Genomic DNA, 57,231 nt, shown 5'->3' on the forward strand with positions numbered 1-57,231 from the left:
TCAAAACGAGATGACGATGGAAGACCTCGGCTATGTCGATTTCTTCTTTCAGCCACACTACAACAAACCATGGCATTTCTTGAACCAAGCAGGTTTACAGGCTGCAGAATAAAACGATATGATAACGGCTAAGAGACTGAATTCATTATTCAGTCTTTTTTTCTTTTACTTGGTCTAGCCTTTTTAGAGAAATACGAGGAAAACTATCTATTTTTACAAACAGATTTTCATCTACTACGCTAGCTGTAAAATGCATCCATGGTATTATTATTGAAAAAATCTTATGATTATGTAAGTTTCATTAGATGTTTCTTTACTAAGTTTTTGGCAATAGCAGGGGCACCTTAAAACAAATGACGTTTTTTGCGAATACTTTTCATTAGGAGGGATGGATATATGGACTATACTATGACACCGCTGGGAGATTCTGCTGTGCTGCTTCAGTTTGGAAGTGGGATTAGCAGAGAAATGAACGAACAAGTACAAATAGCAGCTGCTGCGCTTGAAGCAAGTCCATTTAAAGGTATGAAGGAGCTTATTCCGGCATTCTCTACACTTGCTGTCGAATATGATCCTGTTCTAGTCAACGATCCTTTTCCCTATGAAGCAGTGAAGGTCATCATAAAGGATACATTGCAAAAGGCTAAAGGCATACATACCTCTTTATCGAAAACCGTAAAAATTCCTGTTTGCTATGAATCCCCATTTGCTATGGATCTTGACGTTCTTTCACAGCACACTGGCCTTTCCGTTTCAGAAATCATCTCCTTGCATACTTCAGCTGACTATTATGTTTATTTTCTTGGTTTTGCTCCAGGATTCCCGTTTCTAGGCGGTATGCCAGAAAAACTAGCGATGCCGCGGAAAGCTTCACCACGAGAGAAAATTCCTGCAGGGTCGGTAGGTATTGCGGGAAGCCAGACAGGAGTCTATCCGATTGAGACACCTGGCGGATGGCAGATTATCGGGCGCACACCATTACAGTTTTTTGATCCGGAAAACGAAGAACCGGTACTGATCAGCCCTGGTGACACCGTTAACTTTTACCCTATCAGTAAGGAAGACTATGACGAATATGTGAGGGGAGAGAAACGATGAGCATTACAGTTCAAAAAGGCGGCATGCTCACAACGGTTCAGGATCTTGGCCGAACAGGGTATCAAAAATACGGGGTTATTGTGAGCGGTGTGATGGATGCTTTCTCGGCTAAAATGGCAAATCTTCTTCTCGGTAATAAGGAAAATGAGGCGGTTCTTGAAATGACCGTTCTTGGTCCGCATCTGAAATTTAACAGCAGTGCCATCATCTGTGTAACAGGAGGCGACCTGCATCCGATGCTTGATGGAAAAAGTATGGGCATGTGGAAGCCAGTGCAGGTTTCAAAAGGGGCAGAGTTAACGTTTAAAGGTTTGCGCAAAGGCTGCCGCTCGTATCTTGCTGTTAAGGGTGGTTTGGCATTGGAAGAGAAAATGAACAGCAAAAGTACATATTTGCGAGCAGGATTCGGCGGGTATAAAGGGAAGAAGCTTGATTCAGGAGACGTGCTTGAGCTTTTAGAAAGTAAGCTGCCATGTTCTATAGGAGAAAAGCTGAACTGGGGACTGATGCCGCTCGCGAATGAACGGCCAGCAAAGCATGCGGAGGTTCGTTTTATAAAAGGCCCGCAATATAGCTGGTTTATAGAAGAATCACAGAAAATGTTTGAGCAGGGTGTCTATACTGTACTGCCGAATTCAGACCGGATGGGGTACCGGCTGCACGGTGAAAAAATAGAGAAAGTAGAACCTAGAGAGCTTGTTACAGAGGCTGCTTCTTTTGGCACGATTCAAATCCCGCCTGACGGGCAGCCAATCATCTTGATGGCGGACAGGCAGACAACGGGAGGCTATCCGAAAATCGGGCAGGTCATCTCCGTTGACCTGCCCATTGTGGCACAAATGTCTCCACATAGCAGCATCACGTTTAAAGAGGTTCCTTTAAAGGAAGCCCAGACGCTTTTGCTGCAGGAGAACAAGCTGTTTGAACAGATCAAGACAGCCGCTAAGCTGAAATGGAGGGATTGGTCATAATGAAACGTGTCGATATAAACTGTGATTTAGGTGAAAGCTTCGGCCAGTACGTCCTCGGATGCGATGATGACATCATGAATCATATTACCTCTGCCAACATTGCCTGCGGATTTCATGCCGGCGATTATGCGACGATGCGAAGGACAGTCGCGCTTGCTGCTGATAAGGGTGTAAAAATGGGCGCACACCCTGGTCTGCCTGATCTGCAGGGCTTCGGCCGCCGGAATATGGCTTTGTTAAAGGGAGAAGCCTTTGAGCTGACTCTGTATCAGCTTGGAGCACTTGAAGCGTTCACACGCGCACAGGGAGTCAAGCTATCTCATGTAAAGCCGCACGGAGCACTGTATAACATGGCGGCGGTGAGCGAGCAGCTGTCAGAAGAAATCGCCCGCGCTGTTCATGCATTTGATCCTGAATTGCTGCTGTACGGCCTTTCAGGATCAGAGCTGACAAAAGCGGGTGAGCGGGTGGGGCTAACTGTTTCCCATGAGGTATTTGCTGATAGAACGTACCAGGAAGACGGTACGTTAACTCCTCGCTCACAGGACGGATCGCTCATCACGGATGATACGGCTGCAGTGCGGCAGGTTATCCAGATGATCAAGCAGGGAACCGTAACAACATTGACAGGAAAAGTAATTCCTATCCAAGCGGACACAATCTGCATACACGGAGATGCCGATCACGCTTTATTGTTTGCCCGTAAATTGCGTGAAGCGCTAATAAAAGAAGAGGTCGCAATCACTTCACCACAATCTGCAGCAAAGAAAGGAGTTTAAAAAATGAAAGATAACAGCCAGACAGCAGGAAAATGGTCCGTTTTGCTTGGAGCTGCGTTCCTGATGGCAACTTCAGCGATTGGGCCAGGATTTTTGACACAAACGACCGTATTTACCGAACAGCTTCTTGCAAGCTTCGGTTTTGTTATACTCATTTCCATCATTCTAGATATCGGAGCACAGCTGAACATTTGGCGAATCATTGCCGTTTCTGAAAAAAGAGCGCAGGACATCGCAAATATTATCCTCCCGGGACTAGGAACGTTCCTTGCCATTCTAATTGTTATCGGCGGACTCGCCTTCAACATTGGTAACATTGGAGGAGCGGGACTGGGGGTGAATGTTCTGTTTCCTGGGATGACACCGGTAATGGGGGCGGTAGTCAGCGCGGTTATTGCCATTGGCATCTTCCTTGTTAAGGAAGCTGGCAAGCTGATGGATCGTTTTACACAAATTCTTGGATTCTTAATGATCGCTCTAACCGTTTATGTTGCTTTCGCTTCAAGTCCTCCAGTTGGGGAAGCGGCGTATCGCACGTTTGTACCAGAGAAAATCGATATCATTGCCATTGTTACCTTAGTTGGGGGGACGGTAGGTGGCTACATCACATTTGCTGGTGGACACCGTTTATTGGAGGCTGGCATTAAAGGCCAATCTTCCCTTCCGGAAGTGACAAAGGGAGCGGTTTCGGGAATTTTAATCGCATCCATCATGCGGATCATGCTGTTCCTTGCTGCTTTTGGTGTTGTCTCACAAGGACTTCAATTGAACCCAGATAATCCTCCAGCATCTGTCTTTCAGCTAGCTGCAGGTAATGTAGGTTATAAACTATTTGGACTCGTCATGTGGGCGGCAGCCATTACTTCTGTTGTCGGCAGTGCTTATACATCTGTTTCATTTATTAAGACGCTGCACCCCATGATAAAAAAGCATGAAAAAGGGATTATTGTTATCTTTATATTAGTATCTACCGCTATATTTGCATCAGTCGGTAAGCCAGTGACTCTTCTTATCTTAGTTGGGGCTCTTAATGGATTGATTCTTCCGATCAGCCTTGGCGTCATGCTGGTGGCAGCCCACAAAAAAGCAATTGTCGGAAATTATCATCATCCTAGGTGGCTTACACTGTTTGGCGGAATCATCTTAGTTGCCATGGCGATTATGAGTGTTTATACAATTATGAACATATCGTTTTAAAAATCTTTTCGCAGAGATTATTGCTAATGCCTGAACGACCATGAGAAGGTGTAGTACATCATCCTTCAATACGATATCTATAAGGATTGCTTGCATTATCATAAAATGACTTCTTCTAAATCGTTAGCTTAATCGACATGAATACTTCATTGATTCGTTGATCGTAGTGAAAGGTGCGGACTCCTCGAAAATGAACATCACATTTTCTTCGTGCGAAGTCTTTCTTCGATGCCTTCCTTATCCTGCGGGATGAGTTAGAAGGTGAGACCCTTCAATGGCGCGTGCGACGAAGGGGCTCACCGCTCATCCCGCGGAAAGCGTGCACCTGTAACGGAGATCAGCCTCTTCTCGAATTCTAAACGCAACAATGTTTACGCAAACAGCCTAGAAATAAATAAAGCCGTCATCCAAAGCTTGGGATGACGGCTCCTTTTATACTAGATGAAAATGACTACAGTATACATCTTTATGATTCGGTAACTTTTTTGTTTTTAGAAAACCGTTTAAGAAATGCAGAGGCCATTGTGGGCTCAAGGAAATAGAAAAGCTTAAACAGCAGGTTGCCAAGCAAAACGCCAGCGATAACGTCGAGTACGACATGCTGCTTGACGAACAGAGTAGAGAGGATAATCGAATAAGATATAAGAGAAACAGCAATATCCCGCTTGAGCGTCCATAGCTTGCTGTGGCGCATCGCAATAATCATCAGATAGCTGCTTAACACATGGATGCTCGGGAAACAGTTAAACGGCTGATCTGCACCATATACGTAAAGGACGAGTGAGGTAAGTATACCTTCATTGATAACCTCTGGGCGTGGTACAGTCGTCTGAAAAAAGAAATAAACCGTATAGCATATCAGCATTCCAGTCGTAAAGCTAAGCAGTGTTCTATAATAAATCCTTCTATCGAACAAACAGAAAATAACCAACATGATAAAGATAAACGCGTACCAAAGCATGTAGGGAACAACGAATATTTCTAAAAAAGGAATGCTATGGTCAATCGTCGTAATAAGCTGCCGTGCTCCTCTTTCTCCATGGTTCAGTGCTTCATAAATTAAATTCAGCAAAGGAATAGAGAGCAGGAGACACAGCGGCAGAAAATGTTGTTTAATGTAACTCATCATAACTACTCCTTTGTTAACTCTTTTTTAACATATACCCCAAATGTACTCAATAGAAAACGAAAATGTAACCATTCCATCATACAATATCTTGTAATATTTTTACAATGAAAGGCATTTGGAATTTCCTCACCAAAGCTGCAGGCCATATGTCTGGCGGTGAATGGTAATCTTAGTATACTTTTTAGCGTGTCATGTATTCGGTAAACATCCACAGAAAGGTATACAAAATAATGGTGAATCAGTTGCAAAAATGGGAATTCTCCATTTAAGGTATGTTCATTTTTATGTTCGGGAATGTACAATAAAGGAAAGTTATTTGACTTTTCTGACAAAATATCCGATAATAGGTTTGTACGTTGTTATCCTTATTGCTGAACACGACCTCTAGAAGGGAGTAATGGCGATGGTTGCAGGTAACAGAATTAAAGTAGACCGTTTTGACGGCGAGTATTTCGAAATCAGCCACTATTGGCTGATGGATGTAATCTGGAAAAAGTATCATATGCCTCTTGAAGAATTTTTACAGTCGTATGATAGAAAAGACAGTGAGTATATTTACTCGCTGGCCCTTCATTCCGCTGTAGACATGGAAATGAAATATGATGAAGATTACCTGCTGATCGGGTAGTCTTTTTTTTGCTTTTTTTAGAAGAGTTTTTTTAAATTGAATGTCAAAAGCCCATTTCTCTTCATATGATGTGAGCAACAGATGGGAGGGCTTATCGTGGCTAAGAAAAATGCAAAAAAGAACAACCTGAAAGACAGCGGTTTCAATAAATATCAGCATACCATTAAAATGGTGACGAGCGAAACATGCATCTCCTGTAAGTCTCAGTGTGCGAGAGGCATCGCCTATATCGAAAAGATGTCTGAACCGGGGGCATTAGGAAAAGGAGTACCATGCCATCTGACAAAAGGAAAAGGAATGAAGTGAAGAAGCCTTCTTTTGAGGGCTTTTTTTAAAATTGTTTTTTTATCAGTATAACAAATTGATCATTTGAAACCGGTTTCTTTTTGGAACTTTTAGGGAATGTTTCTCGTGTGTGCACGTAAAAAAATTTCCGGGAGGAAGAAGGATGAAAAACAAAAAGAGATGGGTTTTCCTTTGCTTGCTGCTTGTCATCACCTTAATCGCCGGCTGTTCGAACGATGATACGGGCTCGGGAAAAACGAAGGATGGGGAAGTGCAGCTAGTCATGTGGGCACATCAAGGCCAGCCGAAGGAAGTGGACTTTTATAAGAAGAGAATCGATGATTTTAACAGCGCATACAAAGGAAAAATTAATGTCGAACTTAAGATTATTCCAAGTGGTGCAGGACATGCCTATGAAGATAAAATCAATGCGGCAGCGACATCCAATGGCCTACCGGATGTGCTCGATATGGACGGGCCTTTCGTTGGGAACTATGCAGCTACTGGAATTTTAGCTCCAATCGATTCGTTCATTCCAGACAAAGACAAGAAAGATTTTGCAAAATCCATCATCGAGCAGGGTACATATGATAAGAAACTTTATGCGCTTGGAGCGATGGAATCTTCCGTGGTGCTGTTTTACAATAAAAAGCTGCTCAGTGAAGCAGGTATTAAAGTGCCTGAGAAAATGGAGGATGCCTGGACGTGGGATGAGTTTCTTGAGAATAGCAAAAAGCTAACGAATGATAAAACAAAGGGATTAACGATGCACATGGATCTCGGTGTCGGGGAATGGTTCACGTACATGGGTTCAGTATTTGTCTGGTCAAACGGCGGGGACCTGCTAAGCGAGGACCGCAAGAAGGCTGAAGGCTATTTGAACGGGCCAGAATCAGTAGAAGCACTGGAGTATGTACAGAAGCTTTTCAAGGAAAAAGTTGTATCCATGTCGAACGGACCGGCTGATTTTGAAGAAGGCCGTGCAGCGATGATGCTTGGGGGAGTGTGGCTCATTCCGGGATTTGATGAGTATAAAGATTTGGACTGGGGCATCACCTATTTTCCTTACGCGAAAGAACCCGCTTCACCGTCGGGTTCATGGGCATTTGGGGTATCCAGCCAATCGAAATATCCAAAAGAAGCAGCAGAAGTGGTGAAGTGGATGAGCAACAAAGAATCGGTTGTGGAAATTTCTAAGATAACAGGTATGCCTCCTGCTCGTTCATCGGCTTTTAATGAATTGAAAGAATATGATGAGATGCCGAAAAAGGTAATCAAAGATCAAGTGCTCCAATCCGCAACTGCCCGTCCTTCTACGCCCGCTTATCCTGTACTGACTTCTAAGTTTGCTGAAGCATTCCAGGCTGCCGCACTCGGCCAGGATGTGAAAAAGGCACTGGACAAAGCAACAGAAGATACGGAGCGGGAATTGGAGCGGTTCAAGAAATAAAAGAAAGGAAAGGAGTGCGTTACACCACTCCTTTTCACGTACTTTAAGACAATATAACGTTTAAAAAAGTGAAGGAATGCCACGCAGTCAAAAAGTTTAGGTATGAAATAAAAGTGCAATTAAGGCTGACGTAAAGGCATGGTGTCAGCCTAGTTTTCTAATTATCGAAAGGAGTCTGAAAATGAATCCTTCATCACAGCTGGGTACGAGAAAAGGGATGGCTGGAATCAAACGAAGCAAGGGCCGATCCCAATTTTGGACGGGGATGGGGTTCGCGGGGCCAGCACTTGTGCTGCTGTTTGCTTTTTTAATTCTTCCGGCACTGCTCGCGCTGTATTACAGCTTCACCAACTATTATCTGCTTACTCCGCAGCTGAGTAAATTTGTTGGCTTTGAAAACTACACTAGGCTTGCGGAAGACACCATTTTTTTTAAATCTTTAAAGAATACGGCGATCTTCACCGCGATTGTCGTTCCTCTGCAAACTTTGACGGCGTTAGCTTTAGCTCTTTTAGTGAACCAGAAGCTTAAAGGAATCAAATTCTTCCGGGTAGCCTTTTTTGCTCCAGTCGTTACGTCTATGGTCATCGTTTCCATTCTATGGACGTTCATTTATAACCCGGATACGGGACTTGCCAACTCAATACTTGGCATCGTCGGACTGGGCCCTTATCAATATTTGATGGACAAAGATCAGGCATTGTATTCCATCATCTTCATGAGTGTTTGGCAGGGTGCTGGTTATCAGATGATGATTTTTCTCGCAGGACTGCAGGACATACCGGAACATCAATATGAAGCTGCCTCGATCGATGGGGCGAACAGCTGGCAGCAGCTGATTCACATTACTATTCCAGGAATCCGGAACATTCTTGTATTTATTGCGCTCGTCACCATGATTGCGGCAACCAAGCTGTTCATACAGCCATTCGTCATGACTCAGGGAGGACCGCTTGACTCAACGAAAACGCTTGTTTTTATGGTGTATGAGACAGGATTCAAATTTCGTGATGTTGGTTATTCTTCCGCGTTAGCTATTTTATTTTTTATCATTGTGCTTTTGCTTTCGATTGCACAGCGTAAGTGGCTGCGCGATACGAGTGAATAGGAGGGGTTATTTTGAAGAAATCGCCGCTAAAAACAGTGCTCTTATATGTTCTGCTAACATTGCTTGCGGCATTGTTTCTGTTTCCGCTCGTTTGGATGGTGATCTCCTCATTTAAAACAGAGTCACGCATTTTCATGGACTTAAAATCTTTTCATGCCTTTTTGCCGACTGCCTTTTCACTCGACAACTATGCGGCCGTGTTTAATCGGATACCGTTTATCCGGTATATCGTCACCAGTACGGTATACGTGAGTGTGATTGTCGTTCTTGGCTTGTTCGTGAATTCTTTGGCAGCATATGCCTTTGCACGCATGTCTTTTAAAGGAAGAGATTTTTTATTTGCTGCAGTTGTTGCGCTCATCATTATTCCGTTTGAGAGCATTTTGCTTCCTCTTTACTTAATTGTCGATGAGCTGGATTGGCTGAACACGTATCAAGCTTTGATCGTTCCGTTTATCGCCAATGCGTTTAATATTTTCATGTTCCGGCAATTTTTCTTGAACCTTCCAAAGGAACTGGAAGAGTCAGCCCGTATGGACGGTGCCTCGACATTGAGGATTTTCTTTCAGATCGTTGTCCCTCTTTCAAAGCCCGTATTTATCACGGTTGCATTGCTCACTTTCATCACTCACTGGGGAGATTTTATGTGGCCTCTTATCGCCACGACTGATGAAAATGTCAGACCGCTGCAAGTCGGTATGCAATTTTTCTTTCACCAGCCGCCAGTCAAATATGGCCACATTATGGCTGCACTTACTATGGCCACGATTCCTCTCTTGATCATTTTCTTATTTTTCCAGAAGTATTATGTAAGGGGAATCGCGTCCGCCGGGATGAAAAACTGATAAAAAGGTTTTATCCCCGTATATGATATCGTTCAAACTTATGTCCTATTGGGAAAATGCTGAATGGGTAGAACGATTGAATAGCGGGTATTCCCATCATTTTTCCCAATACACACCCTCCTTTTGTACTGCTAAAATGTGATTATGCCTTATTTCTGACCAGAGGCAAGGAAAATAGTCACATTGAAATGGGTGAAAGCTGAATGAAAAAAAGGGTACTTGTTTACCTCTATCCACTGTTCAGGGAAGTTGAGATCATGACTGCACTCTCCATCCTTAGCAAAAGGTATGAAATATTGCCTTTCTCGCTGTTACCGGGAACAGTCACAAGCGAATGTGGCTTGCAGGTTCAGCCGCTGATGAAGCTGAAAAATATTAATCCGCGTGATTACGAGCTGTTAATCATCCCCGGGGGGAAACAGGCAAACGCCCAAAATCACCCTAGATTGATGCACGTCATTCAGATGTTTGACAAGGAAAATATTCGAATTGCTGCTATTGGTAACGGTACGGTTATTCTCGGGAGGGCAGGTGTACTCCTTAACCGCCAATACACAGCCAGCCTTTCCGATGAAGAAGCGTTAAAAGCTGCTAACTATATGAATGGGAGACAGATCAACAAAGCATTTATAGAAGACCGGAAAATTCTCACCGCCAAAAGCCATGCTTACATTGATTTTGGCCTGGTCCTAGGCGACCGCCTTCAATGCTTTAGTGGTCTAGACGAATACAACTTTTACAAAGGGACAAGCTCTTTTTAATGGGATAACTCTTGAAATCAAGATTTTTTTACATCTATCTACCGTATAAGCCTGGCAGTGCAAGTGCGCTGACACAGGCTTTTTTAGTTGGCAAACACTAACAAATCTTTTATTGATATTTTTAAGTTAATTGCTTGACAAAAGTAAGTGACCGTACTATTCTAGATACGAAAGCACTAACGAAAATAAAGTAAGTGCTAAAAAGTTTGTTGTTTACATTTTTTACTAAGGGAGAGATTAAGATGAAAAAACTTCTTTACATTAACTCAAATCCAAAAGCTATGGAGCACTCGTATGGCCTGCAGCTCGGACACCACTTTTTAGAAGAGCTTCTAAAGAAAAATCCAGAAATCCAAATTGAAACGATCAATCTTTACGATGAAGTCATTCCTTTTATTGATGGTGAAGTATTAGACGCATGGGGAAAACTTGCAGCAGGTGAAGAACTTTCACCATCACAAAGCGAGAAAGTGACACGAATGAATGAGATTCTTGAACAGTTCCTCTCAGCAGACACTTATGTATTCGCCACGCCAATGTGGAACTTAAGCTACCCTCCAATGCTTAAAGCATATATCGACAATATCGTCATGGCAGGCAGAACGTTCAAGTACACAGAATCAGGTCCACAAGGCTTGATGACAGGTAAAACAGCTATTCATGTACAGTCACGTGGAGGCGTCTACTCAGAAGGTCCAGCCCAAAGCTTTGAGTTCACGAACGGCTACCTTCAAGGCGTACTAGCGTTTATCGGGATCACAGATTATCATCATGTCTTTGTGGAAGGTACTGCAGCTGCACCAGACAAGGCAGATGAAATTCTTGCTGCTGCTAAGGAAAAGGCGTCACAACTGGCAGTGAATTTATCGAATGTGAACCAAAACGCTTAAGTAAGAACAGCACTTTGGAGAAATAATAAAAAGATGCCTGAACACTTGGCATCTTTCTTTTACTTTATAAAAAGGGGAGATACAGCATGAATGAAGCCATAAGAGTGATGACGGAGCGTTCTTCTATCCGCCATTATGATAAGAACAAGAAACTTTCAGAAGAGGCACTTCATGAAATTTTAGAGCTGGCAGGAAAGGCCCCATCAGCCTGGAACTTGCAGCATTGGCGCTTTATCGTGATCACATCAGAGGAGCAAAAAGAAAAGATTTTCCCTATCGCTTATCAACAGCAGCAAGTGCTCGATGCTTCAGCTGTTATTGTTGTGATTGGCGATACAGAGGCGCATAAAGTGGCACCAGAAGTGTTTGCTGGTGCACCCGCACAGGCACGTGACACGCTCCTTTCCAACATAAATGGCGCTTACGCACGCGGGCGTGAGTTCGGTGAACGAGAGGCTCTTAAGAACGCTTCTCTTGGTGCCATGCAGCTCATGCTCGCCGCAAAAGCACTTGGTGTTGATTCGTGTCCGATGACAGGATTTGATCATGATGGCATTGTTGAAGCGCTGAACATTTCCGAGCGATATATTCCTGTTATGATGATTACACTCGGTTATCCGTCCGCACCAGCCAAACCCTCAGGAAGATTCCCGATCGAAAGCCTGGTCATGAAAGAAACATTCCAAGAAAAATAAAGAAAGCTAAAGCTAAGTCTTTCGCGTCAGCTTTAGTTGAAGCTACTCAATAAAAGTTAGCTTTTTGCGATTTCGACTTATCATCGCGGGTTAAACATTATCCTTTCCATTAATAGAAAAAAGCCCCCGTTAAACAGGAGCTTTCAAGGAACCGGCAGTCAAAGGACTGCCGGTTTTTTTTATAAGCTGCAGCGATTATGTTTTCAACAAGTCAAGATCAAGCACCGCTTTGCTTAATGAAGACTTAACGGTGATTCTTCTGAAATCCAAATTCAATGTCGTTGCAGTCATGGCTATTTCAGGGCGTATGCCTGTTAATATCGCATCAATCCCAAGCAGCTGCAGCGTTTCAATCACCTTAAAAATGTGATGCGCTACCATAGTATCAATATAATTAACACCAGAAAGATCGATGATCAATGCTGTCAATTGCAGCTCTTTGCTCCTGTTCAGTGCTACTTCCATGATGTAATTTGCTCTGTGTGTGTCGATCTCCCCGATAAGAGGAAGAATGCCGACACCTTTAGACAGAGGGACGACGGGCACAGAAAGTTCCTGCAAGCTATCGTTGAATTTTCTCATCATATTCTTGTGATTTTTCACATATGCTGCGCTAAAACCATGAACAGCTTGATCGAGCAAGGGATCAATACGTGAAGAAACAAGCAACAGACTGTCGATTGGCATATTTAATGACTTAGCCTTTTCGCCGACAAACGTCCATATGCCATTTCGGAAATCGGGTGTTCCCCTTAAGGCGTCATCTAAGTCAGCGCCCATCTGAACGGCGATGTTTCCAAGCTGTTCCCCGTGTGCTCTCATTTTTCCAGCTGCTGCTTCTGTGTCATCGTCGACCATTAGATCGGCAATTTGATTTAAGAATGCGACCGTATAATTAATTCCCATTTCTCTTTGTTCTTGGCTGACAGGCTCATTTTGATTTTTCTCTGCTTGCTCTTGTAAATAAAGAGCAATATCATGAGCGTTGTCTTTCAAGTACTGGCTGATAAGTACGACATCTTCTATTACAGTGAACACTGCAAAAGCCCCCTTGGTAAAATAATACTAGAAATAACAAAGTACTTTTTCCCTTTTTATAATAAATTCAAACCGCTAATAAAAAACTTTTGAAGAGAAGTGTGAGAAAGCTGTGAATATTTGTATGTTAAACTAAGTATAACACTAAATGAAGGGATTCCGGCTATGAGCACATTCATGATTGTGATGATGATGATATCACTTGTCATCATTCTGTTTATTCTTGTTATTTTTACAGCGGCCATATCAAAAGGATACTCGTACAAGCATACAGTTGACCGCTTAGAAGACAATCCAAATGTAAAAAAAGAGGACAATAAAAGGGCTCAGCAGTAAGGATGGTTGATGAATCGTTATTGCTTGTGCGGAAAGGGGAATGCCATGATTCTTGAGTTTTCACCTCAGCCTCCGTTTGATTTTAAAAAAATGATGAAAAGGCTGATTGGTGCGCAAAAAACGCAGCTTGTGCTTATTTCTGATGACTTAACTCAATACGAACGAGTGGTTAGGTTTAAAGGCGCAGCCTTTTATTTAAGAGTCAATTCCAAAGGAAGTGTCGATGAACCGTCGATCTTATGTACGGCTGAAATGATTGAAGGCGACCTTGCCGAGGAAGACATGAAGGATGCGGTTGAACGTATTTTTTCGCTCAAGGTGGATTTAACGGAATTTTATCAAGGCTTCGCAAAGCAAAACAAGCTTTCATCCTTATGCCGCCAATTTAACGGTCTCAAGCTTGTAACAGATACTGATCTTTTTGAAGCCATCACAAAAATTATTGTCGGGCAGCAGGTTAATTTAACGTTTGCAGGGACATTGATCAACCGGCTGACAGATTTGGCCGGAACTAAAATAGAACATAACGGAAAATCGTTTCAGCTGTTTCCTGAAGCTGAGAAAGTGGCGATGCTTGATTATTCACAATTAAGGGAGCTCCAATTCAGCCAGCGAAAAGCGGAATATATTATTGATCTTGCAAGGATGGCAGCGAGCGGCACGTTAGCACTCGATGAACTATGGCATAAAACAGATGAAGAGATTATGCAGATTCTGCTTCCCATTAGAGGGATCGGCAGATGGACGATCGAGTGCCTGCTTATTTTCGGGATGGGGAGGCCAGACGTTCTACCGGCTGCTGATATTGGCCTTCGGAACGGTGTCAAGTTGGTATGGGACATGGATCATCAGCCTTCAGAGGAGGAAGTCCGCGAGCTCGCAAAGGACTGGGTTCCATGGCGCACGTATGTGACGTACTACTTGTGGGAAAGTCTGGCGAAAGAGCCCGCAGTTCTTCAAATACCGTAAACCCAAAAGTGTAAAAAAGCTGTCTGTGATAGACAGCTTTTTTACACTTTTAATCAGGATAAGGTTTTAGCGTTGATAAAGTGAACGCCAACAATAATCGTTCAATGGAGGGAGATAAAAAAATTAAACAGTTGTTAAAAAAATATCAAGCCATTTCGAGCTGGGCTGCCAGAAAACGGGCGATTTCCTGCATTCCGTATACTTCCGCCTTACGCTCAGCATCAGGATTGTAGTTTGTGTTCGTGTTCACATCATATGTGAAGGCGTTACCCCATTCATCCTCTATCATCTCAATTCCTGAAAACGTAATTCCATTGGCTCGAAGGAATTTTTCATACTTCGGTATAAGAGGATGCGAAAAGTCTGTTAGAATCTGAAATTTTGGTGCCGGTTCTTCCCCCACAGGGCACATGGTGTCGCCGATCTGACAAGCGTCAGCGGGACACAGCTCGAAGCCATCCGAGGTATCTACTTTAACGGCGTACATGAACGTCCCGCCAACAAATTCACAGCGGGTAATGTACGGTTCAGAGGAGCGGATGTATTCTTGGATCAATGTGATGCCATCAACCGAATCCTCGAAGCTTGGACCGTTCACATAAGAGGCCAATGCATTTTCTGATTGAAATAGCTGTACCCCAAGTCCTTTTCCAGCACGGTTATGCTTCGTGATAAAGGCTCCTTCAAAGGATGAGGCCGCACGGATAATATCTTGTTTGCCAACAGCGGCTGCTGTGCGCGGTACGGGAATATCAAAGGATTTTAGTGCGGAATATTGAGCGACCTTGCTCAATTCCAGCTGAAGCGCTCTCGAATTATTAAACACTTTGCGTCCCCAGCTCTCGAGCCATGCGAGCACAGCAGCTGTATATTCAGGAGCGAACCGGTGTCCGCGCGTATGGGAAGAAGCACTCATGCGGTTATAAAACACGCCTTCTGGAGGCTCTTGTGCAAGGTTGATCTGGCCGCTGCTTAAATGCCAGTCCTCATAAGGCACACCCATTTCTTCTAAACGCTGAAAAAGAGGCGAGGTCCACTCATTGTTTTCATGAATTACGTATACCTTTTTATCCATCGCAATAACCTCCATGTATTCCTGCTTAATTGATAGTGATAGTTTATAATAACATCTCTGTTTAAACAAACATACTGCACAGGTCAGGAAGACAGGAGCGGGGTCCGGTACCTATCCAATCCAAGTGACGCTAGCCTTTGGATAAAGAAAAAGGTACCGGACCCCGGCGTGTGTTTGATGATCTATTGCTCCTTTATTTCTTGGCGGATATGTTTTATAGCCGCTTTAAATTGCTTTCTTTCTATGGTATTTTCGGATAGCTCTCCATATCGGACTTTTTCATACAGTGATAACACGTGCCGTGCAGATTCACTTTGCAGATTCAGCCTTTGAAACCAAGAGCTTGCTGACTCTCCAGTAAGCCTGTCAAGCCCTTTTTTATGCAGCTCTTTTTCAAGAGCTGCCATTTGTCTGCGTATCACATTATCAGACTGAAACCACTGTTTCTTGGTCTTATTACGGCTGTAGGCAGAAGGGTGAAACGATGAAGCGATCACTGCTCCAGATTCAGCTTGAGAGAAATTAAATTTCTTTTTATACAGAAAGAATAGTGCTAAAGCTAAAAGTACTGCAGCAAGCGACCATCCAGCCCATGCAAGGTCTGTTTGATTAGTATTTAATGCAATCTGCTGTAGGGGCTCTTCAGCTTTTTGACTATCCGAGACCTCGTTTGATTTTTCCTTTACTGTATTCAGCCAATCACTGAATAGCGGAATATGTGAGAGCAGTGAGATAAGAGGCAGGATGACCGAAAAATATAGCATATAAAAAACAGATATCATAGCAGTGGAAATAATTGTTTTGAAAACGGTTAAAAGTAAACCTGCAGAAATCATAACCAGCATGAAGACACCTGCAAAGGAAGCTTCTCTTAACGCGATGCTTTTCGTCATGTTGTCCCATCGATAAACCATTTTCAGCAATAGGAGCAGAAAGGCCTGCAAACATCCGCTGATAAGGAGCAAAGAGATTCTTTCTTCATCTAAAAAGAAGGCGATGAAAAGCAAGATGAATAGTGTTATGAAAAGTATTTTCTCCGCATCACTGTTTTTGCCTTCAGTCCAGTTGACAAAAGAACGCCACAATAAAGCAGTGCTCATTATGGCAGCGGTAAATGGCGGCAACCCGGCTGCGAAATAAAACAGCAGAAAAGAGAGCGGAATAAATAGGTAAAGCATCCATCCCGCCGGTTTATCTGAACGAAGAAAGAGCAGAAGAGGAAGGGCCGCAGCCATAAGAAAAGAGAAGGTGAAGCTTCCTGCAAATGCCCAAGTACTTTCCCCGCCAAGCAGAACAGCTGCCATAAAGAAAAGCGTGCCTTCATAGGATAAGTTCAGCATATAAATAGCCGTTCTAAACCGAGCATTCATGAGGAAATTCTCCTTTCGGCAAAATAAGAAAGCAAAAAGGCCTCAGAACCGGTTTGTGCAACCTGATATACGTTTCCGCCTCGTTTTTTCCATCGCTGCATGTAGGCATAACAGGCTGTTCCGCTTAGCTCTGCTCCTGAGATGATGACAAACGGCTGAGAGGAAAGAAGGTGTCCATCCACTTTGGCAAGCATGCTCTCAGGTGATGTGGCCATGCTCGAAATATCGATTCGTGAGAGCGTTTCGAGCACCTGAACAAGATGCTCTTTCCCTTCACCCGGTTCCATTCTGATGATTTGGCCCGGACCTGGTACACGAATGTTGATGAATAGTTCAAATGGTATGTTTTTATGTGAGGCAAACCGGCACATGAAAGCCAGATAACTGATTTGTTTTTCCAAATCCTCAGCCTTCATTGAATTCTTCTCATGCTGTCCTGCTGGAAGCGTAAACAAAAACGTCCAGCGGAACAATGTGGTTTTCTCATAGACCTTTGTCTGAAGATCACCGGTCCTTGCCGTGGCTTTCCAGTGAATTCTGCCAAAAGAATCCCCTGTTTTATATTCTCTTGCTCCAGAAGGAAACGTAACATCTTCATATAGAGAGTGTGACGTGTGATAGTCTCCGTAACCTGCTTGGTGAAGCTTTTCAAGACCGAAAACCGGCAAGGGTTCAGGGTATACGACGATTTCTGTCTGATAAAGTTTGTCATATTCTAAATATTGAATGCCGAACGAAAACATGTCTCTCAGCTGAAGGCTAATATTGTTCAGCCGTGTGACGCCGCGTCTCGAACCTTTAATATGAAATGTACAGCGCTGCTGCTGCCCGCTGCCAGTGGAGATGGTTCTCTCGAATGTTTGCAGCTTTTTGTCTCCGAGGGCATTATTCTCATTATTTACATCTTTAATTACATCGCGATAAGATACAGACAAATGTCCATTAAGTGACGGCCATTTCCCAAAATATCCAATGTCCAAGGTGATGGTTTCTGTATCACCAGGGAAAAGTCTGTACGTTCGCTTTTCATTCATGATATACAATGCGTTTTTGGTTGACTTAAAAAAGGCGAGAGTTCCCCAATAAAGGAAGGGGACGAGTACGCCTAATATGAAAAGAGCCGTCATTCCTTTATATATACTGATAAATAGGATTAACGGGACAAGTAAAAGCATCGTTTGAAGCAGCCTAGAAATGGAATGCTGTTCGCGCCAAATCATTACATGCCTGCCCCAGATTCAACAGGTACGGCAATGGTATCAAGGATATCTTTGATCACCTGTGATTTGGTTTTGCGCATCGAACCTTCCATTGATAAAACAATTCGGTGTGACAGGACATATCCGGCAATGCGCTGAATATCGTCAGGTGTGACGAACAGGCGGTTATTCACATAAGCCGATCCTTGAGCAGCACGCATGAAGGCAAGCGTCCCGCGGGGGCTTACACCTGTTTCAATGTATTCGTGGCTGCGCGTCAAATGGATGATGGAAAGAAGGTAATCCTCCACATCACTGGAAATGCGAACATTCTTAACTTCTTCCTGCATCTGAAGAAGTTCTTCTAGCGTGAAAACAGGAGTAAGTGAGTTTAACGGCTCTTCGTCACGATATATCTGCAGAATTCTTTTTTCTTCATTAAAAGTAGGATAACCAGCCGGCACTTTCATAAAGAACCGGTCAAGCTGTGCTTCAGGTAGAGGAAAGGTCCCTTGTGATTCGATTGGGTTTTGGGTGGCGATGACAAGAAAAGGAGAAGGGAGCTTAATCGTCTCGCCATCAATGGTCACCTGCCGCTCTTCCATTACCTCAAGAAGGCTGGACTGTGTTCTTGGAGTGGCGCGGTTGATCTCATCAGCTAAAAGAATATTGGTCATCACAGGACCTGGTCTTAGCTCGAAGTCCTGCTTCTTCGGATGAAAAAATTGAATGCCTGTCACGTCACCCGGCAGGATGTCTGGTGTGAACTGAATGCGCCGAAATGAACCGCTGATGGATTTGGCAAGGCTTTTGGCGAGGACCGTTTTTCCTGTGCCTGGCACGTCTTCTAAAAGAAGGTGCCCCTTGCTTACAAGGGCGATCATAGCCAGTTCGGCAAGATGTTCCTTTCCTATTAGAACCGTTCCGATATTTTGTTTAAACGCCGTTACCTTTTGTGAAATATTCATGAGATCCCCCTTATTATCTGTCTATCTACTCTTTTTCTGTATGAAATTGTCATTTCCTGCTTGTGATGTCGATTCTATTTGTTTCACGTACTGAAAATATTTCCTACTCGATACAGAAGTACAAGCACTTAGCTATAGCGTTTAATATGATAGAGCATACCTATGTTAGGAGGTGGCGATATTGCCAGTGTACTCGACAGGCCTGCTAGAAAACAGGGCAGGATCAAGTGGAATAAGACCCAGTCAGAAGCTTGTTTTGCGTGTTTCAAATGAAGGCGTCTATTCAACTGACTGCCTTGTCGAAATATTCACGCTGAACAATAAAGATCAAACGAAGCATCAAAACTTTTATATCACACAGTTTGCATTAAACGGAGTAAACAAAACAGGTGCTGTAAGGACATTCGATGATATTGAATGTAATCTAGATACATTTGGAGTGAGAGTGACAACCATTGGGACAGGCTCTGCCAATGTGGCGGTAACGATGTTTACAATGGATGCAAATGGAAATCTGGTAGACTCACACCGAGCATTTCAAGGAGAAATGCAGCTCGTTGGTGTGGACTTAATTCTATGAAATAAGGAAAAAGAGATGGCTGCATCAGCCATCTCTTTTAGTTAATCACCGTTATTTTCACTGTTCTGCGTCCCCAGTTAACAGCATCCTCATGTTCTTGCTTGTAAATATCAATTTCATTGCCGTCGATGCCGCCGCCTGTATCACCGGCTACTGCATAGCCATAGCCCTCAACGTACACGACACTGTTCAATGGAATGACGTTTGGATCAACCGCAATCATTTTTGCATATGGCGTTTCCTTCAAATTTGTTCCATTTGCTGTTGTCCCGCTGCATCCTTCACATTCTGCCGTGTATGCTGTCGCTTCCACAGAAAACGAACGTTTTTGAAAGCTGCTGTTGTTTATCGCAGAGAATGTTTGAGGCCCTGCAATTCCGTCAACTTTTAAGCCCTTTGCACGCTGAAATTTTGTAACAGCATCTTTCGTCACCGATCCGTAGTACCCTGTTGTTGCTTTATAATTAAAGTATCCTAATGCCTTTAACTTAGCTTGCAGCTCATGAATGTCTTGATCCCACATGCCTTGTCGAAGAGTCTCGTCTCCCATGGCAGCTTGCCCAACTACAGGCGAGAACAGCATAGCACCAGCCATTACACCTGCTGCAGCGATTTTCTTTATCAAAATAAATTCCCCCTCGTTCTATAATAGGCGATGTAAGCCTTATGAGAGAAATTATATCGATATAATATGACAGGTCTGTTAGAGCGAAATGACAAATACATAACGAAAAATAGGAAATGATGCCTATTGATGGGAAAGGATGAACTTTTCTGAAAAAACAGCATGCAAATTCCCCGGGAAATTGACAGAAAAACAGGAAAAGATACAGTGAGGTGCAAATGCTGTTGAATAAATAGAATCTAGTATGGACTGCCCTGCTAGCTAAAAAATAATAGATAACTGTTTGATGAATGGCCAGTTCGGTAAAGATAAGAGTATAAGAGGAGAGTGGTAAGATGCATCATACATTAAATGTTGCGCTGTTATTGTTAGCGATCGCGGTTGGAGTGACAGCGGCTGCAAAAAAAATCCATAAACCATATCCCATTGCTCTTGTTCTTGCGGGTGCGCTGATAGGACTGCTCCCTATAAAAGGACTACAAGATCTGAAAAATCTAATCGCAGAAGGCTATATGTTTCAATTTATCATCATTTCTCTCCTGCTTCCTATTTTATTAGGTGATGCGAGCATAAAGCTACCGTTCTCCGATTTGAAGAAAAGTGCAAAGCCCGTACTTGTTCTTGCATTTGCTGGAACACTAGTCACGTTCTTTCTTGTAGCAGCAGGCACACATTTCACATTAGGCCTTGAAGTTCAGACCGCCTTCGTATTTGCTGCGCTAATGAGTGCGACAGATCCAGTATCAGTTCTAAGCATCTTCAAGACCCTTGGTGTGAATAAGAAACTTTCTACAATTATAGAAGGCGAAAGTCTCTTAAACGATGGCATTGCCGTTGTGCTGTTCATGATCAGTTCTCTCTATTTGCTGCAGTTCATGGAACAAGGGCCAGCAGGAATCATTTCTTCTGTATTATTGTTTATAAAAGTTGCAGCAGGCGGCCTGCTCGTCGGAGGAGCACTAGGCTATGTGTTTTCTAAATTGACTTCATGGTTTGATGATTATCCGCTTGAAATTTTGTTTTCTCTCGTCTTGTTTTATGGAAGTTTCTCAATAGCTGAAGCGTTTCACGTATCAGGTGTTATCGCAGTCGTTACGGCCGGAATCATTTTCGGAAATTATGGTGCGAAAATTGGAATGAGTCCGACTACGAAAATTAATATCCACTCGTTCTGGGATGCGATGGCTCTTCTCGGTAACAGTGTCGTCTTCTTCTTAGTGGGATTGGAGATTGCCTATATCGATATGGCGGATAAATGGGGGATTATCGCAGCCAGTATTGCAATTGTCCTTGCAGCCCGCGCGGCTGCTGTTTATGGCACCCTTATACCTGTAAAAGGGATTCCGATGAACTGGAAGCATGTGTTGAACTGGGGAGGGCTTAAGGGCTCCCTTTCTCTTGCATTGGCTCTCAGTTTGCCTGTTGATTTTAAAGGCCGCGAAATCATAATCGTTTTGTCGTTCAGTGTAGTATTCTTTAGTCTGCTCGTTCAAGGAACCACCATATCATGGGTCATCCATAAGCTTCAGCTAAAAGGTGAAGGAAAAGAAAGGATGGAATATGATCTTATTCTAAGCAGCATTCACCGCAGCCGTTCTGCGTTAAAAAGGCTGGCGGAAATTGAGAAGGAATATGTAATCTCACCTGTTGTTTTCTCAAGTATGAACGCATTGTACGAAAAAAAGATCGAGGACGCAAAAGTGGAGCTGGCGGTTAAATATAGCGAACATCCAGAATGGAGAAAGAAAGAAGAGGAAAGAGCGGGGATAGAGGCTCTTTACGCTGAGTATGAGGCAGTCGAACGGCTGCTTAGAAAAGAGGTCCTGCCTGGTGAAGTGGGGGAGAAGGAACTGGAAATCATACTCGATCAAATCGAGAAAATGAAGGAAAGTGAGCAACGTTAAAAAATCATTCCTTTCACTCTAGCAGTTACCTATACCTTCTCTATTAAACGCGCATATAGTAGCTAATAGAGGAGGTGTGTTTTAGGATGGAAGAATTCTCGATCTTCATCCATTTTTTAGAAGGTGACTATGCGTTCATCCTGCCTGTATTGTTCCTGCTGGGACTCAGGCTGCATTCCACGCCGCAAATTCCGGCGTGGTCCATATTCTGGATACTAGCCGCAGTCAGCATGATTATCGCATTCTGGAAGTTCGGTGTACACGTGGTATCATTTACGAACGGAATCCTTGCTGCTGGCATATCATTTTACGGACTAATCACATACTTGAAAATGAGAAAGTAGCGGCAGAAGCCGTTTTTTTTTACACTTTAAATTAGGTGTGAGCCAAGCTTTCTTTAGTTGTGGAAAGGTCTGCATGTTCGTTTAGCGATGTGTCTGTTGTACTTAGTGGCAGCTGAAAATTGTGAAGTGATGAGGGCTAGGAGCTTGCAATGAAAACCATCAGCACTATGGCGTTTTGAATTCTTTATGTGCAAAAAGCCTTCTTTAGTGAATGATATACATTCTGTTTGTTATAATGGTTAATAGTGCAAAAAATGGGAAGGAGGCTGGCCGTGAAGAAGATGCAAGAATATGAAGAAACGTTCGATCGCCTTGTACAGAACACCACATCTCTCTCAGGATGGCAAGAATTCTTTGACCGTAAATTCGATCAGTTTGAAAAACGTAAGCTGCAGAATATCTCCTTCCGGGAACTAGCCGATGGAAACAAAAATTCGTACAGTTTTGTTCACATTTACAAGGAATATTATCCGGCTCTCCTAAATGCAGGACAGTTTTTTGACGAGAACATCGGTAACCTTTACCGCTTTCATGTTCAGATTGAAACACTGTTAAAGCTTATACAGTTTGAAAAGTCCTACGGAGTACCTGCCTTTTTAGAAGCAACCTATGAAATGACAGTGGACCGTCTTGCCGAAAGCATCTATGCAACGATAAAAAAGATCCAGGCAGAAGAACTGTATAACCAGCACCATGACCTGGCTGAAGAAAGCCTTCGTCATTTTCAAAAGATCTTTGAACTGCCGCAGAGATGGAGCGGCCTTCTTTTTTACTTGTTCCAAATTGGATGGTCCTCGCTTTATTGCCATGACGATTGGATCGAAAAATATGAAAATCAGTTGAAAGAAGAAAAGGAACAAAAGCCCTCTGTCATGCTGGAGCTTGCTCTTGTTCATTTTGCGTTCCTCCGCAAACGTGATGCGGAAGCATTCAGTGATTTGGATAAAATAGGTAATTCGACAGAAGGAGAGTACTTATCTACCTGGCTGTCCTTATTGCTCGATCAGCAAGAATGGGAACGGATGCTGCATTGGCTCATGTATTTGAAGCCCGTGCTCAATACGCATACTAAAGATTATTATTATAATAGTGAATCACGCGAGTTCTTTCATAACTATCTTCATTTCTTTTGGAAGTACGCCCAAAACACAGGAAACGAAGAAGAGTATGAGGCGATGCTGGCTGAATTCCTTCCGATTACCTTTTATGAGTACAGCGAATTTCTCATGGTGCTCGGCGAGGTCGAGCGATGGGCGGAGCTGCAGATTGTAATGGGTTACTCCCCAGACATTATTCAGCGCAAAGATTTAAAAGAGGCTAAAGAGATGGATGCCAGAACACTTTTGCCCATCTATCATCAATCCATACACAAGCTCGTGAACGACAGGACAAGAAAATCGTATCAATCTGCTATCAAGTATTTGAAGGAACTTAGGAAATTGTATGAAGCACTCGGCAGCGAAGAGCGGTTTGCGGACTATATCAGCCAATTGTCATCTGAATACAGCCGGCTTCGTGCGTTTATGGAAGAGCTGAAGAAAGGAAAGTTTATCCATGATTGATGTGAACGAGCTAGTTCTGCATACCGAATACAATCCTCCGCATATCGTGCTGTGGGCAGAGCGGAATGGCTCCGTTATCCATGTGAATGACTGGAAGCCACTGTTTTTTGCATGGCATGAATCTTCCTTTTATGGCACGTTTCTGCAGACCGACAGCGCGCAGAGAATATATTTGATGCCTGATGAAGCGTGGGAGCTATTTCTCTCTTATCCTGCTCACTACTTTCAAGATGACAATCTTGGACCGGATGCTTCAGAAATGGCAGGTAAAGTTCGCCATGCCCAAAGAGCCATCATGCAAGGCACACTTAGGCCTGATTTCTCAGCATGGAAAGCCGGGCAATACGGCTGGCTGCTGGATGATGAACCGATTACGATTCCTTGGATCAATGCCGCACTCAATGAAGTGATGAAGTACAGCGAAGAGAAGCCGGACTTTGCAAGCCGCTATTTTCTTGAGCGAAACAGCGCGGGATTAGAACGGGCATACAGCACATTGACCGAAGAGCGATGGCTGCAGAAAATCGGCTGGAGTGAAGATCCGGCTCCATTTCAATTACAGTTTGTTTTAGAAGAACCGGAAGAAGAACAGGATAAAGAGTGGAGCCTGAACCTTTATTTACTTGAAAAAGGCGAGGGGATGAGGCTCGCCTACAGTGGAAACGCAACTTTGCTGCCAGAGGAATGGCGCGAACACCGAGAGAAAATCACAGAGGAGATTCAGCTCATTAAGGAATTGATTCCTTGGATGAAAAAAGGAGACGGTTTGAAAGATAAACTGTCGGAGAAGGAAGCCTATGACTTTCTTTCGGTCCGGAGCGAGCAGCTGAGGCACTTGGGCATTGATTCTGTCCTTCCTTCATGGTGGCACACCGTTAAACAATATCAGCCAAAAGTAAAGGCAAGAATAAAGGCAACCTCTCAGGCGGCTGGCGCTCCTGTTTCCTTTGTTGGCATAAATGCTCTCATGCAGTTTGACTGGCGAATGTCCCTTGGAGGAGCCGATTTGTCAGAGGAGGAATTCCGTAGCTTGATGAGTAACAGCCAGTCTCCGCTAGTGAGAATACAAGGAGACTGGTATCAAGTCGATCAGGAATGGATGAAGCGTGTCCGGCAGCTGATGAAAGAAGTGGACAAAAACGGACTTCAGCTTAAAGAAGCGCTTGAGCAGCACCTTTTGTCGCAAGGGGCGGATAAAGATGATGAGAGTGAGCTTCCTTATGCGGTTGAATGGGACGAATCGCTTTCAGGTGTCATTGGCCAGCTGACGGAAACCTCCGAAATTCCTGTCCTTGCTGCAGCGGAAAAGTTGAACGGTGAGCTTAGGGAATATCAGAAGATGGGAAGTTCATGGATGTATTTTCTACGCCGGTTCGGTCTGGGAGGATGTTTAGCAGATGATATGGGACTTGGCAAGACCGTTCAAACGATCGATTACTTGCTGAAAGTGAAAAGCGACGGTCACTTGTCATCTGCCGCATTGCTCATTTGTCCGACTTCAGTTATCGGAAACTGGCAGAAGGAGCTGGAGCATTTTGCACCTGATTTGAAGGTGGCACTTCACTATAGCGGCACTCGGAAAAAAGGGCCAGAGTTTGCCGAAATGGTAAGAAAATATGATGTGATTATCACCTCCTATACCACTGCCCAGCTTGATGAACCTGAGCTACTTCCATACGAGTTCAGTGCAATCATTCTAGATGAAGCACAGAACATAAAGAACAGCTATACGAAACAGTCTAGAAGCATCAGAAGACTTAGAGGTCAGCATAAGATCGCGTTAACTGGTACACCAGTAGAAAACAGGCTGCTTGAGCTGTGGGCGATCTTTGACTTTTTGAACCCTGGTTATTTGGGGAGCGAGATCTCTTTTCAGCGAAGGTTTGTACAGCCGGTAGAACGGGGCAATGATCAGGAGAAGCTCATTCAACTGCGCCGTCTTGTGCAGCCATTCTTGCTGAGGAGGACGAAGAAGGATCCGGCTGTTCAGCTTAATCTCCCTGAAAAACAGGAAATCAATGAATACTGTCCTTTATCATCAGAACAGGCTTCTCTTTATGAAAGAACGGTACAGGAAACGTTTGAACAAATTGAAAAAGCCGTTGGTATGAAACGGCGAGGCCTGCTTCTTGCCATGATCGGCAAGCTGAAGCAAATCTGCGACCATCCAGCATTGTACGGAAAAGAAATAAGACCAGGAAAGCTGGAAGAAAGGTCAGTGAAATTTGCGAAAATGGCGGAGCTTGTTGAGCAGATTTTAGAAAAAGAAGAAAAGTGCCTCATCTTCACGCAGTTCATTTATATGGGTGAGGCGATCAAGCATTATTTAGAGAAAAAGCATGGAAAACCGGTTCTATTTCTTCACGGCAGTTTACCGAAGAAAAAAAGGGATGAAATGATTGAAAAATTTCAAGAGGGTGACGAAGAGTCGATCTTCGTCCTCTCCCTTAAAGCTGGAGGAACGGGACTCAATTTAACCGAGGCCAATCATGTTATCCATTATGACCGCTGGTGGAATCCTGCTGTAGAGAACCAGGCAACGGACCGTGCACACCGAATCGGTCAGAATAAGTTTGTGACCGTGCACAAGATGATCACACTCGGCACACTCGAGGAAAAGATCGACCAAATGCTCGAGAGCAAAAAAGAGCTCAGCGAAAAGGTCATTCAAAGTGAAAACTGGATAACAGAGCTTTCCACAGAAGAACTAAAAGACATCCTCACCCTTAGGAACGAATGGGTCGAGGCATGAGAACAATGAAATCTAATTGAAGGGGTCCGGTACTTTCTTGTATGCAGCCAGCATTGGCAGCTTGCCTAAAGAAAAGTACCGGACCCCTTTACTGTTTCCCCCCATTTTTTTGCATAATTTGCTAAACTGAAAGAAACAGACAAACCAGAAGGGGGAGATTGTGATGAAAGATACGGTAAATAAACTATCACAGTGGAAAAGCGATGTGCTGCGAATAGGGGAGAGTGTGTCAGATGAAACATGGAACATGCCGATTGAGGCAGGGAAATGGAGCATTCGCGAAGTAGCCGGACACATGCTTTATTGGGACCTCTATTTGAACCGTGAAGGACTGCCAGCCATTTTAAACTCACAAGGTATCGTGTTTCCTAACCATGATGAATACAACGCACAATCTGTCCACTACATAGACGGAAAATCTAAATCGGAAATTGTCAACGAAGCAGCTGAGCAAAGAGATCGACTGCTAACCTCCCTGGAATCTCTCTCAGAAGATCGCTGGATGATTCCGATTTCGATAAATGGTGTTCTAACGGATAACAGTGGAAATCCCTATACATTGAACGGTTTAATGCTAGAATTTGTTGGACATGACCGCCATCATGTCTCTCAAATAAAAGCGATGGTGACGGTGTGATGAGATACCTTCCCTCTTTTACCCTCGAGAGCAGAACGGTCCTGGTTACAGGAGCAGGCAGAGGCATTGGCCGTGCGCTTGCCATTGGAATGGCTGAAGCAGGAGCAGATCTTATTTTAGTATCAAGAACAAAAGCAGATCTAGAAAGCGCTGCTGCAGAGATTGAAAGAATAGGTCGACGAGCATGGGTGTTTACGTGCGATGTTACAAAAAAGGAAGATGTTATGTCAGTCTTTCAACAAATAGATGAACAAGCCATTGCCCTTGATATTCTGGTAAATAATGCAGGCATGAATATTCGAAGCAAAGCGCTTGAAGTAACCGATGAAGAATGGAGCACCATCATGAACACGAACCTGCGCTCATCGTTCTGGTTCGCACAAGAGTCCGGCCGCAGGATGAAAGAAAGAGGCGGCCGCATCATCACGATCGCATCCGTTGCAGGCACGGTCGCATTGCGAACAGGTGTCGTCTACGCCGCTACGAAAGCAGCCCTCATCCAAATGACGAAGAACCTTGCTCTTGAATGGGGAACGCACAACATAAACGTGAACGCCATCGGACCCTGGTATTTTAAAACACCGCTCACGGAAAACTTGCTTTCTGATGATGACTATCTATCTGATATTCTCGCCGTCACACCGCTTAAGCGCGTGGGAGAGCTTCCAGAGCTAGTCGGACCAGCCGTTTTTCTCGCTAGTGAAGCGGGCGGCTATATAAATGGCCAGACGCTGTTCGTTGACGGCGGCATGACGATTCAAGGGTTTTAGAAAAATTATGTGAATCGAACCTTCATTTTGATTTATTTGCGAATCTGGAAAGTTTATTTGTTATTTATGAATTTGATAAGTTTATTTGCAACTTGAAAATTTTGTTAGCAGCCGTGAAATTTGTTTATTTTTGACCATACTTATTTGGTCCGATCAATATTTATTTGCAGCAATCTCCACCGGATGTGTTCGCTTTCATTGTGCACCCATTACTTCTAAGAACTCTTTTTAATGTTTTATAAAATATTCAAAAAATTTCGTGGCAAGATGTATATTTGATGAAAACCGGTCCATAATGGCTAATAAGAAACGCCATTTTAGTATATTAGGAGGTTTTATCATGAGAAAAACAGATTTAATTGAGGCGGTCAAACAGGCGACTAACTTGAATAAAAAAGATTCAACTCTTGCAGTAGAGGCGGTGCTTGAAGCCATTACTTCAGCACTTAAGCAAGGAGAAAGCGTTCAGCTGATCGGCTTTGGTACCTTTGAAACACGCAGCCGCAACGCACGTAAAGGGCGCAATCCACTAACAGGTGAAGAGATCCAAATTCAAGCAAGCAGCGTACCTGCCTTTAAACCAGGAAAATCGCTAAAAGAAGCCGTAAAAGCAGTATAAATGACATTCAGCAAAAAGCACTTTCGGGAATTCCGAAAGTGCTTTTTGTCATTTTATGGCGTAAAGGCAATGAATTTGTCGTTCGTTTTTTTGAAGATGGCAAAGGAAAAAGGAAGTTAGTATCCAATTAGTACAATCGGGGGATATGCAAATAAGAGGGTGATGACGAATGATTAGTCTGGATAACGAATTGTTGCCGCCGCTGGGCACATTTAAGAGAATGATAGATGTTATACCTGAGTTTATCTGCATTAAGAAACCGGATGGGACATGGCTTGAAGCTAACCAGTTCGCACTGGATATGTTCGGCATACAAATAGAGAACTACAGAGGAAAGTCTACGGAGTTCCTGCAAAGCCACCTAACCGCTGCAACCATTCATCGCTGCCGGTTAAGCGACCATGAGGCATGGGAAAAGCGAGCGGCAGTAAAAACAGTGGAGGAAATCGAGACACTGCATGGCAGCAAAATTGTGCTGGAGCTCGTCAAGCAGCCCACCTTTGACCGAGACGGAAACCCGCTCATTTTAATTATTACGGGCCGTGATATTACACCGCATAAACAAAAAGAAGAAGAATTAAGTGTTGCGCTTGATTTGCTGGAATCTGTTCTCAAAGGGGCGACCGATGCCATCCTGATTTTAAATACAAGAAGAGAATGCATTAAGGTGAACGAGGCGTTTGAAAAAATGTTTGGCTGGACTGAGGAAGAGTTCATTGATTTTGAGGATGAACCGCCTGTGATCACACCAAATCATTTGCGTGAGGCTTCCAACAAGATTATGGAGCAGCTGCAGGAAGGAACATCCATCCCGATTTATGAGACACAGCGAATCAAGAAAAACGGTGATATGATCGATGTGTCTGTGTCCTTCTCCACTATTTCTGACATGGAAGGAAGGCTCATGGGCTTTGTCATCATATACCGTGACATCTCCTCACAAAAGAAGGTCGAACGGGCACTGAGAGAAAGCGAGGCAAAATACAGGCTCATCGCCGAGCACTCGACAGATCTAATCGCTGTTATTGAGCCTGACGGAAAGTTTCAATATGCATCGCCTTCGTACAGCCACGTGCTTGGCTATTCAAGTGATATATTAGACTGTTCACTCGTTGATCTTCTTCACCCAGATGATACCGAAGACTTAATCAATTGCTTTACTCAAGTGCTAGTGAAGAAGCAGCCATTTCAGGTGGAGTTCTGCTTAAAGCATGTGCATGGACACTGGGTAACTGTAGAAACGAACGGTGTCCCGATCTTAAACGATCACGGAAGGGTTGAGAGTATTGTCACGTTCGGCCGGGATGTGACAAAAGCAAAGAAGACAGAAGAATTGATCCGCAAATCCGAAAAGCTTTCCGTACTAGGAGAGCTTGCTGCTGGTGTCGCGCATGAGATTCGTAATCCCCTCACATCGCTTAAGGGCTTCACGAAGCTGCTTCATGAAGCGGACGGTGAGATCAAAGGGGAATACTTGCGGATTATGGAGTCTGAGCTGAACCGCATCAACGAGATTGTAGGAGAACTCATGCTGGTGGCTAAGCCTCAGGCAGTGAGTTTTGAATATGCAAATTTAAGCGAGATCATCAACAGTGTGGTGCTGCTTCTTGAAACGCAGGCTATCATTAAGAACATACAAATTATAGTTAAAATGGAGAAAGATTTGCCTCCTGTATACGGTGTGGAAAATCAGATCAAGCAGCTGTTCATTAACTTGCTGAAAAACGCGATTGAGAGCATGGAAAACGAGGGAATCATTACATTAGAGCTGGAGAGGAAGGAATTGGCCGTTCAAATGACCATCCAAGATCAAGGGTGCGGCATTCCAAAGGATAGGCTTAAGACTCTTGGTGAACCTTTTTATACGACAAAAGACAAAGGCACGGGACTCGGATTGATGGTTTGTTTTAAAATTATGGAAGAGCATTCTGGCGAGATTGAGTTTTCGTCTGAAGAAGGCAAGGGAACGAGGGTTGAGGTGCTGCTTCCGACGCATCCTCCTGCGCGGCCGTTTAAAACACACCGATAAATGGCGTTTAATATGCGCCACGCTTGCCCACACTGATACAAAAGGAGTGTGGGGACATGGAGAGGTATCGTGTATTCTATGTTTATCGGATCAAGAACCTATCGTATCTGCACGTGCACGGCATGGATATGAAAGAAAAGAAGCTGTTCACTGTGCTGCTTTACGCGCCTGATAGCGGCATCGATTTTCATGCGGGAACAAAAAGCTATCCTTCTGAGCTTATTGACACGCTGAAAGCAGAAGGTGATCGAATTGAATCAGGACATTACGACATCGTGCAGTGGGAACCAGACCTTTTTCAAGAGCAGCAACTATCATAAATACTTCATCGTTTGCCTGTCAGCCTCTTTTTAGCTGACAGTTTTTTTTATTGTACAGTATCAAACAGTACGATAACTAGTGCTTTGTCATTTAAGGCTTCTTTCAGCACCTTACCTATCTTTACCATTATATTCTGCGTTAATATTTAAACTGGTGTAACAATGCTGTAACAATCGCTTGCTATCCTCTTGGTAATTCAACTGAAAGGAAGTGCAGCCAGTGAACTGGAAGCGTAATGCGGTAGTGCTAGCAACAGCTTCATCACTTGTATTGCCGATGGGACATGCTATGGCATTGCCATCTGTTGATAAGCAAGATGGTGGGATTGGCAACACCACTCATTTTTTAGATGAGGTTCCTAATATAGCAGTAGATCCGAAAGTAGACAACATCATTTATCCTTTAATGGCTACTCCAGCTATTAAGAAAAAGGGTACAGATTTAACGGTGAAAATCGATACACAAGGAAAAGACCCTGCAGGCTGGGATGTTTCATTGAATCCAACGGAAAACGCCAAGGTTGATGGAGAGTTCAAGCTTCCGGTAAAATCTGTTCAAAAAAGCTCGGAATATTGGAAAAACAGTGATTCTGTTTACGCGGTCACGGTAACGATTCCTGCTGATGTTGCAGAAAACCTGTATGATATGAAGGTTTCTTATACTGCAAATGGGACACGTGTAACAGATGATGAACCTAACTCCGTGAAAGTAGTGGATGAATTTAAAAAGGATTTTAATTTCATGCATCTTACGGATATTCACGTAGGTTCTCCAAGAAACATCGCGAATCCGGCTAACGCAACTGAAGCAGGAATGTGGAATCCGGATAAGTCAAAGCGCTGGCTCTATCTTCAAAAAACAATTCGTCAAGTCAACCTGTTAAAGCCAGACTTTGTCGTGATGACGGGAGATTTGATGTATGGCCAGATGAACCCGCAGGAATATATTTATGAATATGAAGAAACATATAGAATGCTTAAACAATTTAACGTGCCTGTCTATATTGTGCCTGGTAACCACGATTATTACGCACAAGACGCAACACTTGCAGATGGAGCAAAATATTGGGAGCAGTATTTCGGACCGCAATATTTCTCCTTCGATTACGGTCCGTATGCTCATATGATCGGCTACAATTCATTTGACTGGCATAAATTTGACCGTCAAGGGCACGGTACGGTATCCGTTCCAACTTGGGGCGGCCAAATCCGCGATGAGCAGATGAATTGGATTAAGGATGACTTGGCGAAAAACACCGCGAACGCGCAGTCTGGCCAAGTAAAAGGGCTGTTCTCTCACCATAATCCGATTTGGCGTGACCGAGACATTTGGCCTTCGTCTGACAGCGAAGTGCAGGAATATTGGAAGGAATATGATGCCAAGCACAACCCGAGAAGCTTAACGACGTTAATCAAGGGTGAAAAGTTAGGCATCAAATATGATCAGCAATGGCACGGTGAAGGATCACATGAACTGATCGACGTGATGAAGCAGAACAACGTGAACATCTCATTGCACGGTCACACGCATATCGATAACATTACTGAGCAGGACGGCATCCTTTACTCGACGACAGCATCGATTGAGCTAAGTGCTAAGCCCTGGGTCGGTTACCGTATGTTTGAAAAAGATCCAGCGAGCAGTAACTTTAATGGCTATGTGTATGAAGGACCGGACCGCTCTATGTCCGTTTATGAAAATGGTGATACGGCTGCAGGAACGGTGAGCTTCAGCATTGACTATGCTTTGCCGAACGACGGTACACAAGTCACACAAACAGCTACTCTGACGAACCGCTGGAACAAAGCGGCGACAGTATATGTTCCTTTCTATATGAAGCAGGGGACTTACACGCCGTCAGCTGGAGAGGTTTCGCAGTCACAGCTTTACGGAACGAAGCAATTTGTTGAGGTGAAAGTGACGGTTCCGGCTAACACCACTCGAAAAATTGAATTAAAGCGTTAATGAATGTCAGAAGAGTGTCCCTTTTAATGGTGGCACTCTTTTTTTACGTTAAGAATTGGAAATATGGCATCAGCCTACTTAACTTAACTTATCTTTATCAATCAATATGCAAGCCAGACTGTTTCACGTTTAAGGAATTCATTAAAAAAAATAACCATCACAGCCGATATAAAACGAAACAGTGTTAGGAAGGACTGGGAGTTATGATGGCTGCAGCCAAGAAATGTATTATCGTTAAAGCTGGGGTGGATGATTTCGCACTTTCTGTAGATCATGTGTCCTCGATTGAGAAAGCTCAAATGACGTCGGGTACAGCCGAAATTAGAGGAGAAAGCATCCACGTGGTTTCTCTTAGGGACTTAATGAATTCAGCTTCGACAGAAGACCGAGCAACGACAGCAGCAGGAAAGATTGTAATAGTGGAAAGCAGCGGAAAAAAAGCGGGTCTTTATGTCGATGAAACAAGCACCGTTAAAGAAATGATTGAGCTTGCCTATCCTCTTCCGGCTGAGCTTGGCATGGAAACGGGCAGTATGGTGAACGGTGTAGTACAGCTTGATGATCAGCTTGTCATATTGCTTGAAATACCTGAAATTTTGAACGAAATAGAAGAAATGGGGATCATGGGATGAAATGGACACTTCGCAAGAAAATAACAGGATCATTTCTAATTATTGCTTTTCTGTTTGCAGGAGCGTCAGGCATGTTTTACTATTACCTTAAATCAATGGAATCATCTTATAATGATTTACTTGGAAGGCGCAGCGCAATACTGGCGAATGTGAATGAAATTCAGCTTCAGGCTTCTATGCAGAACAGCAGTATGCGTGAATATTTACTATCACAGTCGCTCGACAGCCAGTCGAAAATTGGGCAAAGCGGCGGAAATATTGAAAAGCTTGTTCAAGAAACCCTTCAGCTCGTCCAAGCAAAAGAAGAGCAAGATAAATTAAAAATGATCAGCAGCTTTAATCAAGAATATATGAATAAAGTAAAAGGGACAGTTGCTACAGCATCAAGTGACCTTGTTAAGGCGCGTGATGAGGCGAACGATCATGTCTATCCAATCGGACGCAACATACAGGCTCTTACGGAACAAATGGCTGAGCGCCAGCAGAAGCTGATGGAAGAAGGAAATCAGCAGGCAATGGCTTTAGTGGAGGAAATCATTATAGTGGTTTCCATATTAGGAGTATCTGTTGTGGCATTAGCTATCGCAGCGGGATCTATTATCTCTAGAATGATTTCTAATCCTGTGCGCCGAATGACGGCTATGCTCCGAGACATCGCGGATGGAGATTTGACGATGGATCCTATTTCAGTAAAAAACAAAGACGAAGTAGGGGACTTGGCAGACGGCATCAATAATATGGGAACAAACCTCGCCAAGCTGATTCGCCAGGTAAGAGTAAGTGCCGAGCATGTCGCATCATCTGCTGAAGAGCTAACTGCAAGTGCGGGTCAAACGGGGTTAGCAACCGAACAAATTGCCGCAGCCGTTCAAGAAGTTGCAGGCGGAACACAGCTTCAGGTCAGAAGTGTAGAGCAGATTGTAGAATCCATTGCAGAATTGAAAGAAAACACGGAACAGATTGCAAGCAGCATCATTAGCATGAACGAGGTATCTGCTGATTCCCTTTCAGCTGCAGCGGGGGGCAATGAAACCATCACCAAAACGGTGAAGCAAATGAATGTGATTCAAAAGACCATCTCCGAAACAGCACAGGTTGTTAAAGGACTCGAGGATAAATCTGAAGAGATCAACAAGATTGCAGAAGTGATCACCGATATCTCTGGACAGACGAACCTCCTCGCATTGAACGCTGCGATTGAAGCAGCCCGTGCAGGCGAACATGGTAAAGGGTTTGCAGTTGTCGCGGATGAGGTCAGGAAGCTTGCTGTCCAATCAGCGAATTCTGCCAAGCAAATCGGGGAGATTATTGATATGATTCAGAGTCTTACAGAACAGGCTGTTAAAGCAATGAGAAAGGGAACATCTGAAGTCGATCATGGCATGGATTATGTAAGAGAGTCAGGTGAAGCGTTCACGTTGTTAAATCAGTCGGTTACGGTTGTATCCAAGCAGGCGGAGGAAGTGGCAGCAGCGGCTGAAGCTATCCGTTCCAGCACAAGTCTTGTCGCTGAATCTATCGGTTCCATCTCGCAAATGGCTGAATCCGCGGCAGCTACTACGGAAGAAGTATCCGCATCGACTGAAGAACAGCTCGCTTCAATGGAAGAGATTATGTCCTCGTCAACCGCATTGGCGGATATGGCAGAAGGATTGAATGATTCCATCAAGCAATTTAGAGTGTAAATTATTAATCCATTTACTGAAACCGGCTGATGTTACATTCAGCCGGTTTCCATTTTACTATAGGAAAAATAATTTCTTGCAAAGATAATTACTCAATTTAGGCATTTCTTTATAAAAAGGATTAGGGGATTTATAAGCGAATGTTACGAATGAAGGGAAAAGCTGTTTTTAAAAGTGGTCTTTAAGGAAAGTATCTTTATAAGTGGATTAGCGGTTTTTAATGAAATGTATGAATTTGGCTTACACTATTCATTGAGGTGAAGACAATGAAAAAAGTGATTTTATCCACTGCCGCTATCTGCCTTATTTTAGCAGCAGGATGTGGAACAAAGGAAGAACAAGGAAAACAGAAAGGAGAAGCTGTGATGGGTGACGGACAAAGAAATGACGGGGAAAAGGGGAAAGAAAAACGTCCAGAACAACAAGGGATTGTGGCAGGTGCCATAGAGCCCTCACTTTCTATCTTAGAGGACAAGCCTGGACAGGTCCTGCTTCGCTATGAACTAAAAAATCAGACGGAAGAAGTGAAGGTGTTTCAGTTTACTTCAGGCAAGCGTTACGACTATACTGTAACCGACAAAAGCGGGAATGTGGTATACGAGTTTTCTAAAGAACATATGTTCATGCAGGTTTTAAACGAGGCGACAGTGAAACAGGGTGATTCATATGTGCAGGACATCCTGATTAAAGATCTCCCACCAGGCAAGTACAAAGTGGAAGTCTGGCTTACGGCAAAAAATGAACCAGAAGATTACAGAAAAACCATTGATATCGAATTGAACTAACCATAAAGGGGCTGAATGCATAGTGCATGAGGCTCTTTTTTATATTTTAGAAAGCATCATTTTATACGGGAAAAAGTCGACGTAGTCAAAAGTTAAGGAAAGATGGATACGCGCCCTTAAGACTGACTGAAAGGCTTAGATTCAGCCAAGTTTTCTTTCATTCTTAGGATTTATGGACTATAAAAGAGGGAAACGTATTCGTAATCCTTTCCCGCGAATCATGAAATTGAAAAACTATGAAGCAAAGTACTTGAAAGTCAAAAAAGGTCAAAGTATAATACAGTCATAAGGTCAAAGAAAGTCAAAGTCAACCTTACTTACGACAGCCTTACAACAAGTACTTACAATTTAAGGAGGAATGGTCATGCGTTGTGAACAATGTAATGCAAATCCTGCCTCAATTCACATGAATGTTTCATATAACCAGACAAGAAAGCAATATAAGCTATGCACGGATTGCTACCATAAAGTCAAACAGGAAATGAACGCGGGAGGTAATGGTATGAATTTCTCTTCATTTGATGATTTATTTAAACAAATGATGCAAAACGGTCAATCTTTCGGATTTCATCAAGGCAGCCAGCAAGGTCCTGCTACGAAAGAGGGAGGACGCGGTGGATTTATTGATAAATTCGGCCGAAACTTAAGTGATGCTGCTAAAGCGGGATTAATCGATCCAGTCATCGGCCGGGATGAAGAAATCAGCCGTGTGATCGAAGTGCTTAATCGAAGAAACAAGAACAACCCTGTGCTTATCGGTGAGCCGGGTGTTGGTAAAACGGCAATCGCTGAAGGCTTGGCGCTTAAGATTGCGGAGAGCAAGGTACCGGCAAAACTGCTGAACAAAGAAGTGTATTTGCTGGACGTCGCTTCACTCGTTGCCGATACCGGTATCCGCGGACAGTTTGAAGAACGTATGAAGCAGCTGATTGCTGAATTAAAGAAGCGCAAGAATGTGATTCTATTTATCGATGAAGTGCACCAGCTAGTCGGAGCGGGCTCTGCTGAAGGATCGATGGATGCGGGCAATATTTTAAAGCCGGCACTCGCACGTGGCGAGCTCCAGGTCATTGGTGCGACAACGCTTAAAGAATACCGCCAAATTGAAAAGGATGCTGCCCTTGAACGCCGCTTCCAGCCGGTGATGGTTAAGGAACCGACACCAGAAGAAGCGCTTGAAATATTAAAAGGACTGGCGCCTCGATACGAAGAGTACCACAATGTGCGTTACAGTGCTGAAGCGCTGCAGGCGTGTGTGCAGCTGTCGCACCGTTACGTGCAGGACCGCTTCCTGCCTGATAAAGCGATCGATTTGATGGACGAGGCAGGCTCTAAAGCAAACCTTCTTCACGAAACAGGTGAAGTATCAGCTATAGAAGAGCGTCTGCTCACCATTGGAAAGGAAAAGGAGAAAGCGGCTCTTGATGAGGATTATGAGCGTGCAGCCAAACTCCGCCAAGAGGAATTGCAGCTAGAAGAAAAATTAAAAGCTAAAGAAGAAGAGAAAAAATCGGCGATTGTTGAAGTGGAATCCATTCAGCATATCGTTGAGAAGAAAACCGGCATTCCTGTACGCAAGCTTCAGGTTGATGAGCAGTCTAAGCTTAAAGGCTTGAAAGACAGACTTGCTGAAAAGGTGATCGGACAGGAAGAAGCTGTGGAAAAAGTAGCGAAAGCCGTAAGACGCAGCCGTGCTGGTATTAAGTCAAAAAACCGGCCGATTGGAACGTTCTTGTTCGCAGGTCCAACAGGTGTTGGTAAGACCGAACTGACTAAAACGCTCGCTGAGGAACTGTTCGGTGACCGCGATGCGATGATCAGGCTTGATATGTCTGAATACATGGAAAAGCATTCCGTATCTAAGCTGATCGGATCGCCTCCTGGATACGTGGGGCATGAGGAAGCAGGGCAGCTGACTGAACAGGTCCGACGCAAGCCATACAGCATTATCCTGCTCGATGAGATTGAAAAAGCGCACCCGGATGTGCAGCATATGTTCCTGCAAATCATGGAAGACGGAAGACTGACCGACAGCCAAGGCCGCACAGTAAGCTTTAAAGATACGGTTATCATTATGACAAGCAATGCAGGCGCAGGTGTGAAACAGATGAAGCCGCTCGGCTTCGCTGGTGAACGGGAATCGAAAGAGGTGAAAGAGTCGGCGATACTCGATGTGCTTGGCAGCTATTTCAAGCCAGAGTTTTTGAACCGCTTTGACAGCATTGTTCAATTCCAGTTATTAAAAGAAGAGCACATGGTCAAGATCGTGAACCTGATGCTTGCTGATTTAAAAGAGCAGCTGAAGGAGCAGGATATAACGATTGAAGTAACAGATGAGGCGACAAAAAAACTCGCTGAACTAGGGTACCACCCGGCATTCGGTGCGCGACCGCTGCGTCGTGTTATACAGGAAAAGATTGAGGATGCCGCTACAGACATTGTGCTGGATGCTGAAGAAGAAATCACAGGGATTAAAGTGGATGTGGATACAGGTGAACTTAGAGTTGCAAAGTTAAATGTAAGAGATACAAAATGATTTTTCAGCGCCAACACTAGAAGGATATAATCAAAAAAAAGCTGCACAAAATGTGCGGCTTTTTAGCATTTAAGTAACATTCTTTCTCTGCTTTATGAATTGTCTTTGGAGCGGATGATGGTAAGAACAAGCATTGAAAACCCGACCATTAAAGACATCGCTTCGAATACTGTCATAACCCATTCCCTCCCTTTCAACATTGGCTGCATTCATTGTGATGATTAGAGAGATACCCTGTTAGGTAATTCCTATTTTATCCAATTTGTCCGCCGTGAACAAGATTCAAAGTAACTAATTTGCTTCTATGAGAGTGGGGAATTAGGTATGGTTTGAGAGACATTAAAAAGGGCTGAGATACAAGGTACAGACTTTATACCTAGAAAGCATTCTATTTTTAATCATGGCTATGTGCTAGAGAGGATAAGGGGTACGGCTTTACTTTTTATGGAAATAATTTAGGGCACATGTTGTATGACTTATGAATCTTATCAATTCATCCTGTTCATGCGATACTATAAATACCCCTATACATATGGAAGCGCCCAGGCTGATTAGCACTGAGGCGCTTCTTTTTCTGTGTTAATTTACGGATATTTGAGTGATGGTTATAAATGATAATGGGCAGTTAAATTGCTGGGCAATTTTCTTTTGTACCATTTCATGTACGAGCTTCTGTTTAATGTCCACTTGGAAGATGATATTACCGCTAGTCCGCTTGCTCCCATCATGCTGCATCTCGAAACAGACGTGTAATTTGGCCATATCAGAATTCTCCTTCCTTTGACATCTTTTGTTTATTTTACGAATATTCCGTCAATTAATAAAGCATTTTGTTGGTGTTTCTGCAAAACAGGTAAAAAGGCCTTCACTAAAAAGGGCTTGTCCATTCTGATCATATTTGTTGCCTATACACGACTGTCCCTGTCCATCTTCTTTCATGCGCATATGCTGAAAAGGAAAGAGATTTATGTTGACAGGAGGTTATTGCATGAGCCGTCAAGCGTATAGCGTTTGCTGCCAGTATCTAGGTCAAAGTGTGAGAATCGTGTGCCATTGCGGAACCGATTACTATGGAACCATTCAGAAGGTAGACAATGAAAAGGTATATATTCAACCATATCGAAATGAAGGTGGCAGGTGGTTTATCGGACCCGCACTGGTTGGACTCGCCTTAGGAAGTATTGCAGGAATTGCCCTTACCCGCCCCCCTTATTATCCGGTACCGTACCCCTACCCAGTGCCTTATCCTTACCCTTATTCACAATAAGTAAGAACGTCCATTCACCGACAACTTACAAAGAAATGCCCCCTGGCTGAAGTAATCTGCAGGGGGTGATTTTTTTTAAAAGGGAATGTCTCTTGTACTCATATTCACAAGGGGAATTATTCTGCTCGAAGTTTGCGACCAGCTATTGAATTAAAAAATACCTCACTTAGCTGTAGCTGATTGTGTCAATGCATTAGATTCAGATCATTTTCATCATCTATAAAGTTGGCGATGCTGCCTCCTTCATAATAATAGGGCTCGTTGTCATAGAGCCAGCCTTGATAAGCTTGATAATCATCATGAAAATTTCCGCTGAAAAAGCGGTGTTCAACTTCGTTTGTTTCCGTGTTGATCAGCACAATTCCGCGGTAAGACTCGCGGTCTGGTTCATCATAATCGCATGCAGCATAAAAGGGCATTCTCTTCTCCTCCTGTTTAGGGGCTATAACAGTAATGTGGCAGAATAGGAGAAATTTCATACCATATTTTCCGTGCTCGTTCATACAATGGTTGGTATAACGATTTGGCCAAGCGGCTAGAGGATGAGACACGATGAAAACGTATTTTCTGCTCCCGGAAAAGATGGATTCCCTTAGAATTCAAAGCATGGTACAAAAAGCGAATGAGTTTGAACATTGCCAGATTTTTTTAGAATACAAAGAGCTGAAGCTTAATGCGAAAAGTTTGCTGAGTATGAGTTTGTTAAGCGGTGCAGAAGGGATGTGCTGTCTACACGCAAATGGTAAAGACAGCTTGGAAGCACTTGAATCCATACGTGCTCTGTGCACCTCTGTTATATAAAGAGGAGCTCTATTAGCCCATGCCGCTCATTATACGAATAAAATTGGCTCGAAACGCCTGGTAATCAAATTGAAGGATAATATGCTGCTTCCGTCCCTGTTCGTCAGAAGCGCGCGGCCTAAAGTCAGCGACACTTAACCCTTTATCGCTCAAGCTCGTTTCTACCATGACTTTTTTGCTCACATAACGCACTTTGTCTGGATTCATTAACGCCCATAATGTAAAGACATCATGCATGGGTGTACCTTGTATGCCAGGAACAAATTTTTGATAAGCCTTATAATAGAAATCAAATATTGGCTGCATGAGGTAAGTAAAAGGGAACGTGGATTGCTCGGTAATTTTACGAATATCATCAGGTGTAATGATGGCATAATTCGTGACATTAAGCGGTGTAATCGTGATTTGCGGGGCATTGGCGATGACCACATTGGCAGCAACGGGATCACCGTGAAAGTTGGCCTCTGCCAATGGCGTTACGTTGCCAGGCACGAGAAAGGCGCCGCCCATTACGTAAACATCCCGTACACTTTCCATAATGGTGCTGTCAAGAATATAGGCGGCCGCGAGTGATGTTTGGCGTCCGACGTCGACTATCGTTACCTGTTGGTACCGGTTAATCACATCATATAGGATACTGAAGTTGTTCAGCGTACCAGGCAAATTTTCAGGAGGCTTAATCGGTCCGAGTCCGTCTGGTCCGTGAATTTCAGGATAATACACATCGTATTCTCCTGTCAGGGAGCGAGTCGCTCCGCCGATCACTGGAATGTCCAGCCGGTTGGCGAGGCTGAGCAAATAAAATGTATTCTGAATCGTCTGTTTCCGGCTGACGTTGCCGTATCCGCAAACGATACCGATTAAATTGATCTCTGGATGCAATAGGGCATAAATAATCGCAAGTGTATCATCTATACCCGGGTCGCCAAACAGCAGTACGTTCTTCATGACAGGCACCTCCTGACATAGTATATGGCTCAACGATTGTGAGAGAGCCTATCCAAGAAAAATGTCAAACGTTTTATCATAAAAGTGTTTATAGGTACCTAAAAACAAAAAAACGCCAGGGGAGGCGTTTTTTTGTTTGCAGCTCGACTAGCGATCAGTCGCACTTATTATGATGTGTGTAAGCTGTACCGACGATAATGAGAAGGATGAATAGAACGACGATGATGGCAAAACCACATCGGCCAAACCCTCCACCTCCACAATATCCATAACCGCCGTACATTGGTGCGTTTGCTAAAGGTGCATTTGCATACATTCTAATTTCCTCCTTACGATTAACTTGCTTTTTCGTTTCTGTATATTATATGGAATAACTGGAAATCAGGTATAGGCGAATGCCCGGATGGACAGTAAATAGGCATTTAGGCCATGTTCTTGTCATCGGAATGTTAAACAGGAAAGGTTTTGAAAACAGGTCATAAAGGGAACGTTAAGTTTAAAAGGAGGGGTTGCACATGAATTCGACTTATCGTGGAAACCGTTATAACTGGATGCTCGTTGGGCTCGGCGCTTCACTTGCCGTGTGGCTTACTTCCAAACCAAACCGCATTAAAACAAAGTCAATGATGAAGGATGCCAAGCAAAAATTTATGCCTTCAAAAATTCAGCGTACGAAAGCGCTGCCTGTTGACAAGGGCGGTGTACCTGATCCATATGATACGGATGACAACAAAATGGTCGACGAAGGATCCATGTATGCGGTGAACTATTACAATGAAAGAAAGCAGTAAATGAAAACCCGGAACAGCAAGAGCCGTTCCGGGTTTCTTACGTTCTTCTTTTCAGTGACTCTAAATCTTCCTCAAGGTTCATCATCTTATCTTCCGTCATCTTTTTGGCATCGTCTACGCCTTTGTTATAAAGATGAGGCCCTATGTTTTCAATCACGAACTGCAGCAGCCCTTCAGCGGCCAGCTCGCCAATCTCTTCTCCGCGTTCATCCCAAAAGTAGGATTGAATACTGCGTATGGCTTCGCTCTTATCTTCCTTTGACCATTTCATCAGCATAGCGAAATCTTCCTTTTTGTCGTTTTTTTAATAAGAAAAGAAACAGATTTTGTAACATTATCACTTCTTTTGCAGAATCTATTTTCTTCTCAAATAAAATTATACATAATAGTGTAAGACATTTGTTGAGGAAGCTATCTTGATAAAAAGGAGTGCATAACCATGCCTACTTTGGACGTTACAAAAGCGGATCTGCAAAAGGATATCGGAATGAAGAAAAGTGAGTTATTAAAGCTGGCTGCTTTAAGCGGATTTACGAGTAACGAAACGGTTCGATGCAGTCAGGAGCTCGACCAGCTGCTCAATTTGTACCAAAAAAAGTTTTGCTGCTAGAATTCTTTATCGAGGATTAGTTCATCTGTAAGCTGGTCAATCCGAAACAGGATGGCCTTTTTCGTGACGGCCGGATAATTATTGCGAAATTCGTTCAGCAGCTCAAGAATTTCCCTGATGAGCGTCATATCTTGTTCAGGAGCCTGCTTTTGATCCAGTCTCCGAATTAAATCGATCACATTATCCTTCACGAGAAAACACCTACTTTTCGTTAATAGAAGTCTCCATCAATGTTTCAATATATATAGAATTCAATGGCATATTGGAAATCCCTTCAAAAGTCGAAATGTTTCCTTTACATGTGAAAATGTGACAAAATGGTCTTCGAAACCTACATGTGAAAGGGATGATAACTGATGCCAGCAAATCTGCAGGATACCGTGACATTACATAATGGAGTGAAAATGCCTTGGTTCGGCCTTGGGGTGTTCAAAGTAGAAGAAGGAACAGACACGATTTCTTCTGTAAAAGCAGCGATTAAGAACGGGTACAAATCAATCGATACCGCGGCCATTTATAAAAACGAAGAAGGTGTGGGTCAAGCGATTGCAGAATCAGGAGTATCGCGTGATGAGTTATTCATTACAACGAAAGTCTGGAATAAAGATCAAGGCTATGAAACAACATTAGCCGCCTTCGACGAGAGCATGAAAAAACTGGGACTAAAATATTTGGATCTTTACCTTGTCCACTGGCCGGTTAAAGGAAAGTATAAAGAGACGTGGCGCGCTTTAGAAAAGCTCTACAAAGACGGAAGGGTCCGCGCGATCGGGGTATCTAATTTTCATATTCATCATCTCGAAGATATTCTAGCTGACTGCGAAATCAAGCCGATGGTGAATCAAGTGGAATACCATCCGCGCCTCGCGCAAAAAGAACTGCTTGAATTTTGCCGTAAAAATGAAATTCAGCTTGAGGCATGGAGCCCTCTTATGCAAGGTGAACTGCTCGATAATGAGGTATTAAAGGAAATCGGGGACAAGCACGGCAAGTCTGTTGCACAGGTTATCCTTCGTTGGGATCTGCAAAACTGCGTGATTACCATTCCTAAATCCATTAAAGAGCACCGCATTGCAGAAAACGCCGATATCTACGATTTTGAACTAAGTGCTGAAGAGATGGAGAAAATCAATAGCCTTAATCAAGACCGCCGCATCGGACCGGATCCGGATAATTTTGACTTCTAATAAAAAGAAAATTTTTTAACGCTGTTTTTTAATTCGGAGAGGATGTTTCATTGAGGGACCTCTATATAGGTGGTTTACCGGAAGAAGAGACAGCTTTACAGATTGCCATCCTGCTTTTAGCAGGGTGGTTTTTCGTATCTTAAGGAAGTATAACTTTTAAAGCAGTGAAGGAATTCGACGCAGTCAAAAGTTATCGAGCAAAAATAAGGGCAAATAAGGCTGACTCATAAGAATAGAGTCAGTCGTTTTATTGTTTTTATAGTTACTTGACAAAAGTAAGTAAAATGGATATGATCAAAGTACATAATCGATTCAATAAAAGAAAGGATGAATTTATATGAAAACAGCTGGCATCCATCACGTAACAGCGATAGTCGGAGATCCGCAGGAAAATGTGGATTTCTATGCCGGGGTGCTCGGACAGCGTCTCGTCAAGAAAACGGTCAATTTTGATGATCCTGGGACATACCATCTTTATTTTGGAAACGAAGGCGGAGAACCGGGGACGATCATGACATTCTTTCCTTGGCCAGGCGCGTATCCTGGCAGGACCGGTAGTGGCCAGGTCGGTGTCACAAGCTTTGTTGTGCCAGATGGGGCACTCGCTTTTTGGGAAGATAGGTTGAAAAAATTTAATGTGAGCTTCGAAAAGACATCCCGTTTTGGCGAGGAGTATCTTCAGTTCATTGACCCCCACGGTCTAAATCTGGAGATTGTGGCGCGAAAAGACGGGAAAGACAGTGCCTGGTCATTCGGCGGTGTACCGGCAGACAAAGCGATTAAAGGATTTGGCGGCGCTACATTATTTTCTGCTAAACCAGACAAAACCGCTGAATTGCTGGAGAATGTGATGGGTCTTGAAAAGATAGGAGAAGAAGGGGATTATGTGAGGTTCCAGTCAACGGCTGATATCGGCAATGTGATCGATATAAAACGTTCTCCCGAAGCGCCAGGGATGATGGGAACGGGAACAGTTCACCATATCGCTTGGAGAGCGAGCGACTATGACGACCATGAACAATGGAAGCACCATGTTGCACAAAGCGGATACGGTGTGACAGACGTCATCGACCGCCAGTATTTTAACGCGATTTATTTCCGTGAAGAAGGGAACATTCTCTTTGAAATCGCCACAGATCCGCCAGGCTTCACAAGAGATGAATCTTTTGAGGAGATGGGCAAGAACTTGCTTCTGCCGCCATGGCTAGAACCTCACCGCCAGCAGATTGAAGAAAACCTGCTTCCCGCACAGGCGCGTGTATTAAAGGAGGACAAGTAAGATGAAGCACATTTTTAGAAAAGGAAATGATGAAAAGAAGCCAGTCCTGCTGCTGCTGCACGGCACAGGCGGGAACGAGGAAGACCTCCTTCCGCTCAGCGGAATGATTTCTCCAGAATCGTCTGTACTGAGTGTTCGCGGAAATGTTTTGGAAAACGGCATGCCGCGCTTTTTCAGACGTCTCTCGGAAGGTGTGTTTGATGAAGCGGATCTAATTTTCCGCACGAACGAACTGAACGACTTTTTACAGGAAGCGGCAGAGCGGTATAATTTTGATCGTGACAATGTGGTCGCTGTCGGCTATTCAAACGGTGCCAACATTGCCGGTTCCATGCTGTTTCATCACGAAAAGAGCTTAAAAGGAGCGATCCTTCACCACCCGATGGTGCCCCGACGCGGAATCGAGATTCCGAGCTTGGCAGGATTGCCTGTCTTTATCGGTGCAGGAAAAAATGACCCGATCTGCCCAGCGCATGAAACAGAAGAGCTGGAGCAGATGCTCTCGCAAGTGGGCGCGAAAGTGGAAGTGAAGTGGGAGCAAATGGGGCATCAGCTCACCCGTTCAGAGGTGGAAGCTGCAGCCGAATTTTTCAAGAAGGAGTGGCTGTAGATGATAGCCATAGACCCTGGTTTGCTTGACGCGAAAGAGAACTACAAGTTTCTGACGGGCAGCATTATTCCGAGACCGATTGCTTTCGTCACATCTGAGACAGAGAACGGTGTACTGAATGCCGCTCCGTTCAGCTACTTTAACATTGTCACAGCCGATCCTCCTCTCATTTCCATCTCGGTCGGCAGGAAAAACGGAGAGATGAAGGACACTTCCCGCAATATTTTGGTAAACAAAGAGTTTGTCGTCCATATACCGGATGAAAGCTATATTGAGGCTGTCAACGTGACGGCGGCGAGCTTGCCTCCTGCTGAAAGCGAGGTTGAGCTTGCTGGTCTCACACCGGTTAAAAGCACAGCCATCTCGGTTCCCGGAGTAAAGGAAGCGAGCATTCGTTTGGAATGTGTGCTGCAGCAGAGCATCCCGCTTGGCGGCACAAATAGCAAGCCATCAACAGACCTGATAATTGGAAAAGTGGTACACTATCATATCAGCGAAGAGCTGTACGATAAAGGGCGCATTGATGCTTCAGGATTAAAGCCAATCGGCCGTCTTGCTGGTCATGATTATATGAAGCTTGGTGAGCGGTTTTCCATAGAACGTCCCAAATAGCAGCGGATGCCTTCAACTGTATAGAGTTGAAGGTTTTTTCTTACTGGACAGAGAATAAGGGGCTCTCTCATTAATTTATGCTTGTCGAGAGGTTGAAAAGTGACTATAATGATTAATGTCACATGGCTCCGTAGCTCAGTGGATAGAGCGTCGGTTTCCTAAACCGTGCGTCGCAGGTTCGATTCCTGCCGGGGCCGCCATATCGTACCTACTACTTTTCTAAAGATGCATATGCATTTTTCAGGAAAGTTTTTTTATTATCGCGATGTAAAGAAAATTATGAAAATTATTATAACTGTGATAACATAATATTGTAAATATTTACATAAGAGGAGGCTATTATGAAAAAGGGATTTGGATTAATTCTTACAGGTATGCTGGCGTTTTCTTTGGCGGCGTGCGGAGAAAAGGTAGAGACAAAACCGGCGGGATCGGAGAACGGGACAGGCAGTAAAGAAAAGTCAGAGAAAATTTCCATCGTGACCGGCGGAACCGGCGGTACCTATTACCCGCTTGGCGGCGAAATGGCCAAAATCATAAAAGACAATGCCGGTTACGAAACGAGCTCTCAAGCTTCTGGAGCAAGTGTAGAAAATATGACACTCATCCAGGACGGTGAGGCAAACCTTGCTTTCACACAGACCGATATCGCAAGCTATGCCACGGAAGGGAAAGAGATGTTCAAGGACGGCAAGCTTGATAAGATACAGGCGATCGGTACACTGTATCCGGAAACGGTTCAGATTGTCACACTTAAAGATTCTGGCATTAAGTCAGTGGATGATCTAAAGGGGAAAAAAGTGTCTGTTGGAGCACCAGGAAGCGGAACATATGCGAATGCTGAGCAGATTTTGAAAGTTCACGGCATTACAATGGATGATATTAAAGCGCAGCACTTGTCATTTGATGAGTCAGCGGAAGGTATACAGGACGGCAACATTGACGCTGCGTTCATTACAGCGGGAACACCAACCGGAGCGGTTGAAGCGCTGTCGGCTTCCAAAGGTGTAACGGTCCTCCCAATCGCGGATGATAAAATCAAAGCACTGATGGACGAGCACAAATTTTATATTGAAAACACGATTGAATCAGGCACGTATAAGCTAGAGTCCGAAGTGAAGACAGTAGCGGTTTTGTCGATGCTTGTGGCGAGCAAGGATTTGAGCGAAGACACAGTGTATGAAATTACTAAGGCTATCTTTGAGAACACAAGCAAGATTACACATGCCAAAGGAAAGCTCATTAAAGGCGAGAACGCGCTGAACGGAGTGGGCATCGAGCTGCATCCGGGTGCGAAAAAGTATTTTGATGAAAAGGGCATTAAATAAAGAAAGGACATGGTCATGGGCTGAAGATTTTCTTTAGCCCATGTCTTTCTTATGAAAAGACTACTTTTGTATGCTTTAGTCATCAGTTCCCTGGCATCTGTACTATTCATTCCCTTCAGGCCGGCTTTGGTGTTTGAAGATGGTCAATCGGGCTCAGTTGTAGCATATGAAGGGCTAGGCAGCAGCAATAGATTTCAAATTAAATACACACACTCCATTCATAGAACACCCGTTATAGAAACATATATAGTGAAATCTGGATTCATTGTTCAGAAGTCCATCGCTTATAAAAACTTTGGTGTGGGAATGCCGGAAAACGCGGGAAAAGGGGAGCGGTTTAGAAAGGTTAAAGACATGTATGTGCTTGATCGGATGAACCGAGAGTTTCCGTATATTGATCTGCGGACAGGAAGAGTGATCGCGGATCATGTGCTGATCGTAAAAGGCGAAAAAAAGCATTTTTCCACAATCGTTAAACCGGGCACCTGGGTTCGAATCCAATACGGAAAAATCAATTTATGGAATATCTTGAAAGGTGGGAGCAGCATTGAAAACAAGTCAGGAGATGACAGAGCAGCAGCTGCAGGAACTGTCGGCGAAATATGATCCGGAAGCGGGATTCCGGAAACTGGCAGGGCCATTATATTGGATCGCCCTGGCTGGTCTTATTTTATTTTCTTTATTTCAGCTTTACACCGCTATTTTCGGCGTACTGCCTGCACAGATTCAGCGCACGGTCCACCTCGGATTTGCGCTCACGTTAATTTTTTTATTGTTTCCGGCTTCAAAAAAAAGGAGCTCTTCTGGGACGAAACGCGTGCCTTGGTATGACCTTCTGCTAGCAGCTTCGGCAGCGGTCGTAGGTTCTTATTGGTATGTGTTCATGGACGAACTCGTCATGCGGGTCGGAAGGCTGACAATGAATGACTTTATCATCGGGGTGCTGGCTGTTGTGCTTGTCCTAGAAGCGACGAGGCGTGTCGTCGGAATGCCGATTACAGTCATCGCTTCCATCTTTTTGGCATATGCGTACCTGGGTCCTTATATGCCTGGATTTTTAGAGCATAAAGGACTGTCCATCGAGCGAATCATCCGGACGATGTTTTTTACAACAGAAGGAATCCTTGGAACACCGCTCGCCGTTTCAGCGACGTATATCTTCTTGTTTCTTCTATTCGGAGCATTCTTAATTAAAACAGGGGTGGGAGAATACTTTAATGATCTGTCGATTGTTATCGCGGGAAGGCGTATTGGTGGGCCGGCGAAGGTCGCGATTTTCTCAAGTGCACTGCAAGGAACGATTTCCGGCAGTTCAGTCGCGAACGTTGTAACGTCAGGCGCGTTTACCATTCCAATGATGAAGCGGCTCGGTTATAAAAAAGAGTTTGCCGGTGCCGTCGAGGCAGCTTCCTCAACAGGAGGACAGATCATGCCGCCTGTTATGGGAGCGGCGGCGTTTTTGATGGTCGAGTTTATTGGAGTTTCCTATTGGGAGATCGCCAAAGCAGCGGCCATTCCAGCTATCTTGTACTTTGCAGGTATTTGGATCATGACGCACTTTGAAGCGAAACGGATTGGGCTTAGAGGGTTAGAAAAACATGAGATTCCTGATAAAAAAGAAGTGCTGAAAAAGCTGTACTTGCTCATTCCTATTGTCGTTGTCGTATTCTTGCTCATGTCAGGCATGAGCATCACGAAAGCGGCACTTTGGTCGATCGTGAGTGCCGTGCTTGTCGGGATGATCAATAAAGAAACACGCATGGGACCGAAGCAGCTCGCCGAGACACTGGCCGACGGAGCCCGTTCCGCGCTCGGGGTAGCGGCTGCAACCGCTGCTGCAGGTATCATTGTTGGAGTAGTTACGGTGACAGGTGTTGGTTTAAAGCTTGCGAATGGACTGCTTGAGCTTTCAGGCGGCTACTTGATTCCGACGCTGGTGCTGACGATGATCGCTTCGCTTGTTCTTGGAATGGGTTCGCCGACAACGGCTAATTATGTGATCACATCAACGATCGCTGCGCCGGCGCTCCTCATGTTCTCGGTGCCGGAGCTGTCTGTTCATATGTTCGTGTTCTATTTTGGGATTATTGCAGATATCACCCCGCCGGTCGCGCTGGCGGCGTTTGCAGCAGCCGGTGTGGCAGGAGCTGAACCGATACGGACAGGTGTAATATCGGCGAAGCTAGCTATTGCCGCGTTCATCATTCCATATGTGTTCGTTATCTCTCCTGAGCTGATGCTCATAGATACATCCTGGGGAGAAGCGGCATGGGTCATCTTTACTGCATTTGTGGGAATGATTGCGATTGGGGCAGGAATGATTGGATACTGGATGCGCAAGCTGAACTTGATTGAACGGGCTGGGGCATTGGCCGCCGGTCTGCTGCTGATCTATCCAGATGGCATTTGGAGCGGGATTGGACTCGCTGCATTTGCCGGTATGCTCGGACTACAATATTATTTGATGAATAAAGATAAACGTGCACCCGGTGCTGCCGCAACAATGTAAGAGAGATTGATAGATAAATAGAAAGAGACGAGACAAAACGCTGTGCGTTGTCTCGTCTCTTATTTTGTACTTTAAGAAAGCCTTCCAATAGTCGGGGTCCGGTACTCTTCTTCAATATGCCTGTCGCAATAGGCCTTCAATGAGAAGAGTACCGGACCCCGGTGTACGTATGCTAGTTCAATTCAGGCTGAGAATCGGTGTTTCTGTTGTATTGAACAACGAATACGGCAAGTGAGAGCAGTGTGAAAAGAATCAGGAATCCTAGTAGAACCATAGCGTTGTTCCACAAGTAGCTGTAATCGTTCAATGTAATCAAAGAGCGGAATCCAGCGTTTGAATAGGTAAGCGGCAAGTAGACGCTCAAGTTGCGCAGATTCTCAGGCAGCATGTCGATCGGAAGGTTGGATCCTGTCGTAGAGAGCTGCATGACGATCAAAGCAAGAGCGGCCAGTCTGCCGATGTTTCCAGCAAGCACGACCAAGAAAAGAACAATGGCCAAGAATGTCAAACTGACGAATATGGCAAACAAGACAAACAAGAAACCGCTTTCAATTTCGTAGTTTAAAAACGTCAGCATCGTGATTGAAACGAGTACCGCTTGCAGGACAGCGAGTGTGCCGAGCTGCATCGCTTTTCCAAAGAACCAGCTGAAGCCGTTAGCAGCCATCACAGCAGGCTTCTTGAAATCGATAACGAACGACATTAGAAGAATGCCTACGAACAGTGCGAGTGAAAGAATATAAGGTGCGTTTGAATCACGGTAGAACGGAAGCTTATTGATCTCTTCGCCTTTGACTTCAAGTGGAGATGAGAACATGGAGATCGTCTGATCACTCACATTAAGCTTGCTTGTGTCGTCCGCTCCGTTTTTTAATCCATCTGCAAGCTGCAAGCTGCCATCGTTCAGCTTGCCGGCACCATCATCCAGCTTCGTGACGCCATCTGTTAATTCTGTCCAGCCTTTATTAACAGACTGGTTGCCGTCATTGATTTGAACAGCACCCGAATGAAGCTGTGTGACACCAGATGTCATCGTACCCCATCCGCTTTCAACCGAACGGTTGCCGTCTTCAATTTTTCCAGCACCGTCTTTTAGGGAAGATACACCTTGAGTAATCGTACCCCAGCCGTTATTGATGCTGTTTGTTCCGCCTGCTACAAGCTTGGAGCCCTCTGCAAGAGCAGCTGCGCCACTGTTAACTTGTGTCTGCCCGGCAACTAAAGTCCCCATACCTTGATTAAGAGCCTCTGAACCGGCAGCTGCCTTTGCAGCTCCGCCAGCGACTAATGCAGCTCCTCCCTTTAAAACGGGTGTTTGTGCAGATAACTTTGTTAATCCTTCAGAAACTGCCTGACTTGTACCGAGCAGCTTTAAGAAGTTTGGATCACTGCCTAGCGCAGGATTTTTGGCAAGCATGTCTTTAAGCGCAGCTGTCACACCTTGTGAGCCAGCTGTCAATGGGATAACAGCCGCATCAACAGCGGCTACTCCATCCGCTACTTTTTGGCTGCCCGGTGCGAGCTCTTCCTTCAATCCCTTACTCAAATCGCTCGTGCCTTTTTGCGCGCTTTGCAAGCCTGACAGCACTTGTGCCGTTCCAGCCGATAAGGAGGAGGCGCCGTTTTGAACCTTCACAGCTCCCTCATTTAACGCGGCTACATCCTTCGATTTAGCCTGAAGGGATTGAAGCAGCTTAGAGGTGCCATTTTCCAGCTCTGTTGTTCCTGCCGCAAGCTTGGAGATATCTCCTGCTTTCGTCTGCAAGCCGTTTAAAAGGTCGCGTAGGCCGGAACTGAGTTTTGTTGTTCCATCAGCGAGCTTGGAGATGTCAGCAGATTTTGCGGTCAGTGACTCAAGCATCTTGCTCGTGCCGTCATGGAGCTCACCTGTTCCACCGGAAATTTTATCAGCGCCTTCATAAGCGGATTGAAAACCGGAGGATACACCGCCAAGGTTCGTGAACAAATTTTTTGTGTACGTTTCTGTGATTTTGTTGGAGAGCTGTTCACGAATCTGTTCAGTCGCCTTTTTGGTGACCTGAGCCGCCATGAAGCTTAAGCCTTCATTTTGGGTATAACGTAGTTCTGGTTTTTGCGGATTTTCATCCATTACAGATGCTGTTCGAGACGAAAAATCCTCAGGAATCTCAATCACCATATAATATTTCTGGTTTTTAAGACCTGATTCAGCCTGTTTTGCTGTAACGAAATCCCAGCCAAGGCTTTTGCTTTTCTTCAGATCAGCCACTAAGTCTTTCCCGACATTGATTGGCTCATCTCCTGACATGGCTCCTTTGTCGCTGTTCACGACGGCGACTGGAAGGTTGGAGAGATTGTCATACGGTCCCCAAGTTGGAGAAAGAATGATAAGTGCGTAAACGAGTGGAACAAGAAGAACCGCGATGACCGAGATGATCAATCCCTTTTTTGCTTTTAATTTAGCGAGTTCCGCTAAATATAAGTTCCAAGCAGACAATATGTTACCCCCTTTTATAGTAGTTGTCCGATAAAAATATATCGAATATTCTATATATTCCAAAATTAGGACGAATTTCCTGCATCAAACATCATGAATTGAAAAATTTCTATTTAGAATATTAGAAACTCGATAGTAACGATGATTAGCCAGCTGTTTACATGGGTATTTTGTTAATACTTGAAAGAAGCGGAGGGGCGTTATGAAAAAGACAGCTTTGTTAATCACAGCAAGCGCAATTCTATTAATCGGCGGCATCACACTTTTAACGGTAAAAGGAAACCTGCCTGCCGTTTTGCTGTCGTATATTACGTTTGGGCAATCTGAACTGAAGGATCAAGACGAAACCGAGCTGACGGCTATTGGAGATTCTCTTGCATTTGGAGTGGGAGATGAGGAGGGCGCAGGTTACATCGGTGATGTGAAATTCCGTTATGAAAAGGCGACAGGAAGGACGCTGGAACTGAAAGACTTTGGTGTGCCTGGTGACACGAGCAGTGATATGCTGAAACGGCTGAACCGAGGAGATTTTCTCGACGAAGTAAAGGAAAGCGATATTCTGCTTGTTAATATCGGCACGAATGACCTGCTGAAAGCGACGGATGACCTTCAAAATCTAGATGAACGGAAAATAGAAAAAGCCAAGATGCAGTTTGTGCGTAATATGATAGCTGCTTTTAAGAAGGTAGAGAACAACCAGCGGAACGTGCCCATTTATATCATTGGATTATATAACCCTGTGAAAGAAAATGAGAAACAAGAGAAAGTGGAGAAGGTGATTCAAGAATGGAACAATGAAACGAAAAAGGCGGCAGTGGCTTATCCTGCTGTCACGTTCATCGCGACAGATGATTTATTTAGAGGAAAACAAAAAGAAGTGTACTTCTCTGATCAGCTTCATCCGAACAAAAAGGGGTACGCACTTATTGGTGAGCGGGTTTTCATTATGCTGTCGAAAAAGTGATCAAGCATTTTAGGTGGACATTCTACTCTTTTTCACAAATAATAACAGTATCTGTAAAACAATTTGTGCAAAGGGGAACACAAAGAATGCTTGCTCAGGCACTGGATAGGATAGACAACGGCATTTATATGATTGATGACAATTACATAACGATTTTCGTAAATAAGAAATGTGAAGAACTGCTAAAAATTGACCGACATGACGCGATCGGCGTTCATATCGACGAATTTCTCTCACGTGTTCCAGGGTACAGACGTTTCCTGTCTTTATCCATGGAAAAAGGGGAAGAACTGCGTAAAGATAATATTGAGTATGTTTGGGAAGGGAAACGAAGAGTCTTTAACGCGCAGACTAAGTTTCTGTATGAGGGCGAAAAGCGTATTGGCGGTCTTGTCGAGTTTATGGAAGTGACAACCTACATTGAAAACGAAGAAAAATTAGAGCAAATCATTGATGACCTGGCAGCAAATATTATTCCGGTGATGGATGGAATTGGAGTTCTGCCTCTTCATCCGGCTTCTGGAAAAGGGCATGTGTCGTTTAACACAGATCATACTTTGCAAAAATCGGTCGAATTCGGATTAGAGCATTTGATTATTGATTTAACATCGATTACGGCGATGAATGACACGCTCGTAAATGAGCTGAGGCACTTGATCAGTTCTCTCAAACTTGTAGGTACGGATGTATACTTAAGTGGAATTAAGCCAAAGGTGTCTGCACAAATGGTAAGCTCAGGCTATGAACTCCCTGCAGGCAACCGCAACACATTCGCCCATTTAAAGCAGGTTTTGCACCATTTAAATGAAAATCGCCTCGTCTAAAACCTTGCCGCTGCAGGGTTTTATTCTTTAATGTGACAAAAAACATCACTTTTTTTTCTTTTGTGTGATCCATTTTAGGCAGATGTCCGTTAGCTTATATGAATCTACAAAAATAAAAGGAGTGTTTAGAATGAAAATGAAGAAATCATTGGTTGCGATTCCACTCAGCCTTTCTCTCTTAATCCCGACAGCAGGCATCGCAAGCGCGAACGGCCACGGCGGAAGTCACTCAGGGAATCATGCCGCAGGATCTTTAGAGGTATCCAACAAAGCGGTTGATTTACGTGCAGCACTTGATGCTCTTCTTTCCGAGCACGCTTACCTAGCGGTTGTGGCAATGCAAAAAGGGGCTGACGGCAAAGGTGATTTTGAAGCAGCCGCCGGTGCGCTGAACCAAAACACAGAAGACTTAAGCAAAGCGGTCGCATCGGTTTACGGTGAAGAAGGCGGAGCCGCGTTTAAAGAAATTTGGAGCAGCCACATTGGATATTTTGTTGAATATGTTAAAGCAACAGGCGCAAAAGATGAAGAAGCAAAGAAAAAAGCGTTAGCTGATCTGGACAACTACCGTGTGGAGCAGGCAGCGTTTCTTGATAAAGCAACAGAAAGCCGTTTAAAGGCGAAGGAACTGGAAGAAGGATTGAAGGTTCACATTAACCAGCTCGTCTGGGCGTTTGATAGCTATGTAGCAGGAGATTTTGAGAAAACGTATGATAGTGTAAGAGAATCGGTTCATCACATGTATGGAGTCGGTAAAGGATTATCGTGGGCAATCACGGATCAATTCCCGCAAAACTTTGACAGCAAATCTGTTGACACACCGGCAGCAGACCTTCGCGCAGACCTCAACCACCTTTTATCTGAGCATGCGGCACTTGCCATCTTAGCCATGCAAAAAGGGGCGGACGGTGCGAAAGATTTTGAAGCGGCAGCCGGCGCGTTAGGAGAGAACACAGATGACCTTTCAGCTGCCATCACTTCTGTATACGGCGAAGAAGGCGGAGCCGCATTTAAAGAAATCTGGAGCTCGCATATTGGTTATTTTGTTGATTATGTAAAAGCAACCGGAGCGAAGGATGAAGAAGGCAAGAAACAAGCATTGGCAGAACTGGACAAGTACCGTGCTGAGCAGGCAAAGTTCCTGGAAACAGCGACAGAAGGACGCTTAAAAGCTGCAGATCTTGAGGCAGGGCTTAAAATGCACATTGACGAACTGGTGAAAGCTTTTGACAGCTACGTGGCGCAGGATTATGCGACAACGTATCCAACGGTGCGTGAAGCATATGCACATATGTTTGAAGTAGGTAAGGGACTGTCAACAGCGATCGTTGACCAGCACCCAGAAAAGTTCGCTGGCAAAATGCCTGGTGACATGCCGAAAACTGGAATGGGCGGTATGAGTGAGGAAAACAGCACAAAAGGCATTGTGATGGGGTCCCTCATGGCGATGGCACTTGCAGGCATCCTGTCTGCACTTATTATCCGTCGAAAGTCGACTAACTAACTAAAGACTAACTAAAGAGAAATCAGGTGGTGATGAACATGAGGAAAACAGGGATGGCAGCGGCCGCAGCCGCAGCACTGATGCTGCTGACAGCTTGCAATGATGGTGGAGAGAAGCCAGAAGCGCGGATAAAGAGCGTCAGTGAAAAAATAGAATCCAGCGAAGCGATTGACTCATCTTCTGCCCCTTTGTCCCCGCCTGATGCTCTTAAGGAAGAGAACCTGGGAATCGTGCCTGTGTCGATTGTCATTCCAGCAATCGGTGTGGATGCCCCCGTTGAAAACGTTGGAGAGCTTGATAATGGACAAATGGGAGTGCCGCAGAACGTTGACGGTGTTGGCTGGTTTGAGCCGGGAACAAAGCCAGGCGACCGAGGCAGCTCAGTCTTGGCAGGACATGTGGACAGCAAAACGGGTCCAGCCGTCTTTTTCGATCTTGGTAAGCTCAAAAAAGGCGACGAAGTCATCGTGAAAGATAAAAGCGGTACATCGAGAACATTCATTGTAACCGGCAAAAAAAGCTTTCCTAGAAAAGAAGCTCCGATTGAAGATATTTTCGGATTCTCGTATCAGAGAAACTTAAACTTGATCACGTGCACAGGAGAATTTAACAAAAAAGCACGTACACATGAAGAGAGACTTGTCGTGTATACGGAGTTAAAAAAGTAGAAGAAGCCGCCCAATGCATGTGGGCGGTTTTCTTCTTCTTGTTCATTATATTAAATGATGACGTGCAGCGGCTAAAAGCAGGATGACCCTAATATTACCAAATATGGTATAGTGAAATAGAGGATAAGGGGGAGTCAACTTGAAGCTCGCTGGCAACAAAAAGAAAATACTATTCATCTATGCAAGTCTGGTCTTTGCTGCAGCCGCCGTATTTGGGGTGATGGCGGCCATAAACGATGGTTCACTTTTTCAAGCAACCTTTCATCAAGAAAACAAGCTGGAAAAGAAGGTGAAAGAAAAGGCGGATGAGCCAGTT

Annotated in this window: 60 protein-coding genes and 1 tRNA gene (2 of these 61 running past the window's edge); 46 read left to right on the forward strand and 15 right to left on the reverse strand. The window is 44.2% G+C overall.

The window, feature by feature from the left end; translation table 11 throughout:
* The 5 genes from ACFQPF_RS00455 to ACFQPF_RS00475 form a co-directional block, all read left to right on the forward strand.
* Positions 1-112: the end of an FAD-dependent oxidoreductase gene (locus ACFQPF_RS00455; protein WP_379744861.1), read on the forward strand. 1,220 nt of this gene lie to the left of the window's left edge; the window shows 112 of its 1,332 coding nt (coding positions 1,221-1,332); its start codon lies off the left edge, out of view; the stop codon is at positions 110-112.
* 284 nt (positions 113-396) lie between these two features.
* Positions 397-1,098: a 5-oxoprolinase subunit PxpB gene (pxpB, locus tag ACFQPF_RS00460; RefSeq protein ID WP_379744864.1), complete on the forward strand. Its 702-nt coding sequence runs from the start codon at positions 397-399 to the stop codon at positions 1,096-1,098.
* A complete protein-coding gene (locus tag ACFQPF_RS00465) occupies positions 1,095-2,069 on the forward strand; it encodes a 5-oxoprolinase subunit C family protein (protein WP_379744867.1) in 975 nt (324 codons plus the stop codon). Before pxpB ends, ACFQPF_RS00465 begins: the two co-directional genes overlap by 4 nt.
* Entirely contained in the window at positions 2,069-2,848 is a 780-nt protein-coding gene (locus ACFQPF_RS00470; protein ID WP_379744870.1) for a LamB/YcsF family protein, read from the forward strand. Before ACFQPF_RS00465 ends, ACFQPF_RS00470 begins: the two co-directional genes overlap by 1 nt.
* Positions 2,849-2,851: 3 nt before the next feature.
* Positions 2,852-4,045 (forward strand): NRAMP family divalent metal transporter, encoded by a 1,194-nt coding sequence (locus ACFQPF_RS00475; RefSeq protein ID WP_379744873.1) that lies wholly within the window; start codon positions 2,852-2,854, stop codon positions 4,043-4,045.
* Positions 4,046-4,511: 466 nt separating this feature from the next.
* Here the strand turns inward: ACFQPF_RS00475 and ACFQPF_RS00480 are convergent, their stop codons facing one another.
* Positions 4,512-5,174: a phosphatase PAP2 family protein gene (locus tag ACFQPF_RS00480; protein ID WP_379744876.1), complete on the reverse strand. Its 663-nt coding sequence runs from the start codon at positions 5,172-5,174 to the stop codon at positions 4,512-4,514.
* Between the two features lie 403 nt (positions 5,175-5,577).
* On the opposite strand from ACFQPF_RS00480, the gene ACFQPF_RS00485 reads away from it, so the two are divergent.
* From ACFQPF_RS00485 to ACFQPF_RS00520, 8 genes are all read left to right on the forward strand, one after another.
* Positions 5,578-5,802: a hypothetical protein gene (locus ACFQPF_RS00485; protein ID WP_379744879.1), complete on the forward strand. Its 225-nt coding sequence runs from the start codon at positions 5,578-5,580 to the stop codon at positions 5,800-5,802.
* A 96-nt stretch (positions 5,803-5,898) separates the two neighbouring features.
* Entirely contained in the window at positions 5,899-6,108 is a 210-nt protein-coding gene (locus ACFQPF_RS00490; protein WP_379744882.1) for a hypothetical protein, read from the forward strand.
* A 142-nt stretch (positions 6,109-6,250) separates the two neighbouring features.
* Positions 6,251-7,537, forward strand: a complete 1,287-nt coding sequence (locus ACFQPF_RS00495) for an ABC transporter substrate-binding protein (protein ID WP_379744885.1) — start codon at positions 6,251-6,253, stop codon at positions 7,535-7,537.
* A gap of 181 nt (positions 7,538-7,718) precedes the next feature.
* A complete protein-coding gene (locus ACFQPF_RS00500; RefSeq protein WP_379744888.1) occupies positions 7,719-8,645 on the forward strand; it encodes a carbohydrate ABC transporter permease in 927 nt (308 codons plus the stop codon).
* A gap of 11 nt (positions 8,646-8,656) precedes the next feature.
* Positions 8,657-9,490: a carbohydrate ABC transporter permease gene (locus ACFQPF_RS00505; RefSeq protein WP_379744891.1), complete on the forward strand. Its 834-nt coding sequence runs from the start codon at positions 8,657-8,659 to the stop codon at positions 9,488-9,490.
* Between the two features lie 203 nt (positions 9,491-9,693).
* Positions 9,694-10,251 (forward strand): DJ-1/PfpI family protein, encoded by a 558-nt coding sequence (locus ACFQPF_RS00510; RefSeq protein ID WP_379744894.1) that lies wholly within the window; start codon positions 9,694-9,696, stop codon positions 10,249-10,251.
* Positions 10,252-10,493: 242 nt separating this feature from the next.
* Positions 10,494-11,141 (forward strand): FMN-dependent NADH-azoreductase, encoded by a 648-nt coding sequence (locus ACFQPF_RS00515; protein ID WP_379744898.1) that lies wholly within the window; start codon positions 10,494-10,496, stop codon positions 11,139-11,141.
* An 86-nt stretch (positions 11,142-11,227) separates the two neighbouring features.
* The gene (locus tag ACFQPF_RS00520; RefSeq protein ID WP_379744902.1) at positions 11,228-11,836 is read left to right on the forward strand and encodes a nitroreductase family protein; all 609 of its coding nucleotides are present in this window, start codon (positions 11,228-11,230) and stop codon (positions 11,834-11,836) included.
* A gap of 195 nt (positions 11,837-12,031) precedes the next feature.
* On the opposite strand, the gene ACFQPF_RS00525 is transcribed toward ACFQPF_RS00520, so the two are convergent.
* Positions 12,032-12,874 (reverse strand): STAS domain-containing protein, encoded by an 843-nt coding sequence (locus tag ACFQPF_RS00525; protein ID WP_379744905.1) that lies wholly within the window; start codon positions 12,872-12,874, stop codon positions 12,032-12,034.
* Between the two features lie 165 nt (positions 12,875-13,039).
* Here ACFQPF_RS00525 and ytzI point away from each other — a divergent pair, with 165 nt between their 5' ends.
* Positions 13,040-13,210: a YtzI protein gene (ytzI, locus tag ACFQPF_RS00530; protein ID WP_379744908.1), complete on the forward strand. Its 171-nt coding sequence runs from the start codon at positions 13,040-13,042 to the stop codon at positions 13,208-13,210.
* A gap of 45 nt (positions 13,211-13,255) precedes the next feature.
* Positions 13,256-14,179 (forward strand): DNA-3-methyladenine glycosylase family protein, encoded by a 924-nt coding sequence (locus tag ACFQPF_RS00535; RefSeq protein WP_379744911.1) that lies wholly within the window; start codon positions 13,256-13,258, stop codon positions 14,177-14,179.
* Positions 14,180-14,324: 145 nt separating this feature from the next.
* On the opposite strand, the gene ACFQPF_RS00540 is transcribed toward ACFQPF_RS00535, so the two are convergent.
* The 4 genes from ACFQPF_RS00540 to ACFQPF_RS00555 form a co-directional block, all read right to left on the reverse strand.
* On the reverse strand, positions 14,325-15,254 hold the full coding sequence (locus ACFQPF_RS00540; protein WP_379744914.1) for an ATP-grasp domain-containing protein: 930 nt from the start codon (positions 15,252-15,254) through the stop codon (positions 14,325-14,327).
* Between the two features lie 182 nt (positions 15,255-15,436).
* Positions 15,437-16,624, reverse strand: a complete 1,188-nt coding sequence (locus ACFQPF_RS00545) for a DUF4129 domain-containing protein (protein WP_379744917.1) — start codon at positions 16,622-16,624, stop codon at positions 15,437-15,439.
* A complete protein-coding gene (locus ACFQPF_RS00550) occupies positions 16,621-17,844 on the reverse strand; it encodes a DUF58 domain-containing protein (RefSeq protein WP_379744920.1) in 1,224 nt (407 codons plus the stop codon). The genes ACFQPF_RS00545 and ACFQPF_RS00550 overlap by 4 nt, the downstream gene beginning before the upstream one ends.
* Positions 17,844-18,791 (reverse strand): AAA family ATPase, encoded by a 948-nt coding sequence (locus ACFQPF_RS00555; RefSeq protein ID WP_379744923.1) that lies wholly within the window; start codon positions 18,789-18,791, stop codon positions 17,844-17,846. The genes ACFQPF_RS00550 and ACFQPF_RS00555 overlap by 1 nt, the downstream gene beginning before the upstream one ends.
* 181 nt (positions 18,792-18,972) lie before the next feature.
* On the opposite strand from ACFQPF_RS00555, the gene ACFQPF_RS00560 reads away from it, so the two are divergent.
* Entirely contained in the window at positions 18,973-19,371 is a 399-nt protein-coding gene (locus tag ACFQPF_RS00560; protein ID WP_379744926.1) for a hypothetical protein, read from the forward strand.
* A gap of 37 nt (positions 19,372-19,408) precedes the next feature.
* Here ACFQPF_RS00560 and ACFQPF_RS00565 read toward each other — a convergent pair whose 3' ends face one another.
* Positions 19,409-19,996: a peptidoglycan-binding protein gene (locus tag ACFQPF_RS00565; protein WP_379744929.1), complete on the reverse strand. Its 588-nt coding sequence runs from the start codon at positions 19,994-19,996 to the stop codon at positions 19,409-19,411.
* 335 nt (positions 19,997-20,331) lie between these two features.
* Between ACFQPF_RS00565 and ACFQPF_RS00570 the strand changes: the two genes are divergently transcribed.
* From ACFQPF_RS00570 to ACFQPF_RS00635, 14 genes are all read left to right on the forward strand, one after another.
* Entirely contained in the window at positions 20,332-21,900 is a 1,569-nt protein-coding gene (locus ACFQPF_RS00570; protein ID WP_379744932.1) for a cation:proton antiporter, read from the forward strand.
* 86 nt (positions 21,901-21,986) lie between these two features.
* Complete coding sequence (locus tag ACFQPF_RS00575; RefSeq protein WP_379744935.1) at positions 21,987-22,244, forward strand: phage holin family protein; 258 nt, start codon at positions 21,987-21,989, stop codon at positions 22,242-22,244.
* A 272-nt stretch (positions 22,245-22,516) separates the two neighbouring features.
* Entirely contained in the window at positions 22,517-23,806 is a 1,290-nt protein-coding gene (locus ACFQPF_RS00580; RefSeq protein ID WP_379744938.1) for a hypothetical protein, read from the forward strand.
* A complete protein-coding gene (locus tag ACFQPF_RS00585) occupies positions 23,799-26,558 on the forward strand; it encodes a DEAD/DEAH box helicase (protein WP_379744941.1) in 2,760 nt (919 codons plus the stop codon). The genes ACFQPF_RS00580 and ACFQPF_RS00585 overlap by 8 nt, the downstream gene beginning before the upstream one ends.
* A gap of 163 nt (positions 26,559-26,721) precedes the next feature.
* Positions 26,722-27,195, forward strand: coding sequence for a DinB family protein (locus tag ACFQPF_RS00590; protein WP_379744944.1), 474 nt, complete (start codon positions 26,722-26,724; stop codon positions 27,193-27,195).
* On the forward strand, positions 27,195-27,965 hold the full coding sequence (locus ACFQPF_RS00595) for an SDR family NAD(P)-dependent oxidoreductase (protein WP_379744947.1): 771 nt from the start codon (positions 27,195-27,197) through the stop codon (positions 27,963-27,965). The genes ACFQPF_RS00590 and ACFQPF_RS00595 overlap by 1 nt, the downstream gene beginning before the upstream one ends.
* Before the next feature lie 340 nt (positions 27,966-28,305).
* A complete protein-coding gene (locus tag ACFQPF_RS00600) occupies positions 28,306-28,584 on the forward strand; it encodes an HU family DNA-binding protein (protein ID WP_379744950.1) in 279 nt (92 codons plus the stop codon).
* Positions 28,585-28,753: 169 nt separating this feature from the next.
* The gene (locus tag ACFQPF_RS00605) at positions 28,754-30,613 is read left to right on the forward strand and encodes a PAS domain S-box protein (protein WP_379744953.1); all 1,860 of its coding nucleotides are present in this window, start codon (positions 28,754-28,756) and stop codon (positions 30,611-30,613) included.
* A gap of 56 nt (positions 30,614-30,669) precedes the next feature.
* Positions 30,670-30,933, forward strand: coding sequence for a hypothetical protein (locus ACFQPF_RS00610; RefSeq protein WP_379744956.1), 264 nt, complete (start codon positions 30,670-30,672; stop codon positions 30,931-30,933).
* A gap of 220 nt (positions 30,934-31,153) precedes the next feature.
* Positions 31,154-32,899 (forward strand): metallophosphoesterase family protein, encoded by a 1,746-nt coding sequence (locus tag ACFQPF_RS00615; RefSeq protein ID WP_379744959.1) that lies wholly within the window; start codon positions 31,154-31,156, stop codon positions 32,897-32,899.
* Positions 32,900-33,102: 203 nt separating this feature from the next.
* Positions 33,103-33,531, forward strand: a complete 429-nt coding sequence (locus tag ACFQPF_RS00620) for a chemotaxis protein CheW (RefSeq protein ID WP_379744962.1) — start codon at positions 33,103-33,105, stop codon at positions 33,529-33,531.
* The gene (locus ACFQPF_RS00625; RefSeq protein ID WP_379744965.1) at positions 33,528-35,216 is read left to right on the forward strand and encodes a methyl-accepting chemotaxis protein; all 1,689 of its coding nucleotides are present in this window, start codon (positions 33,528-33,530) and stop codon (positions 35,214-35,216) included. Before ACFQPF_RS00620 ends, ACFQPF_RS00625 begins: the two co-directional genes overlap by 4 nt.
* Before the next feature lie 266 nt (positions 35,217-35,482).
* The gene (locus ACFQPF_RS00630) at positions 35,483-36,001 is read left to right on the forward strand and encodes a BsuPI-related putative proteinase inhibitor (RefSeq protein ID WP_379744968.1); all 519 of its coding nucleotides are present in this window, start codon (positions 35,483-35,485) and stop codon (positions 35,999-36,001) included.
* A gap of 364 nt (positions 36,002-36,365) precedes the next feature.
* Entirely contained in the window at positions 36,366-38,537 is a 2,172-nt protein-coding gene (locus ACFQPF_RS00635; RefSeq protein ID WP_379744971.1) for an ATP-dependent Clp protease ATP-binding subunit, read from the forward strand.
* A 92-nt stretch (positions 38,538-38,629) separates the two neighbouring features.
* On the opposite strand, the gene ACFQPF_RS00640 is transcribed toward ACFQPF_RS00635, so the two are convergent.
* From ACFQPF_RS00640 to ACFQPF_RS00650, 3 genes are all read right to left on the reverse strand, one after another.
* Positions 38,630-38,746: a putative holin-like toxin gene (locus ACFQPF_RS00640; RefSeq protein WP_379744974.1), complete on the reverse strand. Its 117-nt coding sequence runs from the start codon at positions 38,744-38,746 to the stop codon at positions 38,630-38,632.
* A gap of 370 nt (positions 38,747-39,116) precedes the next feature.
* Positions 39,117-39,299: a hypothetical protein gene (locus tag ACFQPF_RS00645; RefSeq protein ID WP_379744977.1), complete on the reverse strand. Its 183-nt coding sequence runs from the start codon at positions 39,297-39,299 to the stop codon at positions 39,117-39,119.
* Positions 39,300-39,989: 690 nt separating this feature from the next.
* Positions 39,990-40,223, reverse strand: coding sequence for a hypothetical protein (locus tag ACFQPF_RS00650; RefSeq protein WP_379744980.1), 234 nt, complete (start codon positions 40,221-40,223; stop codon positions 39,990-39,992).
* Between the two features lie 133 nt (positions 40,224-40,356).
* On the opposite strand from ACFQPF_RS00650, the gene ACFQPF_RS00655 reads away from it, so the two are divergent.
* Entirely contained in the window at positions 40,357-40,605 is a 249-nt protein-coding gene (locus ACFQPF_RS00655) for an HPr family phosphocarrier protein (protein ID WP_379744983.1), read from the forward strand.
* Between the two features lie 12 nt (positions 40,606-40,617).
* Here the strand turns inward: ACFQPF_RS00655 and ACFQPF_RS00660 are convergent, their stop codons facing one another.
* Together ACFQPF_RS00660 and ACFQPF_RS00665 are read right to left on the reverse strand one after the other, a co-directional pair.
* Positions 40,618-41,553, reverse strand: coding sequence for a nucleoside hydrolase (locus ACFQPF_RS00660; protein ID WP_379744985.1), 936 nt, complete (start codon positions 41,551-41,553; stop codon positions 40,618-40,620).
* A 154-nt stretch (positions 41,554-41,707) separates the two neighbouring features.
* Positions 41,708-41,869: a YjcZ family sporulation protein gene (locus tag ACFQPF_RS00665; protein ID WP_379744988.1), complete on the reverse strand. Its 162-nt coding sequence runs from the start codon at positions 41,867-41,869 to the stop codon at positions 41,708-41,710.
* A 199-nt stretch (positions 41,870-42,068) separates the two neighbouring features.
* On the opposite strand from ACFQPF_RS00665, the gene ACFQPF_RS00670 reads away from it, so the two are divergent.
* Entirely contained in the window at positions 42,069-42,344 is a 276-nt protein-coding gene (locus ACFQPF_RS00670) for a hypothetical protein (protein ID WP_379744991.1), read from the forward strand.
* A 37-nt stretch (positions 42,345-42,381) separates the two neighbouring features.
* Here ACFQPF_RS00670 and ACFQPF_RS00675 read toward each other — a convergent pair whose 3' ends face one another.
* Positions 42,382-42,621 carry a DUF2164 domain-containing protein gene (locus tag ACFQPF_RS00675; RefSeq protein ID WP_379744994.1) on the reverse strand — a complete coding sequence of 80 codons (240 nt, stop codon included), beginning with the start codon at positions 42,619-42,621 and terminating at the stop codon, positions 42,382-42,384.
* 162 nt (positions 42,622-42,783) lie between these two features.
* Between ACFQPF_RS00675 and ACFQPF_RS00680 the strand changes: the two genes are divergently transcribed.
* On the forward strand, positions 42,784-42,954 hold the full coding sequence (locus ACFQPF_RS00680) for an aspartyl-phosphate phosphatase Spo0E family protein (protein WP_379744997.1): 171 nt from the start codon (positions 42,784-42,786) through the stop codon (positions 42,952-42,954).
* On the opposite strand, the gene ACFQPF_RS00685 is transcribed toward ACFQPF_RS00680, so the two are convergent.
* The gene (locus tag ACFQPF_RS00685; RefSeq protein WP_379745000.1) at positions 42,951-43,145 is read right to left on the reverse strand and encodes a hypothetical protein; all 195 of its coding nucleotides are present in this window, start codon (positions 43,143-43,145) and stop codon (positions 42,951-42,953) included. The genes ACFQPF_RS00680 and ACFQPF_RS00685 overlap by 4 nt on opposite strands.
* Positions 43,146-43,310: 165 nt before the next feature.
* Here ACFQPF_RS00685 and ACFQPF_RS00690 point away from each other — a divergent pair, with 165 nt between their 5' ends.
* From ACFQPF_RS00690 to ACFQPF_RS00725, 8 genes are all read left to right on the forward strand, one after another.
* On the forward strand, positions 43,311-44,141 hold the full coding sequence (locus ACFQPF_RS00690) for an aldo/keto reductase (protein WP_379745003.1): 831 nt from the start codon (positions 43,311-43,313) through the stop codon (positions 44,139-44,141).
* 331 nt (positions 44,142-44,472) lie between these two features.
* Positions 44,473-45,420 carry a ring-cleaving dioxygenase gene (locus ACFQPF_RS00695; protein ID WP_379745476.1) on the forward strand — a complete coding sequence of 316 codons (948 nt, stop codon included), beginning with the start codon at positions 44,473-44,475 and terminating at the stop codon, positions 45,418-45,420.
* A 1-nt stretch (position 45,421) separates the two neighbouring features.
* The gene (locus ACFQPF_RS00700; RefSeq protein ID WP_379745006.1) at positions 45,422-46,030 is read left to right on the forward strand and encodes an alpha/beta hydrolase; all 609 of its coding nucleotides are present in this window, start codon (positions 45,422-45,424) and stop codon (positions 46,028-46,030) included.
* Positions 46,031-46,642, forward strand: coding sequence for a flavin reductase family protein (locus ACFQPF_RS00705; RefSeq protein WP_379745009.1), 612 nt, complete (start codon positions 46,031-46,033; stop codon positions 46,640-46,642). It begins immediately after the preceding gene.
* A gap of 124 nt (positions 46,643-46,766) precedes the next feature.
* Positions 46,767-46,842: transfer RNA gene (locus ACFQPF_RS00710), tRNA-Arg, on the forward strand.
* 138 nt (positions 46,843-46,980) lie between these two features.
* Positions 46,981-47,970 (forward strand): TAXI family TRAP transporter solute-binding subunit, encoded by a 990-nt coding sequence (locus ACFQPF_RS00715; RefSeq protein WP_379745479.1) that lies wholly within the window; start codon positions 46,981-46,983, stop codon positions 47,968-47,970.
* Positions 47,971-48,099: 129 nt separating this feature from the next.
* A complete protein-coding gene (locus tag ACFQPF_RS00720; RefSeq protein ID WP_379745012.1) occupies positions 48,100-48,576 on the forward strand; it encodes a DUF1850 domain-containing protein in 477 nt (158 codons plus the stop codon).
* Positions 48,536-50,479 (forward strand): TRAP transporter permease, encoded by a 1,944-nt coding sequence (locus ACFQPF_RS00725; protein ID WP_379745482.1) that lies wholly within the window; start codon positions 48,536-48,538, stop codon positions 50,477-50,479. The genes ACFQPF_RS00720 and ACFQPF_RS00725 overlap by 41 nt, the downstream gene beginning before the upstream one ends.
* Before the next feature lie 172 nt (positions 50,480-50,651).
* Here the strand turns inward: ACFQPF_RS00725 and ACFQPF_RS00730 are convergent, their stop codons facing one another.
* Positions 50,652-52,955, reverse strand: a complete 2,304-nt coding sequence (locus ACFQPF_RS00730) for a YhgE/Pip family protein (protein ID WP_379745015.1) — start codon at positions 52,953-52,955, stop codon at positions 50,652-50,654.
* A gap of 202 nt (positions 52,956-53,157) precedes the next feature.
* Between ACFQPF_RS00730 and ACFQPF_RS00735 the strand changes: the two genes are divergently transcribed.
* From ACFQPF_RS00735 to ACFQPF_RS00755, 5 genes are all read left to right on the forward strand, one after another.
* Positions 53,158-53,919: a GDSL-type esterase/lipase family protein gene (locus ACFQPF_RS00735; RefSeq protein WP_379745018.1), complete on the forward strand. Its 762-nt coding sequence runs from the start codon at positions 53,158-53,160 to the stop codon at positions 53,917-53,919.
* 86 nt (positions 53,920-54,005) lie between these two features.
* Positions 54,006-54,743: an STAS domain-containing protein gene (locus ACFQPF_RS00740; RefSeq protein ID WP_379745021.1), complete on the forward strand. Its 738-nt coding sequence runs from the start codon at positions 54,006-54,008 to the stop codon at positions 54,741-54,743.
* 130 nt (positions 54,744-54,873) lie between these two features.
* Positions 54,874-56,247, forward strand: a complete 1,374-nt coding sequence (locus ACFQPF_RS00745) for a copper amine oxidase (RefSeq protein ID WP_379745024.1) — start codon at positions 54,874-54,876, stop codon at positions 56,245-56,247.
* 38 nt (positions 56,248-56,285) lie between these two features.
* Positions 56,286-56,915: a class F sortase gene (locus ACFQPF_RS00750; RefSeq protein WP_379745027.1), complete on the forward strand. Its 630-nt coding sequence runs from the start codon at positions 56,286-56,288 to the stop codon at positions 56,913-56,915.
* Positions 56,916-57,054: 139 nt separating this feature from the next.
* Positions 57,055-57,231: the 5' portion of a hypothetical protein gene (locus tag ACFQPF_RS00755; RefSeq protein WP_379745030.1), read on the forward strand. The gene runs 477 nt beyond the window's last position; the window shows 177 of its 654 coding nt (coding positions 1-177); it begins with the start codon at positions 57,055-57,057; the stop codon falls past the right edge of the window.

It is taken from the genome of Fictibacillus iocasae (assembly GCF_042665465.1).
Lineage (GTDB): Bacteria > Bacillota > Bacilli > Bacillales > Fictibacillaceae > Fictibacillus > Fictibacillus iocasae.

Excerpts from the sequence above, each read along its gene's own strand:
- ACFQPF_RS00500 (WP_379744888.1), top strand. The coding sequence starts at position 7,719 with ATGAATCCTTCATCACAGCTGGGTACGAGAAAAGGGATGGCTGGAATC.
- ACFQPF_RS00495 (WP_379744885.1), top strand. The coding sequence starts at position 6,251 with ATGAAAAACAAAAAGAGATGGGTTTTCCTTTGCTTGCTGCTTGTCATC.
- ytzI (WP_379744908.1), top strand. The coding sequence starts at position 13,040 with ATGAGCACATTCATGATTGTGATGATGATGATATCACTTGTCATCATT.
- ACFQPF_RS00575 (WP_379744935.1), top strand. The coding sequence starts at position 21,987 with ATGGAAGAATTCTCGATCTTCATCCATTTTTTAGAAGGTGACTATGCG.
- ACFQPF_RS00570 (WP_379744932.1), top strand. The coding sequence starts at position 20,332 with ATGCATCATACATTAAATGTTGCGCTGTTATTGTTAGCGATCGCGGTT.
- ACFQPF_RS00700 (WP_379745006.1), top strand. The coding sequence starts at position 45,422 with ATGAAGCACATTTTTAGAAAAGGAAATGATGAAAAGAAGCCAGTCCTG.
- ACFQPF_RS00520 (WP_379744902.1), top strand. The coding sequence starts at position 11,228 with ATGAATGAAGCCATAAGAGTGATGACGGAGCGTTCTTCTATCCGCCAT.
- ACFQPF_RS00705 (WP_379745009.1), top strand. The coding sequence starts at position 46,031 with ATGATAGCCATAGACCCTGGTTTGCTTGACGCGAAAGAGAACTACAAG.
- ACFQPF_RS00600 (WP_379744950.1), top strand. The coding sequence starts at position 28,306 with ATGAGAAAAACAGATTTAATTGAGGCGGTCAAACAGGCGACTAACTTG.
- ACFQPF_RS00540 (WP_379744914.1), bottom strand. The coding sequence starts at position 15,254 with ATGGATAAAAAGGTATACGTAATTCATGAAAACAATGAGTGGACCTCG.
- ACFQPF_RS00650 (WP_379744980.1), bottom strand. The coding sequence starts at position 40,223 with ATGCCCTTTTATGCTGCATGCGATTATGATGAACCAGACCGCGAGTCT.
- ACFQPF_RS00630 (WP_379744968.1), top strand. The coding sequence starts at position 35,483 with ATGAAAAAAGTGATTTTATCCACTGCCGCTATCTGCCTTATTTTAGCA.
- ACFQPF_RS00465 (WP_379744867.1), top strand. The coding sequence starts at position 1,095 with ATGAGCATTACAGTTCAAAAAGGCGGCATGCTCACAACGGTTCAGGAT.
- ACFQPF_RS00545 (WP_379744917.1), bottom strand. The coding sequence starts at position 16,624 with ATGAATGCTCGGTTTAGAACGGCTATTTATATGCTGAACTTATCCTAT.
- ACFQPF_RS00595 (WP_379744947.1), top strand. The coding sequence starts at position 27,195 with ATGAGATACCTTCCCTCTTTTACCCTCGAGAGCAGAACGGTCCTGGTT.
- ACFQPF_RS00515 (WP_379744898.1), top strand. The coding sequence starts at position 10,494 with ATGAAAAAACTTCTTTACATTAACTCAAATCCAAAAGCTATGGAGCAC.
- ACFQPF_RS00735 (WP_379745018.1), top strand. The coding sequence starts at position 53,158 with ATGAAAAAGACAGCTTTGTTAATCACAGCAAGCGCAATTCTATTAATC.
- ACFQPF_RS00635 (WP_379744971.1), top strand. The coding sequence starts at position 36,366 with ATGCGTTGTGAACAATGTAATGCAAATCCTGCCTCAATTCACATGAAT.
- ACFQPF_RS00690 (WP_379745003.1), top strand. The coding sequence starts at position 43,311 with ATGCCAGCAAATCTGCAGGATACCGTGACATTACATAATGGAGTGAAA.
- ACFQPF_RS00670 (WP_379744991.1), top strand. The coding sequence starts at position 42,069 with ATGAATTCGACTTATCGTGGAAACCGTTATAACTGGATGCTCGTTGGG.
- ACFQPF_RS00680 (WP_379744997.1), top strand. The coding sequence starts at position 42,784 with ATGCCTACTTTGGACGTTACAAAAGCGGATCTGCAAAAGGATATCGGA.
- ACFQPF_RS00485 (WP_379744879.1), top strand. The coding sequence starts at position 5,578 with ATGGTTGCAGGTAACAGAATTAAAGTAGACCGTTTTGACGGCGAGTAT.
- ACFQPF_RS00665 (WP_379744988.1), bottom strand. The coding sequence starts at position 41,869 with ATGTATGCAAATGCACCTTTAGCAAACGCACCAATGTACGGCGGTTAT.
- ACFQPF_RS00660 (WP_379744985.1), bottom strand. The coding sequence starts at position 41,553 with ATGAAGAACGTACTGCTGTTTGGCGACCCGGGTATAGATGATACACTT.
- pxpB (WP_379744864.1), top strand. The coding sequence starts at position 397 with ATGGACTATACTATGACACCGCTGGGAGATTCTGCTGTGCTGCTTCAG.
- ACFQPF_RS00555 (WP_379744923.1), bottom strand. The coding sequence starts at position 18,791 with ATGAATATTTCACAAAAGGTAACGGCGTTTAAACAAAATATCGGAACG.
- ACFQPF_RS00620 (WP_379744962.1), top strand. The coding sequence starts at position 33,103 with ATGATGGCTGCAGCCAAGAAATGTATTATCGTTAAAGCTGGGGTGGAT.
- ACFQPF_RS00750 (WP_379745027.1), top strand. The coding sequence starts at position 56,286 with ATGAGGAAAACAGGGATGGCAGCGGCCGCAGCCGCAGCACTGATGCTG.
- ACFQPF_RS00625 (WP_379744965.1), top strand. The coding sequence starts at position 33,528 with ATGAAATGGACACTTCGCAAGAAAATAACAGGATCATTTCTAATTATT.
- ACFQPF_RS00645 (WP_379744977.1), bottom strand. The coding sequence starts at position 39,299 with ATGGCCAAATTACACGTCTGTTTCGAGATGCAGCATGATGGGAGCAAG.
- ACFQPF_RS00655 (WP_379744983.1), top strand. The coding sequence starts at position 40,357 with ATGAAAACGTATTTTCTGCTCCCGGAAAAGATGGATTCCCTTAGAATT.
- ACFQPF_RS00740 (WP_379745021.1), top strand. The coding sequence starts at position 54,006 with ATGCTTGCTCAGGCACTGGATAGGATAGACAACGGCATTTATATGATT.
- ACFQPF_RS00590 (WP_379744944.1), top strand. The coding sequence starts at position 26,722 with ATGAAAGATACGGTAAATAAACTATCACAGTGGAAAAGCGATGTGCTG.
- ACFQPF_RS00535 (WP_379744911.1), top strand. The coding sequence starts at position 13,256 with ATGATTCTTGAGTTTTCACCTCAGCCTCCGTTTGATTTTAAAAAAATG.
- ACFQPF_RS00585 (WP_379744941.1), top strand. The coding sequence starts at position 23,799 with ATGATTGATGTGAACGAGCTAGTTCTGCATACCGAATACAATCCTCCG.
- ACFQPF_RS00675 (WP_379744994.1), bottom strand. The coding sequence starts at position 42,621 with ATGCTGATGAAATGGTCAAAGGAAGATAAGAGCGAAGCCATACGCAGT.
- ACFQPF_RS00510 (WP_379744894.1), top strand. The coding sequence starts at position 9,694 with ATGAAAAAAAGGGTACTTGTTTACCTCTATCCACTGTTCAGGGAAGTT.
- ACFQPF_RS00470 (WP_379744870.1), top strand. The coding sequence starts at position 2,069 with ATGAAACGTGTCGATATAAACTGTGATTTAGGTGAAAGCTTCGGCCAG.
- ACFQPF_RS00605 (WP_379744953.1), top strand. The coding sequence starts at position 28,754 with ATGATTAGTCTGGATAACGAATTGTTGCCGCCGCTGGGCACATTTAAG.
- ACFQPF_RS00480 (WP_379744876.1), bottom strand. The coding sequence starts at position 5,174 with ATGATGAGTTACATTAAACAACATTTTCTGCCGCTGTGTCTCCTGCTC.
- ACFQPF_RS00610 (WP_379744956.1), top strand. The coding sequence starts at position 30,670 with ATGGAGAGGTATCGTGTATTCTATGTTTATCGGATCAAGAACCTATCG.
- ACFQPF_RS00550 (WP_379744920.1), bottom strand. The coding sequence starts at position 17,844 with ATGATTTGGCGCGAACAGCATTCCATTTCTAGGCTGCTTCAAACGATG.
- ACFQPF_RS00725 (WP_379745482.1), top strand. The coding sequence starts at position 48,536 with ATGACAGAGCAGCAGCTGCAGGAACTGTCGGCGAAATATGATCCGGAA.
- ACFQPF_RS00475 (WP_379744873.1), top strand. The coding sequence starts at position 2,852 with ATGAAAGATAACAGCCAGACAGCAGGAAAATGGTCCGTTTTGCTTGGA.
- ACFQPF_RS00745 (WP_379745024.1), top strand. The coding sequence starts at position 54,874 with ATGAAAATGAAGAAATCATTGGTTGCGATTCCACTCAGCCTTTCTCTC.
- ACFQPF_RS00640 (WP_379744974.1), bottom strand. The coding sequence starts at position 38,746 with ATGCAGCCAATGTTGAAAGGGAGGGAATGGGTTATGACAGTATTCGAA.